Annotated in this window: 48 protein-coding genes and 2 pseudogenes (1 of these 50 running past the window's edge); 25 read left to right on the top strand and 25 right to left on the bottom strand. The window is 67.6% G+C overall.

Annotation, left to right across the window (positions count from 1 at the left end):
• Nucleotides 1–72: the final stretch of a hypothetical protein gene (locus tag AB0959_RS30480; RefSeq protein WP_366829857.1), read on the top strand. Its footprint begins 567 nt before the window's first position; the window shows 72 of its 639 coding nt (coding positions 568–639); the start codon falls outside the window, past its left edge; it ends in the stop codon at nt 70–72.
• Nucleotides 73–231: 159 nt separating this feature from the next.
• On the opposite strand, the gene AB0959_RS30475 is transcribed toward AB0959_RS30480, so the two are convergent.
• The gene (locus tag AB0959_RS30475) at nt 232–384 is read right to left on the bottom strand and encodes a hypothetical protein (RefSeq protein ID WP_366829856.1); all 153 of its coding nucleotides are present in this window, start codon (nt 382–384) and stop codon (nt 232–234) included.
• A 454-nt stretch (nt 385–838) separates the two neighbouring features.
• Entirely contained in the window at nt 839–1,090 is a 252-nt protein-coding gene (locus AB0959_RS30470) for a hypothetical protein (RefSeq protein WP_366829855.1), read from the bottom strand.
• Nucleotides 1,091–1,657: 567 nt separating this feature from the next.
• Between AB0959_RS30470 and AB0959_RS30465 the strand changes: the two genes are divergently transcribed.
• On the top strand, nt 1,658–2,326 hold the full coding sequence (locus AB0959_RS30465; protein ID WP_366829854.1) for a hypothetical protein: 669 nt from the start codon (nt 1,658–1,660) through the stop codon (nt 2,324–2,326).
• Nucleotides 2,327–2,357: 31 nt separating this feature from the next.
• Here the strand turns inward: AB0959_RS30465 and AB0959_RS30460 are convergent, their stop codons facing one another.
• A complete protein-coding gene (locus AB0959_RS30460) occupies nt 2,358–2,573 on the bottom strand; it encodes a DUF6207 family protein (protein WP_366829853.1) in 216 nt (71 codons plus the stop codon).
• 578 nt (nt 2,574–3,151) lie between these two features.
• On the opposite strand from AB0959_RS30460, the gene AB0959_RS30455 reads away from it, so the two are divergent.
• From AB0959_RS30455 to AB0959_RS30440, 4 genes are all read left to right on the top strand, one after another.
• Nucleotides 3,152–3,418: a hypothetical protein gene (locus AB0959_RS30455; protein ID WP_366829852.1), complete on the top strand. Its 267-nt coding sequence runs from the start codon at nt 3,152–3,154 to the stop codon at nt 3,416–3,418.
• Nucleotides 3,419–3,569: 151 nt separating this feature from the next.
• On the top strand, nt 3,570–4,634 hold the full coding sequence (locus AB0959_RS30450; RefSeq protein ID WP_366829851.1) for a helix-turn-helix transcriptional regulator: 1,065 nt from the start codon (nt 3,570–3,572) through the stop codon (nt 4,632–4,634).
• A gap of 23 nt (nt 4,635–4,657) precedes the next feature.
• Complete coding sequence (locus AB0959_RS30445) at nt 4,658–5,212, top strand: sigma factor-like helix-turn-helix DNA-binding protein (protein ID WP_366829850.1); 555 nt, start codon at nt 4,658–4,660, stop codon at nt 5,210–5,212.
• A gap of 89 nt (nt 5,213–5,301) precedes the next feature.
• On the top strand, nt 5,302–6,159 hold the full coding sequence (locus AB0959_RS30440; protein ID WP_366829849.1) for an SAM-dependent methyltransferase: 858 nt from the start codon (nt 5,302–5,304) through the stop codon (nt 6,157–6,159).
• A 36-nt stretch (nt 6,160–6,195) separates the two neighbouring features.
• On the opposite strand, the gene AB0959_RS30435 is transcribed toward AB0959_RS30440, so the two are convergent.
• Together AB0959_RS30435 and AB0959_RS30430 are read right to left on the bottom strand one after the other, a co-directional pair.
• Nucleotides 6,196–7,098 carry a helix-turn-helix transcriptional regulator gene (locus AB0959_RS30435; protein WP_366829848.1) on the bottom strand — a complete coding sequence of 301 codons (903 nt, stop codon included), beginning with the start codon at nt 7,096–7,098 and terminating at the stop codon, nt 6,196–6,198.
• A gap of 87 nt (nt 7,099–7,185) precedes the next feature.
• Nucleotides 7,186–7,422: a DUF397 domain-containing protein gene (locus AB0959_RS30430; protein WP_366829847.1), complete on the bottom strand. Its 237-nt coding sequence runs from the start codon at nt 7,420–7,422 to the stop codon at nt 7,186–7,188.
• Nucleotides 7,423–7,627: 205 nt separating this feature from the next.
• Here AB0959_RS30430 and AB0959_RS30425 point away from each other — a divergent pair, with 205 nt between their 5' ends.
• The gene (locus AB0959_RS30425) at nt 7,628–8,173 is read left to right on the top strand and encodes an ATP-binding protein (protein WP_366829846.1); all 546 of its coding nucleotides are present in this window, start codon (nt 7,628–7,630) and stop codon (nt 8,171–8,173) included.
• 385 nt (nt 8,174–8,558) lie between these two features.
• Here the strand turns inward: AB0959_RS30425 and AB0959_RS30420 are convergent, their stop codons facing one another.
• The 5 genes and pseudogenes from AB0959_RS30420 to AB0959_RS30400 all read right to left on the bottom strand — a co-directional run bounded on the left by AB0959_RS30420 (nt 8,559) and on the right by AB0959_RS30400 (nt 14,608).
• Complete coding sequence (locus AB0959_RS30420) at nt 8,559–11,201, bottom strand: SAV_2336 N-terminal domain-related protein (protein ID WP_366829934.1); 2,643 nt, start codon at nt 11,199–11,201, stop codon at nt 8,559–8,561.
• Between the two features lie 46 nt (nt 11,202–11,247).
• Nucleotides 11,248–12,219 (bottom strand): MoxR family ATPase, encoded by a 972-nt coding sequence (locus tag AB0959_RS30415; protein ID WP_366829844.1) that lies wholly within the window; start codon nt 12,217–12,219, stop codon nt 11,248–11,250.
• Complete coding sequence (locus tag AB0959_RS30410; RefSeq protein ID WP_366829933.1) at nt 12,216–13,682, bottom strand: hypothetical protein; 1,467 nt, start codon at nt 13,680–13,682, stop codon at nt 12,216–12,218. The genes AB0959_RS30415 and AB0959_RS30410 overlap by 4 nt, the downstream gene beginning before the upstream one ends.
• A pseudogene (locus tag AB0959_RS30405) lies at nt 13,683–14,225 on the bottom strand (serine protease); the annotation flags it as partial.
• A 2-nt stretch (nt 14,226–14,227) separates the two neighbouring features.
• On the bottom strand, nt 14,228–14,608 hold the full coding sequence (locus tag AB0959_RS30400) for a CU044_2847 family protein (RefSeq protein WP_366829843.1): 381 nt from the start codon (nt 14,606–14,608) through the stop codon (nt 14,228–14,230).
• A gap of 1,015 nt (nt 14,609–15,623) precedes the next feature.
• Here AB0959_RS30400 and AB0959_RS30395 point away from each other — a divergent pair.
• From AB0959_RS30395 to AB0959_RS30385, 3 genes are all read left to right on the top strand, one after another.
• Nucleotides 15,624–16,778 carry a transcriptional regulator gene (locus tag AB0959_RS30395; RefSeq protein ID WP_366829842.1) on the top strand — a complete coding sequence of 385 codons (1,155 nt, stop codon included), beginning with the start codon at nt 15,624–15,626 and terminating at the stop codon, nt 16,776–16,778.
• 46 nt (nt 16,779–16,824) lie between these two features.
• Nucleotides 16,825–17,409, top strand: a complete 585-nt coding sequence (locus AB0959_RS30390; protein WP_366829841.1) for an AAA family ATPase — start codon at nt 16,825–16,827, stop codon at nt 17,407–17,409.
• A 374-nt stretch (nt 17,410–17,783) separates the two neighbouring features.
• Nucleotides 17,784–18,188, top strand: coding sequence for a DUF1524 domain-containing protein (locus AB0959_RS30385; RefSeq protein WP_366829932.1), 405 nt, complete (start codon nt 17,784–17,786; stop codon nt 18,186–18,188).
• Between the two features lie 247 nt (nt 18,189–18,435).
• Here AB0959_RS30385 and AB0959_RS30380 read toward each other — a convergent pair whose 3' ends face one another.
• Together AB0959_RS30380 and AB0959_RS30375 are read right to left on the bottom strand one after the other, a co-directional pair.
• Entirely contained in the window at nt 18,436–19,098 is a 663-nt protein-coding gene (locus tag AB0959_RS30380) for a hypothetical protein (protein WP_366829840.1), read from the bottom strand.
• Between the two features lie 134 nt (nt 19,099–19,232).
• A pseudogene (locus AB0959_RS30375) lies at nt 19,233–19,532 on the bottom strand (transposase family protein); the annotation flags it as partial.
• A gap of 406 nt (nt 19,533–19,938) precedes the next feature.
• On the opposite strand from AB0959_RS30375, the gene AB0959_RS30370 reads away from it, so the two are divergent.
• A complete protein-coding gene (locus tag AB0959_RS30370) occupies nt 19,939–20,490 on the top strand; it encodes a hypothetical protein (protein ID WP_366829839.1) in 552 nt (183 codons plus the stop codon).
• Nucleotides 20,491–20,515: 25 nt separating this feature from the next.
• Here the strand turns inward: AB0959_RS30370 and AB0959_RS30365 are convergent, their stop codons facing one another.
• Complete coding sequence (locus AB0959_RS30365) at nt 20,516–22,864, bottom strand: Helicase associated domain protein (RefSeq protein WP_366829838.1); 2,349 nt, start codon at nt 22,862–22,864, stop codon at nt 20,516–20,518.
• Between the two features lie 250 nt (nt 22,865–23,114).
• Here AB0959_RS30365 and AB0959_RS30360 point away from each other — a divergent pair, with 250 nt between their 5' ends.
• The 4 genes from AB0959_RS30360 to AB0959_RS30345 all read left to right on the top strand — a co-directional run bounded on the left by AB0959_RS30360 (nt 23,115) and on the right by AB0959_RS30345 (nt 28,447).
• Complete coding sequence (locus tag AB0959_RS30360) at nt 23,115–24,134, top strand: TniQ family protein (RefSeq protein WP_366829837.1); 1,020 nt, start codon at nt 23,115–23,117, stop codon at nt 24,132–24,134.
• A gap of 166 nt (nt 24,135–24,300) precedes the next feature.
• The gene (locus AB0959_RS30355) at nt 24,301–24,996 is read left to right on the top strand and encodes a hypothetical protein (protein ID WP_366829836.1); all 696 of its coding nucleotides are present in this window, start codon (nt 24,301–24,303) and stop codon (nt 24,994–24,996) included.
• Nucleotides 24,993–27,377, top strand: coding sequence for an integrase (locus AB0959_RS30350; protein ID WP_366829835.1), 2,385 nt, complete (start codon nt 24,993–24,995; stop codon nt 27,375–27,377). Before AB0959_RS30355 ends, AB0959_RS30350 begins: the two co-directional genes overlap by 4 nt.
• Nucleotides 27,377–28,447 (top strand): ATP/GTP-binding protein, encoded by a 1,071-nt coding sequence (locus AB0959_RS30345; RefSeq protein ID WP_366829834.1) that lies wholly within the window; start codon nt 27,377–27,379, stop codon nt 28,445–28,447. Before AB0959_RS30350 ends, AB0959_RS30345 begins: the two co-directional genes overlap by 1 nt.
• 48 nt (nt 28,448–28,495) lie before the next feature.
• Here AB0959_RS30345 and AB0959_RS30340 read toward each other — a convergent pair whose 3' ends face one another.
• From AB0959_RS30340 to AB0959_RS30330, 3 genes are read right to left on the bottom strand one after another with little or no spacing between them, the layout of a single operon-like run.
• Nucleotides 28,496–29,044 carry a Mov34/MPN/PAD-1 family protein gene (locus AB0959_RS30340; protein ID WP_366829832.1) on the bottom strand — a complete coding sequence of 183 codons (549 nt, stop codon included), beginning with the start codon at nt 29,042–29,044 and terminating at the stop codon, nt 28,496–28,498.
• Complete coding sequence (locus AB0959_RS30335) at nt 29,041–30,507, bottom strand: ThiF family adenylyltransferase (protein ID WP_366829831.1); 1,467 nt, start codon at nt 30,505–30,507, stop codon at nt 29,041–29,043. The genes AB0959_RS30340 and AB0959_RS30335 overlap by 4 nt, the downstream gene beginning before the upstream one ends.
• On the bottom strand, nt 30,504–31,508 hold the full coding sequence (locus AB0959_RS30330) for a nucleotidyltransferase (protein WP_366829830.1): 1,005 nt from the start codon (nt 31,506–31,508) through the stop codon (nt 30,504–30,506). Before AB0959_RS30330 ends, AB0959_RS30335 begins: the two co-directional genes overlap by 4 nt.
• Before the next feature lie 492 nt (nt 31,509–32,000).
• Here AB0959_RS30330 and AB0959_RS30325 point away from each other — a divergent pair, with 492 nt between their 5' ends.
• The gene (locus tag AB0959_RS30325; RefSeq protein ID WP_366829829.1) at nt 32,001–33,140 is read left to right on the top strand and encodes a hypothetical protein; all 1,140 of its coding nucleotides are present in this window, start codon (nt 32,001–32,003) and stop codon (nt 33,138–33,140) included.
• 64 nt (nt 33,141–33,204) lie between these two features.
• On the opposite strand, the gene AB0959_RS30320 is transcribed toward AB0959_RS30325, so the two are convergent.
• The gene (locus tag AB0959_RS30320; protein ID WP_366829828.1) at nt 33,205–34,545 is read right to left on the bottom strand and encodes an SAVED domain-containing protein; all 1,341 of its coding nucleotides are present in this window, start codon (nt 34,543–34,545) and stop codon (nt 33,205–33,207) included.
• Nucleotides 34,546–35,020: 475 nt separating this feature from the next.
• On the opposite strand from AB0959_RS30320, the gene AB0959_RS30315 reads away from it, so the two are divergent.
• Nucleotides 35,021–37,324, top strand: coding sequence for a Helicase associated domain protein (locus tag AB0959_RS30315; protein WP_366829827.1), 2,304 nt, complete (start codon nt 35,021–35,023; stop codon nt 37,322–37,324).
• Nucleotides 37,325–37,356: 32 nt separating this feature from the next.
• Here AB0959_RS30315 and AB0959_RS30310 read toward each other — a convergent pair whose 3' ends face one another.
• From AB0959_RS30310 to AB0959_RS30295, 4 genes are all read right to left on the bottom strand, one after another.
• A complete protein-coding gene (locus AB0959_RS30310) occupies nt 37,357–37,917 on the bottom strand; it encodes a hypothetical protein (RefSeq protein WP_366829826.1) in 561 nt (186 codons plus the stop codon).
• Nucleotides 37,914–39,746: a site-specific integrase gene (locus AB0959_RS30305; RefSeq protein ID WP_366829825.1), complete on the bottom strand. Its 1,833-nt coding sequence runs from the start codon at nt 39,744–39,746 to the stop codon at nt 37,914–37,916. Before AB0959_RS30305 ends, AB0959_RS30310 begins: the two co-directional genes overlap by 4 nt.
• Nucleotides 39,747–40,394: 648 nt before the next feature.
• Nucleotides 40,395–41,555, bottom strand: coding sequence for a tyrosine-type recombinase/integrase (locus tag AB0959_RS30300; protein ID WP_366829824.1), 1,161 nt, complete (start codon nt 41,553–41,555; stop codon nt 40,395–40,397).
• Nucleotides 41,556–41,804: 249 nt separating this feature from the next.
• Nucleotides 41,805–41,936, bottom strand: coding sequence for a hypothetical protein (locus AB0959_RS30295; RefSeq protein WP_366829823.1), 132 nt, complete (start codon nt 41,934–41,936; stop codon nt 41,805–41,807).
• Between the two features lie 163 nt (nt 41,937–42,099).
• On the opposite strand from AB0959_RS30295, the gene AB0959_RS30290 reads away from it, so the two are divergent.
• The 5 genes from AB0959_RS30290 (at nt 42,100) to AB0959_RS30270 (ending at nt 50,059) form a co-directional block, all read left to right on the top strand.
• The gene (locus AB0959_RS30290; RefSeq protein ID WP_366829822.1) at nt 42,100–45,594 is read left to right on the top strand and encodes a helix-turn-helix transcriptional regulator; all 3,495 of its coding nucleotides are present in this window, start codon (nt 42,100–42,102) and stop codon (nt 45,592–45,594) included.
• Between the two features lie 284 nt (nt 45,595–45,878).
• A complete protein-coding gene (locus AB0959_RS30285) occupies nt 45,879–46,715 on the top strand; it encodes a hypothetical protein (RefSeq protein WP_366829821.1) in 837 nt (278 codons plus the stop codon).
• On the top strand, nt 46,712–49,066 hold the full coding sequence (locus AB0959_RS30280; protein WP_366829820.1) for a hypothetical protein: 2,355 nt from the start codon (nt 46,712–46,714) through the stop codon (nt 49,064–49,066). Before AB0959_RS30285 ends, AB0959_RS30280 begins: the two co-directional genes overlap by 4 nt.
• A gap of 274 nt (nt 49,067–49,340) precedes the next feature.
• Nucleotides 49,341–49,793: a helicase associated domain-containing protein gene (locus tag AB0959_RS30275; protein ID WP_366829819.1), complete on the top strand. Its 453-nt coding sequence runs from the start codon at nt 49,341–49,343 to the stop codon at nt 49,791–49,793.
• Nucleotides 49,697–50,059, top strand: a complete 363-nt coding sequence (locus tag AB0959_RS30270; protein WP_366829818.1) for a helicase associated domain-containing protein — start codon at nt 49,697–49,699, stop codon at nt 50,057–50,059. Before AB0959_RS30275 ends, AB0959_RS30270 begins: the two co-directional genes overlap by 97 nt.
• A gap of 60 nt (nt 50,060–50,119) precedes the next feature.
• On the opposite strand, the gene AB0959_RS30265 is transcribed toward AB0959_RS30270, so the two are convergent.
• Entirely contained in the window at nt 50,120–50,437 is a 318-nt protein-coding gene (locus AB0959_RS30265; RefSeq protein ID WP_366829817.1) for a hypothetical protein, read from the bottom strand.
• Between the two features lie 37 nt (nt 50,438–50,474).
• The gene (locus AB0959_RS30260; protein WP_366829816.1) at nt 50,475–51,938 is read right to left on the bottom strand and encodes an APC family permease; all 1,464 of its coding nucleotides are present in this window, start codon (nt 51,936–51,938) and stop codon (nt 50,475–50,477) included.
• 215 nt (nt 51,939–52,153) lie between these two features.
• Here AB0959_RS30260 and AB0959_RS30255 point away from each other — a divergent pair, with 215 nt between their 5' ends.
• Nucleotides 52,154–53,077: a LysR substrate-binding domain-containing protein gene (locus AB0959_RS30255; RefSeq protein WP_366829815.1), complete on the top strand. Its 924-nt coding sequence runs from the start codon at nt 52,154–52,156 to the stop codon at nt 53,075–53,077.
• 176 nt (nt 53,078–53,253) lie between these two features.
• Here AB0959_RS30255 and AB0959_RS30250 read toward each other — a convergent pair whose 3' ends face one another.
• The gene (locus AB0959_RS30250) at nt 53,254–53,517 is read right to left on the bottom strand and encodes a hypothetical protein (protein ID WP_366829938.1); all 264 of its coding nucleotides are present in this window, start codon (nt 53,515–53,517) and stop codon (nt 53,254–53,256) included.
• A gap of 144 nt (nt 53,518–53,661) precedes the next feature.
• On the opposite strand from AB0959_RS30250, the gene istA reads away from it, so the two are divergent.
• Entirely contained in the window at nt 53,662–55,233 is a 1,572-nt protein-coding gene (gene istA / locus AB0959_RS30245) for an IS21 family transposase (RefSeq protein ID WP_366829814.1), read from the top strand.
• An 81-nt stretch (nt 55,234–55,314) separates the two neighbouring features.
• Here istA and AB0959_RS30240 read toward each other — a convergent pair whose 3' ends face one another.
• A complete protein-coding gene (locus tag AB0959_RS30240; protein WP_029181127.1) occupies nt 55,315–55,932 on the bottom strand; it encodes a TetR/AcrR family transcriptional regulator in 618 nt (205 codons plus the stop codon).
• Nucleotides 55,933–56,037: 105 nt separating this feature from the next.
• On the opposite strand from AB0959_RS30240, the gene AB0959_RS30235 reads away from it, so the two are divergent.
• The gene (locus AB0959_RS30235; RefSeq protein WP_366829813.1) at nt 56,038–57,219 is read left to right on the top strand and encodes a cytochrome P450; all 1,182 of its coding nucleotides are present in this window, start codon (nt 56,038–56,040) and stop codon (nt 57,217–57,219) included.
• Nucleotides 57,220–57,671 lie beyond the last annotated feature (452 nt).

Below are 57,671 nucleotides of genomic sequence, written 5' to 3'. Positions count from 1 at the left end.
TTCTACACCGCAAGCTCCGCCGACACGCCCGCCACGACCGCCTCCAACCACGCCCCAGCACAGGCAAGCTAACTTCGGTCGCTGGTATTCAAACTCGTCGAGTCCGCCCAGGCCCGCCGGCGCGCAGTCTCCGCAGCCCACCTCATCGCTCTGGAGCCTGGATGCGATCGGCTTCCTCACGCAACCCGTTGACTCGACGGCGAGAGCGGGACGCTGGTCGTTGGCGTACGGTTACCGGCGCTGCGGCGCCCAGGAGGAGGCGCTGCTGTCCCAGGCTTCCGCGAGTGGCACCATGAGGTCGATGTCCAGGCGGGACGCGGAGGTCATCCAGGTCGCGTCGTAGTACGGCCACCGGGGCCACCCGTCAGCGAGAAGCCGGGCCACTCTCGGAGTGTCGACAGCTTCTGAAATCAATACCTTCGCTCACGTGTCGCAACCGTCTACGGGATTGGTCCCGGCATCCCAGTGTTTCGTGTCAAGCAGTGGCTTACGGGGGTGGAGTCAGCTCGATCAGGAGGTCCTGGTCGGATGCGCCGGAGCAACGTGCCTGGACAATTTCCGCTCAGTCCTGAGTGTCTTGGTCGCGCAGGCTCAGACATTGGTAGGCGATGACCGGGCGGGTGCGGAAGCGGGCTGTGGCAGGCGGGCCGAAGCGCTCAACGCGGAATTGTTGGGCCCGGTTGTCGTCGGCACAGTCGTCGCGAGGCTCGAGCTACAGTCCCAGCGACACGCTGTGCACGCCGCGCGTCGCTGGGACTCTCTCACCCCTTGTCGGCCGGCCGCCGGATTCGCCAACAGCATCGCTGCCACGGAGCCGGGCCCGCCTCATTCCCAGACGTCAGCCGGAGCGCGGCACGGCGATCTTGGCTGCGAGAGTGAATCCCGAGCCGGCGATCGTCACGGCAGTGCCGAGTGCTTCAAGCTCGCCGGGCATAACCAGGAGCACGGCGATGGCTCCCAGCAGTGCGGCAATGGCGATGACCACGGCGGCCACGGCATTGGCCACGGGCAACCGCAGTACGGAAACGGCATGTTGCTCCAGCCCCGGTTGATTTCCAGGACCGTGCACTTCGGGTGGACGGGTCCTCATCTGCGTGTCCTCTCATGTCAGCCCAGGTGAGACAGGTGGAGCGGTGAGCTATGCGGTAGCAGCCGCATTTGCGTGTCCGGGAGATGCCCTGCCGCTGATGTGCCGGAACACAACTCCGGGGCAAGGCACGCGTTTGCAGGAGCCGGGGCTCCGTCATCTTCCGTGCTCCATCTACGACGGCGGCCCCGCCGGATCCAGAGTCCGGTGGGGCCGCACGCGTCTTCGGGGTCTGCTGCTACAGACCCCGCATGCCTGCCGCGGCAGGCTGCCGGTCTCGTCTCACCTGGGCTGACAGGAGGATCGAGAACCAAGTTGAACCAACTTAACCAAGTTGGTAACCAACTCTACTATGGTTATCCCCGTTCCACCGGGATCGATAAACACCTTCCACGCAGCTTCCCGCTCCCGATCCCGAAGATCATTCCTTTTCCGTCCGCCGACCCGCGGCGACCTGCAGTGATACCCGCAGGGAAGAGGCGTCACCCGGACGTCCCCCCGGACCAGAGCACGGACGCGCCCCGATCCCGCCCGCCAACTGCCCACCAGCTCAGCCTTGTTGTTCGGAACGTGAAGGAGTTGGCAGCATCTGGTCCGCGCGGCTGCGCCATGCATCTCTGCGGGGTGATCCTGTCGAATGCGTCGTTCCTGGACCGGGATCCGGTGCAGCCGACGCCGGTCGGCTACGCGATGCCGATGGCTGCCAAACGTCACGGCGTAGGACCGCATGACGAGGCCGTCCCGTCCAGTAGGTACTGCCGGACGCGGCCGCTCTGCCGGGGTGGAAACGTCATCGAGCCGATGGCCGGCACGGACCGCTTCCTGTGCCAGGACGTGTTCGCCCGCGACTGCCGCGGCATGATGGCCCTTGGCCAGTCGGAGTTCACCCGCGGAAGCCGCACACCCGAGGAGTGGGTCCGCCTCAGCTTCAGCCTCTATTCCTTCCGAAGCGAGCGCATAGCGCGCGAGTTGTACACGGCACTGAACCTGGGCGGCACCAAGCTCGCGCTCCCCCGCTCCGGCGGCGACGAACACGTCGCCACGCGCAGGAAGGACGGCGAGGCGACCGTGCTGTCCATCAAGGCCCGTGCAGGCACCACGGTCATGTGGGTCTTTGCCGTGGGATCGGAACAGACCGCCAGCAGCGAGCGCGCCGAAAAGGCGCTGCAACTGCTGTACAAGCGTACTCAGCAAGCCAAGAGTGGCGCCCAGCCCACCGCCAGCATCTCCATCCCATGAGCACCGGACCGCAGGCAGACCCAAGATCGTGTCACGAGCTCTTCGGGCAGCGATTGATGCGGGCGTAGAGCAGGGTGCTGACGGTTGGTTCGCCTGGAACGGGGACAGGCCGGTTGGGGCCGGTTGCCTCGCAGAGACTGGTGAGCTGGTGGGCGAAGGCGAGGACGGCCGCTTCGTCGAGTCCGTCGATGGTGATGCGGACCATGTCAGGGTCGCGCAGATGAGCCGCGTGCGAGGAGGTGGTCATGCTCTTTCAGACGGGCGGCGCTTGGGGCGCCGTTGCAGGTGGGGGCGATGTTCACCCATGGGCCGCACAGGCTGATTGAGGTTGACCCGAGAGTGCCTGCGTCTTGCGTGGGTTCTTGATATGGGTGAAGGGTTCCAACGCGGCACGAGGCGGTGGTGCGTTGTCATTGCAGGGCGCGGTGCAAGTTTGCGCAAACGTTCGTGGGACGTTGTGCCGGGCGGTTCCGGCCTGAGAGGCGTGTTCGCCTTCCGGGTGGTGCGCTCGGTGGTACTGCGCGGCGGATTCGGCTGGAACGGCCATGAGGGTCGCTGCGCTTATGCAGGCGGATAGGCCGCTCGATCATTTGCGGTCATGGGTGGTCACAAGGTGGCCGGAGTGAAACCAGTCGAGTGTTCGCGGCGCCACCGTTCGGCAATTAGTCATCGCTGAGGCATTCGAACTTTGCGCGATGAACCGTTTATATAGCGCCGCGTGTGACGGAGGCATTACGGTCCGTTGACGCAGGGAACCCCGGACAGGCTGGCTACCGACTCCGGGGTCCCCTATGGACCAGACCAAGAAAGGCAGGTAAGTGCCCCGTGCTTGACCGGCTTTCCATTGCCGCCCTGTTCCAGGCGGCAACTCGCGACGACGCTAGCATTCCGCGTCCTCCCGGGAACGAAACACGCATTGCGAGTGCCTGGACTGTCACGGTGCAGGCAAGCGTGTTCCTGGCCGTCGTCGTGGTGGCTGTGATCTTGATCCGTGGCTGGTGGACGGCTCCCGCCACCGCCGCGGTCGTGGCAGGCCTGGTCATGTCGGTGCGTCAGTCGCACTGTCATTACCAGCGTCTTCGGCTGAGCTGACCGGTGGAGCGGGCGGCGGCGGACCATCCGGTGCGCCGCCGCCCGTCATCCCACTGGTTGATCTTGCACCGTGCCGAAACAACGAGTTCCTCTTCCGGATGCGCAAGAACCCGCGCATCGCGGAAAGAAACCTCAGCACTTGGGAGGAACGATGGCGGGCACCAGTCCCCGCTACGACATTTGCCGCCACTGCCGGGAGCGTTTTGCCCAGGCCAACGGCCCAGGACGGAAGAAGGAATACTGCAGCATCGCCTGCCGCCAGAAGGCCCAGCGTGAGCGGGACGGCCGACTGGGACAGCAGCAGGCACGCAGTGCGCATCCGCTGGGCCGGCGGATCGCGGAGGACCTGCAGGCTCTGGCGGCGGCGCTGCTGGAGGCTGAGTATGACGGGCGGCCGCTGGCCGAGCTCCTGCGCTATGCCGACGAGGTGACCCGGGAGGTGGAGTGCTATACGGCTGCGGCGGTCCACGACGCCCGCAACCAGGGTGCGGACTGGAAGCAGGTGGCTGCGGCCGCTCAGGTCAGTGCGACGACGGCGCGCACCCGGTGGGCGGAGAGCCGTGTGCAGACCCGGCTGAAGCGGCGAGCCGCAGAGCGTGCTGCGGTGCGGCAGCCTCATGCGTCGCCGGCTGGAGAGGGGGCGCCGCTGTCGAAGGCGGCCGAGCGGGCGTCGGCGAAGCTCGCCTCGGCGCTGTCGTATCTGCACCGCTCCAGCAGCCTGACGATCAAGGAGGTGGCCGAGCAGACCACGCTGTCTCCGTCGTACGTGTCGCGGATCCTGTCGGGCGAGCGCAAGCCGACCTGGCCGGTGGTGCACGCTCTGGTGGAGTTGTTCGGTGAGGATCCGGCTGAGCTGAGTGTGCTGTTCGAGAGCGCCCACGGGCTGGTGCCCGCGCCCCGGCATGCGATCCCGGATGCGGTGGCCCGGCTACAGGCGGCCTTGCAGGGGCTTCATCTGGCTGCCGGCCGCCCGCAGTTCGGTGTCATCCGCAAGGCGTCCCGGGGCACGCTGAGCACCCAGGTGATCAGCGACATCCTGAGCGGTCAGATGGTCCCGGGCTGGGAGCAGACGGCGGCCCTGGTGACGGCGCTGGGTGGCTGGCCCTCCGACATCCGGCCGTTGTGGGAGGCCATCCACTACGCCTTCTTGTACTGCCTGGATCCCATTCCGCAGAGCCCTCGGCAGCTTCCCCCCGCCCGCCCCGAGTCCCCTTGAGTCTGAAGAGAGGTGCCATGTTCTTGTCCTTGCGCCGCCGCGGCAACGAGCCTGTCCTGGCTTTCTGCGCTCCGCTCGCACAGGACGAGCCCGCGCAGCAGGCTCTCGTGCTGACGCTGCCGGTGGAGTACACGGCCTTCTGCCTGCTGCACCGTGAACGCTATCTGCGGTACACGCGCGAGCGAGTGCAGGATGCGTGGGCGAGCCAGAAGGTCGTCGAAGCGGCTCTGGGCAACCTGGCCACGATCTGGCCGACGGTCATCAGCAGTTCCCGCCCGGCGGCGATTGCCTGGCGACTGCTGGACGCCCTGATCGCTTCGGCACTGCGCGGGCAGGGCGCCAACAAGAACCAGCAGTTGGACGCGGTACACCAGACACTGCCCAGGGCCCAGGCGGATGCAGTGATCTTGCGCTGCCGGCTTCAGCTGAGCGAGGCGCAGGCGGCCGAGCTGATGGGGGTGGAGAAACCGGTGGTCGCTTCCCATCTGCGGATGGCCCAGCGGGCGCTGCCCGGACGGTTAACGGACGTTCCCGCCGTGCCAGGGGCGCATCGGGGCACCGGCCGCGTGCGCCGGTGAACTGAACGCGCCGGGCGCTCGTAGCGCACTTCCGACTGCCCCGGGTGGTTCTGCACAGAACTACCCCGCCAGAGAACGGTTTTCCTACCATGGAGGGCCCGCAGCATGCCGTGTGCTGTGGCTCGACGGGGTGGGGTGCCGTAGTGGAGCGCGGGCGGTTACCGCTGGGCGACATCGACGATGTCGCATCGCCCAGCGTTGCCCGGATCAACAACTTCCTGCTGGGCGGCAAGGATCACTACCCAGCCGACCGCGAGGTGTGCGAGCAACTGCTGCGGATCGCTCCCGGCGCCCGGCGGGCGGCCGAGGCCGGCCACCGGTTCCTGCTGCGAGTGACCAGCCGCCTGGCGCGTGAGTACGGTGTGCGGCAGTTCCTGGTCTTCGGCGCCGGGCTGCCTGCCCGGGTGGGCGTGCATCAGATCGCCCAGCGCGTCGATCCGCGGGCACGTGTGGTGTATGCCGATAACGACTCGCTGGCGCTCGCGCATGCCCGGGCCGTGTGGGAGGACCGGCGCCGGACCATGGTGGTGCGGGCCGAGCCGGTCCAGGCCGCGCACGTGGTGTTCGATCCGCCCGTGGGCAGGCTCATCGACATCAGCCAGCCCGTGGCCGCGCTGTTCGTCTCGGCGCTGCACACCGTGTACGAACCGGCCGGGCTGCTGGGGCACACCGCGTCGCTGCTGGCACCGGGAAGCTTCGTCGCGGCCAGCCACCTGACCAGCCAGGACGCGGTGGTACGGCAGCAGGCCACCCGTCTGCTGCGTGAGGCGGCCGGCGGACGATGGGGTCGTGTGCGCTCCCGTGAGGAGGTCGACGAGCTCTTCGGCAGGCTGCGGCTGCTGGCGCCGGGGCTGGTCGATGTCTCGCAGTGGCGCCCGGGCGGTGACCGGGGCGCTGAGACGGGCCCGGAATGGGCCGAGTACGGCGGCGTGGCCTGCGCGCCCTGATCCGCGCAGCGGGATTGGTAGGTCAGGCGGGTTTGCTCAGCCGAAGTGGTGCTCGAGCAGGTCCAGGCTTTCCTGGGGGGAGAGCGCGGCCTGGGCCAGGCCGTCCAGGACGGAGCGGTAGTGGTCAGTCTCTTCGGGCTTGTTCAGGTATTCGGCGTCCCGCAGTTGCTCGAGGTAGACGATGTCCGGCAGGGCAGGCAGGTTGAAACGCAGGTGGGTTATGGGAAAGCCGGCCGCGACGCAGGCCGGGCGGCTGAACGGGGCGATCTGCAGGGTTACGTGGTCGAGTTGGGCCATCTTCACGAGGTGGTGCACCTGCTCGCGCATGACGTGCTCGCCTCCGATGGCGTGGTGGAGCACGGCCTCGTCGAGGACCGCCCACAGGTGGGGGGCGTCCGAGCGGGCGAGGAGGGTCTGGCGGGCCATCCTCAGTTCCACGCGGATGTCGATCTCTTCCTGCTGGGCCAGGGGGTAGCCCAGGCGCATCACCGCCTCGGTGTAGGCGGGGGTCTGCAAGAGGCCGGGAATCAGCTGGACCTCGTAGGTGCGGATCATGGAGGCGGCTTCCTGCAGGCCGATCAGCTTCCCGCACCAATCCGGCAGGACTCCGTCGAAGCGGTGCCACCATCCGGGCTGGCGGGAGGCGCGCACCATCTCCGCGAAGTGAGCGAGGACTTGGCTGTCGCTCACGCCGTAGAGGGCGAGCAGGTCCATCACATCGTCAAGCTTGCAGGTGACCTGCGCCCGTTCCATCCGGGAGATCTTCGCCTCCGAGGCGCGAATGGACCGGCCCGCCGCCTCCGCGTCGATCCCGGCCGCCTTGCGCAGCGTGCGCAGAAGATGGCCCAGCACCAGGCGCAGCGCGATCGGGCTGCGCGCGGAGGCGGCGAGGTAGTACTCCAGGGTCGGGGCATCGACCGGGCGGGCGGACGTAGGCATCGAGTCTCCTGTGAAGGACGGACGACGAGCGTCAGTTTCCCAGGATGCCGCCCGGCAAGGACCCAATTGGGCCTTTCTTCTTGCGCGTTAGCCGACGATCGGGTCGAACTCGCCGGCCTTCACCCCCGCGATGAAGGCCGCGATCTCCGCCCGCCTGTACACCAGCGCGGGACCCTGGGGGTCCCGCGAGTCGCGCACCGCCACCGCTCCCCCGGCCAGTAACGCCAGCTCGACGCAATTCCCGTCGGCCGTGCTGTGCCGGCTCTTCACCCAGACCACCCCGCGCAGTGAATCCGCCGGGACGCCGCTGCTGATCTGCTCCATCTCCCACCTTCTTTCAGTGCTGTCCGAAGTTCTCCTGCCTCTGGCCCTTTCCAGCCTTCACTCTGGGGACATGCGTTCCCTTTCCGTCCCGTTCGGATGCAAGTCACCGATGCAATTGCATCCAGGGCGGGGCGGCGAGGATACTTACCCGTCAGGGCGAGGGATTCACAGCCCGTCAGCTGGACGTCTTCCGGGGGGATGAACAGTGGCGATAACAAGGGCAGCGGCACTCAGCCGGGCCACGGGAATCTCTCCAGCTCTGTTTCCCGCCCATCCGGGCCCGTTCGAACACGCGACGCTGGCTCCGCCCACCACACCGGACTGGGGCCTCGCCCTCGGGATCAGCGCGGCAGGCTTCGCCGCCCGCGCTTTCACCTGCGAACGCGAAAGCCTCGAAAGCGTCCGCCGCTTCGCACGCGACGTGGTCCACGACTGGGAGCTTGACGCCCTCGCCGACGACATGACCACCGTGGTCGGCGAACTCACCGCCAACGCCGTCCGACACGCCCTGGACGGACAGCGCGAACACTCCGCCAAGGCATGGCTGGGCATGGCCCGCACCGGAGGCGCCCTCATCTGCACCGTCGCCGACCCCAGCCCCGCTCCCCCCTCCCCCCGCCAGCCTCACCCCCTCGCCGAAACCGGATGGGGACTGCTCATCGTCAACGCCCTGACCAGCCAGTGGGGTTACTCCGAACCCGACCCCACCGGAAAAACCGTCTGGGCGCGCATCGCCACCCCCGGCCTCTGAGCGGGTCAGTTCGGGTGATTGGGGCTGGCGTATGCAGGTAACTTCGTCCTGGGCGCACTCGAGGACAGGCAGCATGGTTTTCCAAATCGCAGATGACACTGCTCGACGGTCGGCTCAACGCCTCGGTAGCAGGTCTAGGCCGAGCGCCAACCCTCGCACCTGATCTCATCTGGCGACGGTGCAGCTACATACAGGGCAGGCGGACCTCGACCAGCCCGATGGAGATCTCAGCCCTCCCCGGCGTCAGCTGCTGCGCCACCGACCTGCCGCAACCGCTTCGACCGCCTGGACTAACACCGGCTGGAAAAGTCCCCCCAGGCCGCAGTAGCAGCCAGCCGGAACCAAGTTGCTCAAACGACGGGTGCTAGGTTCGCTGAATCCCGCATCACCTGTTGCGGTCGGGCGCGCGCGGTACCTGTGCGACGAACTCCCTGAGGGCTGAGGCAAGTTCCTGTCCCCGCTCAGGATCGTCATCGACGGCTGCCACGGCGTCGAACAGTTCCTGCAATGCCTGAGCATGTCGCCGTGCCAGACTTGTGACGATGCCGGTGATGTCCGTTCGTGCCTTGGCGTGACGAGGCAGCGTACCCGTGATGCCAGGGTCCAGTGAGGCGACTACGGTGTGCCGCTCGGCGGGGTCGCTCATCAGAGGGTACGCGAGCAAGGCTTCCACGATCCGATCCAGTCTGGAATATGGGGAGGCAGATCGAGCTTCGTCGGCAGGGTCGGACCGGGGAGAAAAGAGTACGGTACCTCCCTGGCTCTGGAACCGGAGTTCGGGTCGCTGCACAGTACGGCCCGTTTCCTGGAGAGCCGCGAAGTGTGCCCGGACGGCGGAAAACAGTTCCTCCGGGTCCGGAAGAGCAGGCAGGACGGCGGCACGGTCGGTCAACAGGCCAAGCAGGACGTCCGAGAAGAGCCCTGTGCCGTGCGCGGGGTCACGGGCAGCGACCTGCCCGGGGCTGGCGGCGCGCAACACCGCCTGGTGGGTGGTGGGATCGGGCCGGCCCACAGGCAGGGAGTATCGCGGCAATGGCTCCCAGGAGGGGTAGGACTCCTCAAAGTTCGAGGAGGCGTCCACGACCCACAGTTGCTCGGCGAAGCCGGGCACCGCGTCGCTGGCGTACGTGGTGAGGGCGGAGTCCAGGTCGATGCACAGTTTGTCAGTGCTGGTGGCGTCTGCGGTGAACAGCTGCAGCTGCCCGGAACTGTCGAGCACCCCGTGTCCGCCCCACCACACCCACAAGATGTCGCCCGATGTCACGGGCAGGTCCTGCACCATGGTTCGGCGTAGGGCGCCGTGGTCAGCGGGGGCGTAGGGGATTTCCGGCGCGTACGGCGCCAGCGGGGCGAGGTGGAGTCGTAGATTGGCCTCCGGTACGCCCGATTCGCGCAGCAGTTGGTGGAAGCGTACGGCGTCACGGGCCGGCCCGGGCAGGTCCCACGACGTCCCGACGCCGTAGGTTTCGATGCCGACGATCAGCGCGTGGACTCGGGCTGGTTCCAGCCTCGGCTTCCAGCCGCGCCTGTCCACCGGTCCTCGAACGGTGGCGGATGGATCGCCAAAAACGGGTTCGCGAAGTGGCTCGGGGGTCTGCGGCCGCGGGAGTTCGGCGAAGGGTTCGCCGTTCTCCGGAAGGGTCAGTGTGCCTGTGCGGTCCGCGATGACAGCTGGGAAGTCAGGGCTTCGGTCAAGGCGCGGCCGGATGAAGTCGCTCACGGCGTCGACGGTGCTTCGGGCCGCACCAGCTCTGATGACCGTGCGGAGCAGGGCCCGTATATCCGGTGCGAAGGAGAAGACGTCGTGGCCGTCGAGTGAGTCGTCCATGTTCATCAGGCCGCTCAGCAGTACTTCGGCGAGGCAGGCGCGGTTACTGTCAGGCAGTGCGGCGGCCTGGACGACGCGCATGACGGGAAGTGTCAACGGGTCGACGGCTGCGAGGTGGCCTGCGAGTTCATAGGCCTCGGGTGATGCCGTGGTCCGGAATGCCTGTATGCGCTGGGCGGCAGTGCCGGGGGCGGCAGGGTCGTCCTCAGTGGCGGTGGATTCCGTTGCGCCGGTGGAGGGGTCAGGATGTGCGGGACGGGCCGCGTCGATGACCCGGAGTGTGGCGGTCCCGCCGGGTGAAGCGACCATCTCGGCCCAGGGGCGCAGTCCCCATTCGGCCAGTTCGAGGACAGGCACGGGCAGGGCGGGCCTTGAGCCGAGTGAGGCGGGCAGCCAGGGGTGGTGCGTGCTCAGCAGCGTGTTCGGCGACGCCGGCCCGTTCGCTCGGACGGTCATGGGTTCGGCTGCCAGGGCGGTGCTGCTCCACAGCCGGGTCGGGAAGAGGTGCACCACCGCGGTCGGTGCCCGCCGGGCCAGGGCGGCCATGCGGTAATGGGCCCATCCGGTGTGCCAATGGCGGGCGATTCCGTCGGTGACCAGCAAGACGACTGTGCGGTCAGCCGCGTCGGAGGCGGGCGCGGCGAGAGGGCGTACACGCACCGAGCGGAAGATGCCTGAGCCGGTGAGTACGTCGGCCAGTTCACTGATCGTGTCGTCCCACAGGCTCATGGACGGGCCGTCGTCGACGACCAGCACAAGATGGAGCCAGCGATCCCGGACGGGGCGGATCACGGCGTCGAGTACCCCGGCATCGGCGATCGCCTCGGCGGTGGCGATCTCGTCCAGCTCATACTGGTGCAGGGAGGGTACACGTCGTTTGAGTGCCTTCAGCCCTCTGGCGATGGCCAGCGGGTGAGGCAAGCCCCTGACTCCGGGAATACGGACCGGCGTGCCCGGCGTGACGCCTCCCCTATGTGGGCTGAGGGGGTATACAGCGTGCCGGCCGTCGGCGGAGGAGGGTGCGGTGTCGTCCTCGCCGAAGGCATCCGTTCGCTCGTCTACGGCGCGAGCGGTTTCGGACTGGGGACTGTTCTGGGACCAGCGCGGAGCAACAGGGGTGTCGCCACGCGGCTGGTGCAGGGCGAGCCACAGCGCATCGCTGAACTCTCTGGGTGAAAGGTTCGCGGGGTCTACTCCCACGTCCCTCAGCGCGGCTTGGAGACGAGCACCCCAGGGATCACCCAGCTCACCGGATTCCCCCGTCCCTGAGCTCACGAAGCACCGCCTCCTTCAGATGCTCGTCGTCGGGATCAAGGCCCTGGAGCAGCAGATGGATGGCGTGCAGCAACTGATCGGTGGCGAGTCCACCGAGACTGCGGCGGTCGGTGAACGTCCGGATGAGCTGCTCCACTCGTGGCCAGTCCGTCTCCAGGCGTTCCAGGCCGTCCTGCGCGAAGTGTGCCCGGATGATGGCCTCGAGCTGGGCTGGCCGGGGCTGCGGCAGTTCCAGCCGGATGCAGCGGCGCAGAAATGCTGGGGGGAATTCCCGGTCACCGTTGCTGGTGATCACGACGACGGGGAAGTCTTGGCAGCGGACGGTGCCGTGCCGTACCCGGACCTTATCCTGCGAGCCTTCGACATGGACTGCCACCTCCGCCTGCTCGGCGGGAAGGCGGACCAGTTCGGGAATGGTGAACTCGCCCTCTTCCAGTACGAACAGCAGGTCGTTGGGCAGGTCCAGATCGCTCTTGTCGAGTTCATCGATCAGCAGCAGTCTCGGTCGTCCTTCGTGCTGGGTCGCCAACGCCGTACCAAGCGGTCCCAGGCGTACGAAGCTGCCGATGTCGTCTGCGCCGTCCTTCTTCTCTCTCAGGCGGCCGATGGCGTCGTAGCGGTAGAGGGCATCGGTGAGCGTCGCTCGGGTGTTGACCGGCCATACCAGGGCCCGTCCGAGTCCGAGTTCGCCGGCAACGGCGTGGGCCAGGGACGACTTACCGGTTCCAGGGGCGCCGGTCACCAAGAGGGGTCGGCGCAGCCTGAGGGCGGCGTTCACCACTTCCACCTGCTCCCGGCCGATGAGATACGGCCGGCGGGCGCGCTCGGGATCGTGGTCCGGCCGCGGCCGCCGCCACGGCGGAGGTTCGGGCAGCGGCACGGCGTCGTCGTACGTACTGCCGTCGCCGCGGAAGAGCCGCTCCTGCTCGCGTCCACCGCTCACGCGGCACCACCTCCCGGTCTCGTCGGGTTTGACAGCCTCGGTTCCGGCGGCTGCCATCGCGGGTCCTCCCACAGCAGGGCCAGATGGGCACCCATGTGTGCCGTGTCGTTCAGTGCTGCGGCCCGCTGCCGCCATACCTCCAGCGGAAGACTGTGGGGCCAGTCCTCCCGTACGACGGCCCGCAGGGCGTGGGCGGCTTCCTGGCCGTGGGCACCGCGGTGCCAGAGAACGACGGGCACACCGAGCCAGCGGCACAGGGCCAGCGTGCGGTCGCGTTCCTCGGGTGGGCAGCACGCGATGACGCAGGCGATGTCGCGTCGGTCCGTCAGCGTGTTGTTCGCGGCGCCCTCGTCAAGGACCACCCAGGGGCCTGCTCCGGGATGTTGGCGCAGCGCCCATCTCTCTTGCCATGGCCCCTTGCGGGGCACGTGTTGCCCTCGTATGACCACCGGCCGGTCCAGGCCGACTGCTCTGTCACCCAGTGCTCCGGCTCGGGTCGGGAACCGGTCCACTGCCAGACCGAAGTAGCCCTCCTCGAGCAGGAACTCCACGCCTGCCGATTCCGTGTACTGGTCGAGCTGGCCGACTGCCTCGGAGAGAGCGGCGCACAGCTGTGACCTGCTGTGCAGGGTGTCCTTGTCCGTCCAGGTGCCTGCGTCGCGTCCGTGGCCGTCGTAGAGGCGGATGACGTAGTGAAAGGCGTCAGCCGCCGGCTCCGCCCAGAGCCATACGCGCAGCACTGGATCCGCGGTACGCGCGCGGGCTCGGGATGCGGCGGATGACCGGCACTGGCTGATGGCTCCGGGGAGGGCTCCCGCGCGTGCGGCCACGGGCTCCGCCCAGGCACGCAGGGTGTCTCCGTCTGCTCCGCGAACCGCAGCGACCTCCTCGACGACCTGGAGCAGGTGAGGTACGACGCCGGGTTCGGTCCTCCGGTCCTCCAGATCCTCGATCAGAGTCCTGATGTCGTCCTGTCCCGTGTAGGTCAGCAGGAGGTCGGGGACGGCGAGGCGGGCTCCGCTACGGAGATCCGCGTATCCGGCGGGGCCCAGCAGTTCGATCAGTTCGTCGTACTCTGCCGGGGTCAGCAGGCGTACCGGTGTCAGCTGTGCCGCTGTCTCCCGGACACGCGTCGCGACGGGTCCGTCCTTCGTGAGCGTGTCGAGGAGCACTGGGATACCGCGTGGATGTTCCGTCGCCAGGTCGACCAAGGTTTCGGGGGTGTCCGGGTTCCAGGGCAGGTCGAGGGCGCGGCTGAAGCGCTCCGCGCACCGCGTCAGGGTGCTGTCGGACAGCAGGTCGACAGTGGCGATGAGCGCGCGCCGGGAGGTTCGTTCCGTTGGACTCAGCGGTCTGGCTTCCGGCAGTACGTCCGCAGCAGCGAGAAATTGTAGCAGTGCGGATGCGCGGATGGCGTATGAGCGGGGGTTGTCGGGTTCCGTGGAGACCATCAGTCCGGTCACGCAGCCGCGCTCTCGGTCCCACAGCGGCGCGCCGCTGTGTCCGGGTTGGATTTTCAGCGGTGCGTTCCCTGGGTCCAGGATGTACCAGGGCCCCATGCTGGTCTGTAGAACGACGTCGACGAGGGAGCGTGGGGTGCCGTGGGCATACCACGTGGACAGCCTGCGGCCGCATGCCTCTTTGATCGGCACAGGTACGACGCTCTGATCGAGACTCTCCACGCTCAAGAGCGCGAGGTCGCCGCCCCACCACTGCCCTCCGTCTACCTCAGGTGGAAGCCAGTGCACCAATTTGGCAGGGTGACGGAGCCCGCTCGAGCCTGGGAAGGAGACTTCGACGTGGGCCATCTCCTCGGCTGTCGGTGGGGCGGTTTCCAGCTTGTCCCGGTCGAGAGCCGCGTTGATGACATGAGCGCAGGTCACAAGAACGCTGTTCGCAACGACGACACCTGCGCCGAAGCCTGCCGCAGAGGAATGACGGGCGTGCACGGTGGCCCAGGCTCTGCGGATACGGGCGTCCGGATCATTACCGTACCCGCGATGCATGGCTATGCCGTCGGTGCGGAGGTGTCAAGGTTCCAGCTAGCGGTAACCGTCAGGCTTGCCTCACCCTTGTTGGCCACGATGCCCAGCGTCAGATCGTTACCGACCTTGACTCCCAGGTCCACCGTGATCTGGTGCGGCCGCTGGTCCATTGCCGCGACCGTGTCGTGGACGGACTGAAGTACCGGCACCAAGGGCTTCAATACCTGCCGCAGCGCGCCTTGAGCCGCACGGGCCACCCGGCCGTTCCCGTCGCCGGCGACAGGCACAAGCGGCGCTGACCCGGGTGTTGACGCCTGCCCTGAGGCAGAGGCGAGCGGACTGGGAAAGACCTCCACCAGCACTGCCTGGCCGTCGTCGAACGTGAACTCCACAAACTCCCCCATGGCTCAACTATGCCATGCAGAACAGCCGTTGAGCCGCCATTCAGGCCACTTCCCTATGTGCGCCCGTCCAGGGCCAGCGATGTGATAACTGTCGTCAGAGAGCCTCCCGTCCGGTGGGGCCGGGCGGCCCTCGCCATACTGGCTCTCACGTCGACGCAGGCAGTGTCTCCTCAATCCCACCGGCCCAGGCTCCATTCACGGATGCGTGGTGCTCGGGCGTGCAGGGCGCCTCCGGCTACCGCGGCTCCGGCGAATACGCCAGCGCTTACATCGCGACCGAGCAGACCGAGAGTCAGTGCGCGGTGTGCAGTGTCCCGAGCGACGGCACGCCCCCGCGCGCAGCCGTGCGGTGCCTGCCCTCTGCCTCTCTGCTCGCCGGTCAGCCTTCACAGGACGTGTGTGTTCACGCTCGACGCTTCCCCGGTTGATTACTCGCACGACCACATCCGCCAATACTGGTGCGATCACGCTTGACTGGTCACCAAATGGTGCAACGGCGACCAGCACGAGCGTCAGACCCACTACTGCTGCCAACGAGAGACCTCGCGACAACTCCGGCCTCCTGCGCCACCCCCTGGACATACCCAACCCCCTACGACCGGGAGCGGCTTGCCGCCCCCACTGGATGCCTGTTGTGAAGCACTCTCCGTGACCCGAGCAGGGTGGGCCTAGGCGCGGTGCACTGGACGACAGACGCTCTGGGGGGCTCGAAGAGGGCGCATTGCAGGTAAAGACTTAGTAATGCAGTAGCGGGTTCGTACCATGAAGGAACGGAGAGCAGATCGGGGGCACGATGGGCCATCAGCGGGAACCCAATCAACAACTGGGGCAGTTGCTTCACGAGGCATGCTTCTCTCGCAAGGGACTGGCCCGCCGCGTCAGCGAACTCGCTGCGACTCAGGGTCTCAGCGTTCGCTGCGATCACACCTCAGTCGCTCGATGGCTAGCCGGATCCGTACCGAGGGATCCCACCCCCGCTCTGCTGGCCCAAGTGTTCTCGCATCGCATAGGACGCATGGTGACTGCACGAGATCTTGGCATGGAAGCTGTTTCCGAGGACCAGACGATCGGCCTCCGCTACCCGAAAACCATGGAAGACGCTGTGGCTACAGCGTCGCGCTTATGGAGGTACGACGTGGAGCGCCGAGAGTTCCTCATCGGCTCGGTATTCGCGGCTGGTGCGGTGTCAGCTGCCAGTCGAGACTGGCTCATCGGCAGCCCGCGGGAGGAACTTGCCTACACCGGCACGGGCACACACGTCAGCATGTCGGATGTCGAGCAGGTCCGCGCGCTGGGTGATGAATTCGAACGGCTGAGTCACACGTTCGGGTCACAAAGGATCCGACGACACATGGTCAACTACCTTCGCTACGACGTGGGTCCGCTGCTGAAGAAGTCCCGCTCGGACAAGGTCGGGCGAGAGCTACTCAATCTGGCCGCAGAATTCACAGCCGCAGCAGGGTACATGGCTGTCGATTGCAACGAGCTGAGTCTTGCCGAGCGCTACTACATCCAAGCACTCGGCCTGGCAAACGCAGCAGACTCCCGAAGCTACGGTGCTCAGGTGATGGCGACCCACATGGGGCACCTCGCCCTCTATGCCGACCACCCCAGAGAGGCCGTACAGCTCGCAGAGGCTGCCCGCGCCGGGACACGGAATGGCGATGAGCCGCTAGCAACGGCAGTCACATGGGTAGTTGAAGCGAGGGGCTACGCACGAATGGGCGAGGCCCGCGCTTGTCAGCGGGCCCTTTCCCAAGCCGAGCGACACTTCTGCCGCTCGAATCCGTCAGAAGCTCCCCAGTACCTGCAGTATTTCCAACAGGCCTATCTGTCCGACGCGTTCGCGCACTGCTTCAGGGACCTCGATCAGCCCGACAGCGCCAGCAAATTCGCTGCACTTGCCCTGCGCGACCTCCCCCAGACCCACACCCGCCGCCGGGCAATCAACACAGGAATCCTTGCGCACGCAAGCCTGCACAAGAAGGAACCGGCAGAAGCCGCTGCACACGGCATCGAGGTCGTACAGTTGACTCAACAGCTGCACTCCCCGCGCGCCTTGAGCAGGGTCGCGCGACTACGCAGAGACTTCATCCCGCACCAGAAGGACGCCGACGTGGCAACATTTCTGGAGGAAGCTGACGGTCTACTGAAACGCGCATCAGTCTAGATCTTTCCCGTCTACTTCAGTGTCAGCGCCATTACAATGCCTGGTCATGCACTTCAATCCTGTCGAGGTCTTGGCCGGGCTCGTGGTCCTAGTGGGCCCACCGGCTGCGGGAAAGAGCACCTTCGTGCAGGAACTCGTGCGACTGCAGAGGATACCGCGCGAAGCAGTGGCATCTACCGACGCGATCCGAGCGGAATTCGCCAAGGCCCAGGCTGAGACCGCCGCAGTCACAACATCTCCTGAGGTGGTCGTCGACGAACGTGACCGGCGACTCCTCATGCGCCTCGCTGCAGGATACATGGCGTTAGCAGAGTCAACCAACGTGACGCGCAGGGCCCGAGCACGTCTGATCACGGTAGCCAGGCAATGTGACGCCAGGGTGACGATATTACGCTTCAACCAAAGCCGCGAAATCCTGCTCACACAAAACATAGAAAGAGAAAGACAAGACGTTCCAGATACTGTTGTTTTGGACCTCGCAATGGCCATGCAGCGGGAGGGAAGCGTCTGCCAACTCTACTCAGAAGGTGCTGCGTCGGTGCATGATGTCCCGGGCCGTGGTCAGGGATTCACGGCAACAGAAGCCGCTCAGCTCTTCACCTTTAGATTGACGACATTGGGACAGCGGTGAGCCAGGTGTGCCAGGCCAGCAACGAGGCAGAGCGCATCCTGCTCGCGTTCTGGCCGGGAAGCTTCGTCGGGTTGGCAGTTGGAACGGTTGGATGGGCGGTGACGTCCGTCGCGATGCATGTGAATGGGCCCTGCTCTCCCGAAGCTACGGCGAAGTGACAAGTAGCTCTCTGTAGCGGATCTAGGGTGTGCTTGTCGGCGTTTTTGATCTTCTGGACTCATCGGGGGCCGTGCTCGGTGAGGTTGGTCCGGTCATGACGCCAGCCGCAACGCTCTCCGCGTCACAGCGCCACCAGCCGCGCAGCGCCTTGAGACACCCTCACCGGAGGCCTCTGGTACTCCTGGTACGACAGCACCGAGGTCACCAAGACCGACATCGACCACGCGGTGCCGCTCGCCGAAGCCTGGGACTCCGGCGGCTCCCAGTGGACCCGGCAGCGCCGCGTCGAGTACGCCAACTACTTGCACGACGACCGCCACCTGGTGGCGGTCAGCCAGCGCTCCAACCGGCAGAAGTCCGACCAGGACGTCACCACCTGGATCGTGCCCGACAACCCCTCCCAAAGGTGTCGCTACCTGTCCGACCAGGTCGCCATCAAACTCGCCTGGGAACTGACCGTAGACCCGGCCGAGCAGGCGGCGATGCGCCGTATCGGCGCGGAGTGCCCCGACACCGACGTCACCGTCAACCCCGTCCCCTGGCTGAATGCGGGCGTCCCCACCACTCCCCTCGCGGTGCTTCGGCGGGCGGGCGTGGTGGGGCGGCCGCTGCAGTGCTGATCTGAGACCGGGCGCCTCCCGCACGGCCGGCCTTCTGCTGGGCGGCCTCGATCGCGGCGGTGCGGCTGGGGCGGTTGAGCTGTCTGGGGCGTGCGGGGTGAAGGTGCGCAGTGGGATGTGTTGTTGCTGACGTCTGGCCCCAATCCAGTGCCGCAGGCGGCCCGACGGCGGTAAAAGAGGGGTGTTGGCAGCGCAGGGGGGGGCGGGCATGGACGCGGTACAGCTGGTTGTGGTCGTTGTAGTGAGTTTAGGTCTGTGGGTGCTGTGGAGGCGGCACAGATATCCTGGCGGTTGGGCCTTCGCGTTTAGCTTGAAATACGAGAGCGACCGCGAGGCCTTGGCAAATGCCCGTAATAAGGCACGTGATGTGGCCCGCAGGGCGGCTCAGGCCGAGTCTGGTGCGCTGGCCGAACTCACTTCGGCGCAGGCCGCTTACGAGCGAAGGCTGCGTCAGCTGGAGCAGCAGATTGTACGGCTGCGCAATCCCGGCGCCGGTGAGCGACTGGACGGCCTTGGCGAGCTCATCTTGTTCAAGCACGTCCTCGTGGTGATGTCCGGAACGGGAACGCGCTCGATCGAGCTGGCCGGTCTCGATGCCCGCTTCGACACGGGCCAGAGAAACCACTCGATCTACCTCACTGATGTCACCGGGCGAGTACACCGAGCGAAATACCCTCATCTTCTTCCTGTCATGGACGACCAGCAGCGGTTCGACGAGGACACGGTGCGCGACTTCACAGTGGCCATCCAGAATGCTGCCGCAGACGAGAACAGCTTCCGCGCCCGGATCCCGCACCAGCTCACGAAGGCTGAGAAAGAGTTGGAAGAGGCACGGGCAGACACCCGCGCGCAGGAGGCAGCGCGCGAGCGGCTCACTCGTGTACGGCAGCGCAACCGCCAGGACCCGCACCGCAAGGTCGCAGACTCTGAACTAGAAGAGGCTCTCCAGGGCTGGGAAACTCTGACGGGGCGCTGGCCCCCAAGTAGTCGACATACCAAGGTAGTTGTTGTCTGTTGTCCCTCCTCGCCGAATAGTCAGCTCTTTCAGCGTTGCCGCTCCAGGGTGAGGACGGCCGCGGCGATGGACGACGATTCGGGCTGCACCGGGCTTTGCGGAAGATCCGCCAGGACTTGAGACGGGCCACCCCGCTCGACCGGTGCCCGCCCCGCGGGGAGGGCACGGTTGACCGTCCGCTGGGTCGGTGACAACTCGCGGCCGGGGCGGCGTCTGGGGGGTGTCGTCACCCACGGGCTGGCGCCCGGGTAGGCGCGGTCAGTCAGGATGGGAACACCTTGGCGTTCGCAGATCCTGATGATCCAGTGGGTACGAGCGGTCGTCAGATCGTCCGGTTCTGGTACCTGCTTGGCCGCGTGGACCCGCAGGACGGCGACCTCTTGAGCATCCAGCCGGTCCAGCGGGAGCGTGTCGGCGCTGGCTGAGTGCCTGGACCACAGTGAGCGGAACCATGACGCGCACGCCACGGCTCCCGCCGCAGGTGCCGCGGCTTGCGCACTCAGCAGCGTGCCGGGGTTCACGCGCCGACGCTTGAGGGCAGGTGGCGGCCGGTGCGGTGTCAGGACGAACGGGCCGACACCGCCGATTCCTTCAGCCGCCGACGGACCACGAAGCGTTGCGGTCACAGCTGATCCGAAGTCGGTCGCAATCGTTCATGTATGCACGTTTGGCAGGTCGACATCGCCGACGTGCCTAGCGTGGCTACTGCCGAGCAGTGTCGTGGAAGGCGGTCCCATGAATGAGTCTGTCGCTGACCTCCCGTCCGTCCTCGCCAGATACGCGGCCGTGGTGAAGGGCGACCTGGAGCTCATCGCGAAAGAGCGTGAGCGGATCCGCACCGATATCGCCGCTTTGCAGGACCAGTTGCGCCTCCTCGATGACGGCCAGGCCTGGCTGGAGGGCTTGCAGAACAGCATGCAGCCACCGCCGGGAGCGGGCACTAGTGCGGATGGCGTCCAGGAAGAGGGTGCCCCTGAGGCGGTTTCCGGTGAAGGGGAGGCCGGGAAGGAGCCGGTCCCCTCGACGGCTGCATCCCCCAGGACGGCGTCCGGGGCACCAACGTTGCGGGATCTGATCGTCGACGAGCTGCGCGGCCGGAGCCAGCCGTGTTCCGCGCAGGATGTTGCGGCGACGTTGGGCCGGGCGCATCCGGGTCGGCGGATCAAGGAGCCGGCGATGCGCAACGCACTGGAGTCGATGGTGAGCCAGGGGCGGGTGCGGCGCGTCAAGCGCGGGAGCCGGGTGTTCTATCAGGTGGCTGGCGTCAACGCCGCCGCGAAGGGGTGATCTGCCCTGCTTGGGCTCGCCCGGGTCATGCTGCGGCTGCGGGCCCCGTGGGCGGAAGGAACATGGGCGGGAGCCCGGCGTCGAGGACTTCGAGGGCTGTGCGCTGGCGTGGTGTCATCTGCGCGATGCCCCGCTGACGCCGTACCAGCCATGCGTCGAGGGCGACGGGGTCTCCGTCGACGTCCTCGATATGGCATGCGGGAACATTGAGGTTTCCGTGGCGTAGGTGGTAGCGGCGGGCCGCCCGCAGACCGCGGTTGAAAGCTCGCGCGCGCAGGGTCGTGGGCCGGGTCAGCAGCATGCTGTGCGGGTGGGCGTCGGGGCAGGCGCGTGCCAGGGTGTCCAGCAGGTGCTTTTGCTGCGGGGCGAGGAGTTTGTGGTTGGTGATCTGACGGTCCAGCCAGGTGTCCCAGGACGAGTCGTGGTCGTGGTCCAGGTGGTAGGTGCACCGCCAGGGGGTGGTGGTCAGGCGCCGCCGGATCTGAACGTAGGTGTACTGCCAGCGCAGGCTCCAGGGCGGGTTCCAGAAGGGATCCACGGCGTCGAGCGCGGCGATGCGGGCGGGCGCGAGTTCTCCGATGTCTGCGCGGCGGCGCATGGTCTCGAGCCAGGCGGCCGTGGCTCGGTCGCCTGCGTGGGGGTGTTTGCCCAGGGCGAGGGTGCCGTGGCGGGCGGCGCTGGCGGTGGCGTGCTCCAGGTGGTGTTCGAAGCTTTCCGGGGGGTGGGGCCAAGAGATTCCCAGGAAGGTGAGGGCGGCACTGCGTTCGGCAGAGAGGGCGCCGACCGTGTGGAGGGAGCGCTGTTGGCCGATCCACTGCCCCAGGGACAGTCCGTTGGGGGCGACGTATTCACTGGGCACGTTCAGGTGACCGTGCTGTTTGTGGAAGGCCTGGGCCTCCTGCCAGCCGAGGTCCCAGTAGGCGTTGTTGTGCGGGCGGTGGGTGCGCAGCCCTAAGGCACGGTTGACGTCGGCGACGCGGGTGGGACGGGCCGGGATGGGCTGTGGCCGAGCGCGCTGGTGCTTGCCGAACCGTTTGAAGATCTTGGAGTCGTAGACGGCCAGGCCGTTGAAGAAGCTCCAGATCTCGGAGAACTGGGAGGACTTCATCGCTTCCTGCGTAGTCTGCCCCGGGCGGGTATAGACCGGCAGGAAGATCGAGGCGCACTTGTCCTGCCCTGCCGGTTTACGCAGGCCCCGGCCGATGGTCTGGGCGATGCTGCTGGGAGTTCGGCGTGGATCCGCGATGAAGATGCCGTCGGTGTTGGGGGCGTCGACCCCTTCGCTCAGCACCCGGACGCTGGCCAGCACCGCGGCATCGTGAGCGTCGGCAGCACTGCCGGGGGCCAGCGCCGAGAAGTGCTCGAACTCACGGAAGTACAGCTGGCGTTGCCAGGCCGGCTGGCGGTGGTGCAGGGCATGTGACCAGGGGTTGCAGATGCCTGTGTGGTCGGCGAGGATCTCGGCCGTCTGGGGCAGCGTGTCGGCGAAGCCGCGGGCGGCGGCAACGCGTGCGTGGAACGTCAGTACCTGGCGTGCATCGTGTTCGGCCATGGCAGTCAGCAGGCCTGCCTGCATCGCCGCAATGCGCAGCCCGTCCAGATGGGGTGTGGGCAGTTCGTCCTGAAGGATCTTCAGGAGCTTCTTGTCGCGGATTTCGGGGACGATGAGCTGGTAGTCGGCGAGGATGCCGCGCTCGATGGCTTCGGCCAGGTCCAGCTTGTAGACCGTGGGCCCGTAGACAGTGGGGTCGTCCATCGAGGCGAGGCGTTCGATGCGCGGTCGGGCCTTCTTCCGTTTGCTGCCCGTGGGGCGCCAGTTGCGCGGGGTCGCGGTCATGTAGAGGCGGTGGGCGACCGGGATGGCGCGGTCGTCGTGGATGAGGCCCCATTTCTTGTCCCAGTCTCCGCTGGTGCGGTGGGCCTCGTCCGCGAGTGCGAAGTCCCACCGGGGCAGTCCGTGGGTGCGGTGGGCCTCGGCCAGGGTCCGCAGGGACGAGTAGGTCGTGAAGACGGCGGTGTGCCCTCCTTGGGCGATGCGCCGGACGAGCGCGTGCGGGTCTCCGGTGATCCACAGGTGGCCGCGCAGGTGGCGGTCGTGGACACCCGGCAGCGAGCACACGCCGATGAGTTGGTCGAATTTCCCGTCGGCGAACCACCGGGCCGCGGTCTGGATCAGCAGTTCCAGGGTGGGCACCAGAACGAGGACCGGCCTGCTGGAGGGGAAGTGCTCGGCGATGCGCTTGCCGATCAGGGTCTTGCCGGTGCCGCAGGCAGCGACGATGGTCGCGGCCGCCAGGCGCCTGGACAACAGGGCGTGCACGCCGGCCGCGACGGCTTCTTCCTGGTGCGGGCGCAGTTGGGCACGGCCGGTCATGAGATGCGGTGGCTCCCTCTCGGCCGGGCCGCTGCCGGCAGGCCGGGCTGGCAGGTCTGCTTTCGTCAGCGTGCCAGGGGTGCAGTGCCGTGTGAGGGGCATCGACCAGCAACGTTCTTCTTTTGTCCTCTCCTCGGCGCAGTCGGCACGCTTTTGTGTCTACTGGCTTCCGGTTGGGATCACTTGCCTGGTGTGGGGTGCCGGCCGGGGAGGGGCGGAGTTGGATGGTCACGGTAGTGGGGAGGTCGTCATGGTGGAACGGGACCCGTGGCTGGGCCGGCGTCCGCTGCACCTGCGGCTGCGGTTCTTGCAGGGCGAGTCGACGGGGTCGTACGTGACCAGGCTGGCCGCCCGCAACTTGCGGCCGGTGGAACAGTTGTTGGCGAGCGTCGGTGTCGGTCCCGTGCCGGTGGATCCGCAGTACACGGAGATGTACGTGAACCGGTATGCGCGCGAGCGGCTGGCTAATCTCTCCGGCTGTTCGGTGGCCGAGCTGTCCTTGCGGCTGGTCAGCCTCCGCGATGAGTTCCTCATGCCCGACGGCTCGGCGGACGACTGGGAGTGGCCGTGGGATGCGCGGGCCGGATTCATCGTGCAGGCCTGTTCGCTATGTGCGGCAAGCCGTGGCACCCGTTCCCCTGCCTGGCTGATCCTGCCGGATCCGTGGCATGTGTGTCTGCGCCATGGGCGCTGGACGGACAACTCGCGCAGTCTTCAACGCCCTTACATCGATCTGCGCGACCACCCGGGAGTGGTCCGCGCCCAGCAGCGCCTGAACCGTGTCCGGAAACGTCTGGGCTACGCGGCTGCCCGGTGGGTCGAGGCGGACGCCCTGTCGGTGCTGACGTGCGTCGGATACCTGGAGGACCCGTCACGGGCCAGGGAGCAGGAATGGGCCGTGCTCGCGGCGCGGGTGGGCGAGCAGCGTGCGCGTCCTGTGGCGCAGTTCGGCATGTTGGCCCGGCTGGCCTGGGACATGGCCTGGCTGGAGGAGCGCCGGCGCGCAGGCAAGCTCAGCGCGGCGGACGGCCAGGCCTGGCTGCGACGTGTGGGGTGCCAGCGCGGCTTCGCGTTCCGCAAGCCGCTGAAGCACTGGATCAGCGGCCATCGTCCGCTCCGGCACGCCCGGCAGGCCGGGAGCTCCGGCACAGGAGGCCCGAGGGAGACGGAAGTCGCCGGGCAGGGGGCTGCGCCTCTGGCCTCGCTGCAGGACCTCACGTGCCTGCCGTGGGTCCGGATGCCGAACGAGATGGACCGGCTGTTTCTGTAGCGCCCGCGCGGCGGGCCGTCCGGCGCGGCGAGACGCTTGCCGTAGCCGACGCAAGGCCCGCTGCACTCTTTCTGGTGAACAGTGGTCCTGCTGCTCCGCAGCGGCGCCGCTGTCGTGAAGCTGAAACGGCCCCGGGCCCGCCGCCTCGGGCACCGGGAGGCATGTGATGGAGGTTCAGGTCCGTCACCGCGACGATCTGGGGCGGGAGCGCCTGGTGCTGCCGCGTGCCCTGCACGGGGCGCCGGTCGAGGAGTGGCCGGTGCTGCACGAGCAGCGCCCGTACAAGGGGCGCAGATCGAAGGTGCGGCAGTACTGGTCGTCGACCACGAAGAAGAGCTTTGTGTGCCGGTCCCTGGAGCACCGGGACGCGGCCATGGTCCTCGACCGGGCTCCCGACATCGCTTATCTGTCGGCGCCGTCGCTGCAGTTGGAGTGGCGCGACGGGGAGCGCACCGGGGTGGTGGATCCGGCCTTCATGGCCCGCGCCGTGGGCGGGCAACGGCGCCTGTACCTGTATGCCTGGGGCGGGCGGGAGCCCGATGAGCAGGAGGCGGCCGTGGCGCGGGCAGCCGGGCAGGAGGCCGGCTGGCAGGTGCGAACGGCTCGGGTCCCGGCCGGCCAGCTGCGCCGCAACCTGTATCTGGTCTCGCACTTTCGCCACGACGAGAATGCGGACGAGGAGGCCAGGGCCGTGCTGCTGCAGGCCTTCGCCCGGCCGCGCCCCCTGTGCGAGGGCGCTGACTCCCTCGCACTCCCCCGGTCCCTGTGCTGGTATCTGCTGTGGACGGGTGAGTTGACCACCAACTGGGGCCTGCCTTTGATCCCCACCAGCATGGTGTGGGCAGCCAGGGAGACTCCATGAGTGCCCCGTCGGCGTCGGGCGCGGAGGAACCGGACGGGCCGGCAGACGTGCTGCGGCCGGGGATGACGGTGCGGTGGGAGGCAGGGCGCTATTTGATCGGCGCCGTTCAGGGCTCCACGGTGCACCTGGCGGCCCTGGACGAGCACGGCCAGGACTCACGGGTACTGGTGTCCGTGCTGGTCGCCACCGCCGATTTCGCCGTGCTCGATGAGGCCGGGGTGCCGCAGGAGCCGGAAACGCTGCCGGACCTGTCGGTGCTGGACCGGCTGGACGAGCACCAGCGCAAGGCGGTGCAGCGCTGGAAGGAGCACGTTCAGGAGGTACTGACCGGCCGCCCACTCCATGCCCGGGACGGCCGGTTCACCCCGCGGCCCGGCTACGACCCGGCGACGACCACCCGCAGCGCCCGCTACGCGCTCAAGGCCGCCGAGCTGGCCGCGGCCGGGCTGACCGGCTCGGTCGCCACCGTGCAGCGCAAGTGCCTGGCCTACGAGAAGGAGGGCATCCTCGGCCTGATCGACCAGCGCTGGCTGCGCACCAGCTCGCGCTACGGCCGCTGCGATGAGCGGCTCGTGAAGCTGGTGCTGCAGGAGCGGACGCCGGGCGGTGAGTCGGCGGGAACGCTCTCACGGCTGCGGCGGCGCGTGCGGATCGCCCTGCGCCGCGCCCACCCGGACGAGTTCGACGCGCTGTGGCCTGGCCGGTCGACCTTCTACGACCTGCTGCAGCGGCTGGGGATCTCCCTGGCGTCGGAGGAGAAGGCTGCCCGGCGGGACGGACCGGGCGAGGAGCTTGCCGACGGGCCCTTCCGTCCCGCCGTGGTGTCGCTGCTGGGCGAGCGCGTGCAGATCGACTCCACCGGGCTGGACGTGATGGCCCGCGGCGACGACGGGCGTCCCGTAAACGTGGAGTTGACCTACGGAATCGACAATCTCACCCGCTGCATTCCCGCCGGGATGATCGTGCCGAAACATTCGGGGCGCAAAAAGGGGCCGGGCAGCCGGCGCCGGGGCGGGCGCGGGACCAAGGCGCTGGACGCTTCCTTGCTGCTGGCCCAGATGATGGCGCCGCTGCCGGCGCGTCCCGGCTGGTCCCCGCTGGCGCTGGCGGAGAACTCCGACCTGCCCTTCACCGAGATGCTCGCGCGCGACCCGCGGATGGCCGGTGCCGCGGCCAGGCCGGTGATCCGCCCGAAGACCGTGATCGTCGACAACGCCAAGATTTTCAAGGCCGGGCAGTTCAAGGACGCCTGCGAGACGTTGGGCATCGAGGTGGAACCGGCCCGGGAACGCACCGCCGACGATAAGGCAGTCATCGAGCGAAGCAACCGCTCCGTCAAGAGCGGCTTCTCGCAGTTCGTCGCCGGTTACACCGGCAACCGGCTGGACCGGCGCGGCAAGAATGTCGAGCACGAACCCCTGCTGTCGCTGAACCAGTTGCAGGACCTGTGGCACGAGTGGGTGGTCACCGAGTGGCAGACCACGCGGCACGAGGGGCTGCGGTCCCCCTTCCTGCCGGCCATGGTGCTGACACCGAATCAGATGTACGCGGCGGCCGTGGCGGCCGAGGGGGCGCCCCGGCCGGCCTCCCCCAAGGAGAACCGCAAGCTGCTGCTGCGCGCGCAGCGGGTCGTCACGCGCGACGGTATCAAGATCGACAACCGGACCTATGTCAGCTCGCGCATCAGGGACTTCAGGCACCGCCATACCGGCATCAAGGGGCAGGGACAGCGCTGGCCGATCTACTACAACCCCTATGTCCCGCAACGGGTGTGGCTCTACGACCACACCGTCGAAGGAGACCTGGGGCGTGATCCGTGGGTGCCGTTCGACTTCAAGTACCAGCACCTGATCCACGACGCCTGGACCCAGTACCTGTGGGAGCAGGCCGCGCTCCTCGTCACCGAGCAGGACGGCCGGGAGGGCACCGAGGAGGACATCGCCCGTGCGGTGGACGACCTGCTGGACCGCGCTCGCCGCGGCTCCGACCCCTACCCCGCCCCTGCTTCGGAGGCCGCCTTCGTCCCCCAGACGCTGGAGATCACCGAGGCGGCCGTCAACCCGTACGCCGGGATCACGCCGGCTGTCGCGGGCAGCGTGAGGCCCGCGCCGCTGCTCAACGTCGCGGCCAAGGATCTCTTCCCCGGCCAGCGTGCGCCCGGACCTGCACGGGACTGCACGGACTTGGACGGCGAGTCGGCGCCGCAGCAGGACCCCACTGCATCCGCGGGCCGCAGGCGCCGCTCCCCCGCCGCTCGGGCCAACGGTCTGGCCGGCGCGCCCGGCGACATCTTCCGCGGCATGCGGGCCGAGCAGGCCCAGTCATCCAAGTCCCGCGCCAGCGGCGATGCGCCGCCGGGACCCGACCGACAGGAGACCTGATGGACAGCCTGGAGACCGCGCATCGCGCAGTCGCAGCGGACTCGACACACCAGTTCCTGCACTATGAGCCCGAACTCCTCACCGAGCGTCAGGGGTTCAACGCCTTCGTGCGCCGCGAGCGCAAGAAGCCGGAGCTGGCGGACTGCGCTCCCCTGGGCACGGATATCACCGACACCGATCCGCGCATGATCTACCACGGGGAGATGATTCCCGTAATGACCCCCGACGTGGAGCAGGGGCTCAAGGACGCGCGGCGCACCTTGCGCACCAACCGGTTCCGGCCCCTCGGTAAACGCATGAGCATGGTCATCGACGGGTGTGCCGGGAAGACCGTTCTGCTTCTCCAGATCGGCCGCGCCTTCCAGGGAGTTCTGGAGACCGAACGGAGGCCGGACAGCGTGTGGACGCCAGTCGTCCACATCAACGTCCCGCCCCGCTGCGACAGCAACCTGGACTGGTCCCTGCCGTTCGCGGACTTCTTCGCCATGGACCACACCCTCAACATCGAGAAGCGGAACTACCGCAGCACCGACATGACCGAACCCGTCGTGCACCACATGAAGGAGAGCAGAACCTCGCTCATCCTGATCGACGGCGTCGACCGCATCCACGACAGCGAACTGGGCACCGCGTTCGACTACTTCGACTCCCTGCAGGCCCGGCTGCGCCTGTCGATCATCTACTGCGGTCGCGGTGCCACCGACATCGTCAACGAGGCCCTCCGCCAACGCGGCCGCAGCGCGCGCCCCCGCACCTCGGAGCAGTTCCGCAGCAGCCTGCCCGTCATGGAGATCAAACCGATCCCCTTCCGGGAAGGGCTGGAGGCGGACTGGCGCAGCGTGCTCAAGGCCTACGACGACAACCTCGTGCTGTACAACCACAAGCCCGGATCCCTGCTGGGCTTCGACACGTTGCTCCATGAACGCACCGGTGGCTACATGGACACCCTCGACCAACTGATCTGCCAGACGGCCCAGCAGGCCATCGAGGACGGCACCGAGGCCATCACCGAGGAAGGCCTCAACGACATGGTCGTAGGCCGCCAGGACTGCGAGGACGACTGGGCGTAGCGCCGAAGAGGCGTTGGGACATCTGCCTGACGGCTGCGCTCCCCCTCATCAAGCCTGATGCAGGGCGTCACCCGGGCCGTCCCGCCGAACCGCGCCATCGGGCAGTGGTCCCAGAGCCTCGGATCTCGATAGTGGCGGAAGGACCGTTACCGCCTTGCTTGCGACCCGCCCCATTCGCTGGCGTCGTGTGATCAGCCCGAAGAAGGGCTGCTGCGCGCCGGGAGCGTGTACGAGGAGTGCGAGCGGGCCGTCGTACTCCCGGGCAGTTGCCTGCATGGCGGCGACGTCGGTCGGGCTCGGTCCGGACGGTGCGGGATGGCTGTGCCACTCGCCGACGTAGCCGGTTGGATCATCATCAGCTCGCTGGGCCAGGAACGCTGCGAGGAGAACGTTCGCTCTGACGTCGTCGCGCACGTACCTGTGGGTGGACGCTCCTGGAGCGTCGACAACGAGGGCATGGGTGACGACGATGTGGGCGTCTTCCCCGTAGCCGAGGAGGATGCCACCCGTTTCCCGCGGCAGACGCTGAGCGGTCCCGGACGCAATGACCTCGTATGCCTCCTGGCGCAGCTCGATCCTTGTTGCCGGCCGGGTCACTGCTGATCCCCTTCTGCTGAGGAGTGGAAGTGGCGCGTCTCCCCGGCGGGGTGGAGGGGGCGGTCGACGAGGAGGCCGATGGCGTGGCGGACGGTGGCCGCCGCCGCCTCGAGGACCGCGTAGGGCGGCGTGGGCGAGATCGGGCTTCCGCAGCCTGCTTCGAACAGGGGCGGGGCCGCGGTGTCGGCTCTGGCCGTCGAAGGCGGCAGCGGTGCGGCATCGTTGAGCGGTGGCAGTACGTCGATACGGTAGGTCCTGCCGTCGTTTTGAAGCGCTACGGATAGGACGTGTGTGCCCAGTGACCGGGCGCTGATGTGCAGGAGCGCGGTGGTGGCGAAGTCGGCGGTGGCGTTGACGACGAGGTCGTGGTTCCGCAGATGATCGACGGCGTCGGAGCCCGTCGTCAGTGCGCGATTGACGGTGCCGACGCCTGCGGCCGACGCTTCGTGGTTCCTGACGATGTACTGCTTGACCGCTTCGACTTTCGCCAGTCCGACCGCGTCTGGTCCCACGAGGTGGCGTACGAGGTTTCCCGGCATGATGACATCGTCGTCGATGAGCGTGAGGTGGCGGGCACCGGAGCGCACCAGCAGGTCGGCGATGAACGAGCCCAAAGCGCCGACGCCGACAACCGCGACCCTGGATCCACGTAGTTCGGGAGCGAGGACGCCTGCGCGGGCAGACCGGGCGGCCTCGGTGTCCGCCGCTGAGCGCAGACGTGTAACTGCCGTGCCGCCGTCCTTCTTGGGCGCCACGTCCAGCACGATCGCGCCGGGGTGGGGGCCGCGCCGGTAGGTCAGCACGACGATCGCGACCTTCTGCTGTCGAATTCTGCGGTCCAGGTCCGCGTGCAAATCGATCCGGGAGGAGATGTCCGCCCAGGTTCGCGGCGGCACGTCCACCTCGCCGAGGTCGGCCACGTATCCGAAGCGGTCCTTGCTGTACTTGAGCGTCTTGCCGGGGCGGGTGCCGTGGCGGATCCGCATCGTGTTGTTGCCGGACGGGCTGAAGCGGACGGGGCGGTCGAGGTACTGGGCGAGATCGTCATAGAGGTAGAGGCGCTGGTCCGTGGACGGCTGGAAGTACCGGTCGAGGTCGAGGTCGGGCCGGTCGTCCGTCCAGCCGGTGTCCGCGCGCTCGAACCATGCGGTGACGTGTTCGAGGAACGCCGGTGCCTCCGTCCACCACAACCCGTCGTGATCGTCCTCGGCGACCAGGCACAGACCGCCGTCCGGGTCGCGGTGCCAGGACCAGGGCACCGCGTCGTGATCAACCGGCGTCACGGTCGGCGGCCGGAAGGGGAAGCGGGCCGGCAGGCCGATCACGACGCGGGTCGGGCCCGCCGCGTGCGGGACCGGCCCTTCCCACCCTGCTTCCCCCTCGCTGAACCCGGCCCGGATCAGGCCTTCCTCGAAGTGCTGCCGACAGTAGGCGACATATTCGAGGACGTCGTCAGAGGTCACCCGAAGGTCCTCGTGCCGGCCGGCACGACACGGGCGCCGGGCGAGATCGCGGACGCCTTCTTGCTGCCGTCCTCGTTGAAGCCGGGCGGCATCGGGAAGACCATGTCTCCATCGCCGTTCTTTCCCAGCAGTTTCCGGAATGCCAGCGCGGCCTTGCCCGCGTCCTCCTCGTCGAGCGCAGCCTCCGCCGACGCCGCGGCATCGGCGAACCGCGTCCGCACGGTGTCCAGCTCGTCGTCGGCCGCACGGATGCGGATGGTGTGTCCGGGCAGCGTCGGATCGGCCACCGCGATGTTGTAGGCCACGAAGTTCTCCACGATCGTGCTGACTTCCCGGAGTGCGGAGACGTAGTACTCTGCCTGGTCGTCGCCCGAGACCGCGCCCGAGGCAAACGCCTGATAGGCAGCCATCTCGATGAAGAAGCCGCCGGGCTTCTTCATGCCGAGCAGGGCACGACGGGTCTGACGCAGCAGCTTGACGGTCGGCACGTAGTACTCGTCGTGGTTCGCATTCATCGTGCTCGACAGTGCCGTCAGCCCGTCGGGGTTGGTGCGCACCCACTCGTTCCCGTCGCCCTTCTGCGGGATCTCCCACGTCCCGTCACCGTAGGGACGGGCAGGCACCGCGTCGACGTAGAGGTCGTACTCCGGGAAGGAGACCTGCAGGCTCCGGTCCTGGCGCTTGGTGCGCCGGTGCCCGTCGGCGTCGGTGCCGAACTCCGCGTGCAGGACCTTGAAGAATCTGTCGAGGATGTCCTTCGACGTGACGTCCCCGGGGACCTCGGCGAGGCGCACGAACACGTCGACGTCCTTGATTCTGCGGATGGACACGTTGCGTTTGTAGGAGCCGATCAGCACCGGGCTGACACCGTACTCGGCGAGCTTCGAGTCGGCCTCGAGGGCATCGCGGACGAGGCGATGGGCCTCGGGCGCGTTGGTCTTGTCGTCGCCGGGCTCGATGGAGCTCAGCGCCTCCTTGAACTGCTGCTTCAGGTGAGCCATCGGGGCCCTCCGATCCAAGAGATGTGACTGCTTTGGCAGCGCTGGGCCTGGCTCACACCACTGACAGCGCCAGGCCGGCCGGGAGAGGACCGACAGCCTCGTTGGGGGCCATCAGGAACAGGAACGCGTCGGACAGCTCACCGTTCACCATGCGCTGTGCCTCCTCAGGCGCGTCGTCCGGCCTGGGTGCACACCGCGGCCGCTGGCTCCTCGGAGGGAGACCTGCGGCCACAAACAGGCACTTCCGGCTGCTCAACCACAACGGTAGAACGCACCACTGACAATTCCCCCTGCACCGCCGGGGCAGTTGATCATCACGGCGCGGTCCCCGGGCGGCAGGCAGCGCATGCGCGCAGGTGACGCACCGGTTCGGCAAGGCGTGCACGGGCCAAGGCGTCGGTCGTGCGGCCTGCCGCGGTGCCGGGGGTGGCGTGCCCCCGGTTCCTGGCGCAGGATCGTCGCGACCGAGGGCCGGGGCGAGGGGCGGGGCGCATGCGGTGGCTGGGGCAGTTGAGACGGCTGGTGTTCTCGCGGGAGGGCGGCGGCACGCTGCTGATGGCGGCCTGTACGGCCGTCGCGCTCGGGGTCGTGCCGAACATCCTCGAGCAGTGGACGCGCCAACCGTGGGTGTTCGCCGTGGTCTTCGCCGCGGCCCTGCTCCTGGTCCTGACGGGGTGGGTGCTGCAGCGTCCACGCGGGCTCGGCGTAGTGGTCAGCCTGTATCCGGCAGACCGGACGCAGGCGTCCCGCGTCCTGGCGCTGAAGAACGCGTCGCGCCGGACGCACGCCGCGACACTGGTCGTCGACCGCGCGCTCCTGTGGCCCGGAGAAATCTCGGTGCAGGGCCGCCCAGACGTTGTCGACTTCGTCGCCCGGCTCGTCGACGCGCAGATCGAGGAACTACAGGTGTCAGGGAACACGGAGCCGGAGGTCGCGCTCTACGTCCTCGCGCACCTGCAGGATGCCTTTCTTCTCGGGCGGCGCCTGGCTGGCGACGTCCAGACGTCGCTCGTCGTGATGCATCTGTCCCAGGCGGCCGGGCGGTCGGTGGTTCCCGGGGTCGTGCTAGGCAGCGCGCTGCGCGACCCGCTCGGCGCGCAGCAGCGCGCCCGGGTTGGCCAACTGCTTTCGGTCGACCGCGCGGAGGAACCCGCGCTCGTGGCAATCCCCGAGGCGCCCGGGCAGCAGCGTCACCGGATCGCGGTGATCGTGCGGCTGGCGTCGGCCGCCTCCATGGTCGACGACGCCCGCCACGTGGCGGCGACCGGACAGGTCTCCTACGGGCCGCAACACCACACCGGCTACCGTCTGCTCGATGCGGGCCCCGCCGGCGGGCAGGGCCCGTGCGGCGCCTACCTCGTCATCGACGCCGGCGACGCCTACCTGCCCGACGACCCGGGCCTCAACGCCGCGCTGACCACCTACATCTGGGAGCACTGGCAGGCCGCACGGCGGCAGTGGGCGCAGCACCTGGGCGGCACGACCGCGGTGGAAGGACTGCTGTTCTTCCACGGCCCGCTGCCGGTCGCCCTCGCACTGGGCTGGCTGGCGGCCCGCGACCGCCTCACGCTGGTCCACCATGACCTGCGCCTGGCCCAGGGCATACCGCCCCCTGCAACGGCAGCCCCCTGACAACGTCCGCGCAAGAGCCGGACCACACGCTCCCGCTGCATCCCACGTCAGCGCCCGGTCCTGCTCACGCGTTGACGACGAAGGCCCTCTCGTACACCTGCTCCGCGTTGACGTCCTCGTACACGATGGTGGGGCGCAGTCGGTTCCACCGATGGCCCAGCAGCAGGGCCAGCCCCTTGGGACCGGCCTGGAACAGATGGATCTGGGGATGCGGGCGGCAGGCGCGGCGGACACAGTCCCTGATGCCGACCGCCAGTGCGTTGGCCGCTGCCCCGTCCGAAATCGCGTTGTCCTTTGGCCCGCCGGGCGGACGCAGCACCAGCAGCCGGGAGACGGGCAGTTGCTGCTCGCGCAGGAATTCCAGCACATCCCGTGTCGGGTCGGTGGCGACCGCGACGGCCACCGCGAGGTCGGGGCCGAGATCGAGGTGATGCTCGTCGACGGCCGGCTCCAGCGGGCTGCCGTACTCCTCACCGGACGACCACAGTTGGGCCCGCTGGGCCACGGCGATGTCGACACCGGTCACCATCCGAAAGGCGGCGCCGACCATGAACGTAGGGGCCAGACGGAGACTGCCGGTGAGGGCCACGGCGGTGGAACCCGGCCCCATCCGGGACGGTGCCGCTTCCAGGTCCGCCTGCAGTTGCTCCCAGGTCGCCGGGGCGAGCGGACGACGCTTGGTGTACTGCGAGGCGCTCTCGAAGCGGTCCACCCAGTCCACCGCGTAATCGGCGTCCTGCGCCATCGGGTCGGGCTTCAAGGTAGCCACGGACAGCACCGCCCGTGACGAGCCCGCAGCGAGCTGCATCGCGCCTATCGCCTCGCGGATGTCCGCCAGCGACAACCGGCGCTGCCCGTCGGCGACCTGGCGGGCGACCCAGTCCGCTCCGGCGTGCATGGACTCCTCGTCGAACCGCAACCCCGCGGCGAACATCATCATCTGCAGGTGCTCATGCAGATGCTGCACGTCCCGTGCCAGGTCGAAGCGCAGCACCTTCAGCAGCTCCAGCAGTCTGTCCTGGCTGAGGCCGGCCCCCTCGGCCCAACGCATCCGCGCCTGCCCCGTCTTGGAGCGCGGGCCCTGCCGGGCCGCCTTCGGCAGGAGAAGCTGGGTGCGGGAATCGCGAAGGGAGATCAGAGGATCTCCCGCGTCAGGCGACCGGTTGCTGAGCAACGCGAAGTCGACCGGGGTCCCGTCCTGGGTCAGCTGCTCCCAGGACCACGCCAGTTTCCGCAGGATCGACGGCCCGCCCTGGTCGCTGGACTTGAGCAGGTACTCCTCGTTGACCGGCGTGCTGCTGTCCGCCGCATACTTGACCTGCGTATAGGTGTGCGGAGGCTGTTTGCGGTACAAGACGACATCGTCGACGTTGCCCACGCCGTCGACCTCAACGCCGACTGCCACGACCGGATCAGCCACGTGAAGGGCTGCGTCCCGTACTGCTGCGACGCAGCCCTGCCAAGCGATCAACCACTGGTAACGGTCACCCGCGATACGGACACCCGTCGAGCTCGGAGCAGGCAGGTCAGGCACCGGACTTGATCTCCTTCCGGATCGGCCCACCCGACAGCAGGCCCCTACTCCCCCAGTAGACCACCGCACACGCCCGCCACTTGGTCCACGGCGGAGCCTCCCCACGACGCCGCACTGATCACCAGGGACTTCCACACCGGAAGCGTTCGCACGGTCCTGCTCATGCAATAACACGTCCTGGCATGCATGAGTTGGCGTCCGGAACTACTTGCAGCGCACCAGGTCAACCCAACATCAAACAGAGAAAATGCAGGTCAGCCATCTGCGGAAACTGTCCGGCTCTGTTTGCAGCATCGCAGTTCAAAGGCCATGGACTCCGTAGAGATCACATCATCCCCAGCTGGACGTGACACTGGTACTCGTGCCCTCGCTGGATCTGCTCGCCCAGACTCAGGCATCCTGGCGTGCCGGCGGCCGGACGGGCCCGATGATCGGGGTCTCGTCCCTGCGCGGGGACGAGGTGAGGTTTCCGAACACCACGGACGTGGACGAGCTGGTCTCGTGGGTGCGGCCGTTCAACAAGGTCACGGTGTTCGCCACGTACGCCTCGCTCGGGCTCGGCACAATGGAATGCGCGCACGCCGCCGGCCTTCCGGGGTGGTCGCTGATCGTCGTGGACGAGGCGCACAGGGTTTCGGGCCGGATCGGCAGGCCGTGGACGGTCGTCCACGACAACACCCGCATCCCAGCCCTGCGCCGCCTCTACATGACCGCCACCCCCCGGCTGTGGCAGCTCGACGAGGACTCCGAGCAGGGCGGGCCGGGCGAACTGGTGGCGAGCATGGAGGACGACCCCGACTCCCCTTTCGGCAGCCGCTGCTACACCCTCACCCTGTCTGAAGCGATCAACCGGGGCATCTGCGCGCCGTACCAGGTGGTGTGCCTGGACATCACCGACACCCAGCTCCAAGCCGCACAACTCCTAGGCGAGGACGCACGGTCCGAACAGGTACGCGGGGCCCGGCTCGCCGCGCTCCAGACTGCGCTGGTGAAGGCCTCAGCCGAGGAAGGCTTCCGCAGGACGCTCGTCTTCCACCACGTCGTCAAGGAAGCTGAGGCCTTCGCGGCCGGCCTTCCCGATGTCGCCGCGCGGCTGCACGCCGCCGACCCCGAGCTGTACCCGCGCACCATCTGGGCCAACTGGCTGTGCGGCGAGCACAAGCCGAACCACCGGCGCCGCGTTCTGGACGAGTTCTCCAGGGCAATCGCTGCTGACGGCACGGTCGTGGAAAAGACGTTCCTCGGATCCGTTCGCGTGCTCGGCGAAGGCATCGATACATCCCACTGCGACTCCGTGTACTTCGCTGACGTCCGCGGCTCCATGCCCGACCTCGTCCAGGCCGTCGGCCGGGCGCTGCGGATGCAGCCCGGCGAAGGCAAAACGGCGTCGCTGGTCGTGCCGGTCCTGCTCGGCCCCGGAGAAACACCGGACAACATGCTCACAAGCCGGGCGTACGGCGGACTGGCGAAACTGCTCGAGGCACTCCGCGCACACGATGCCCGCGTCGTCGAGCAGCTCGCCGAGCAACAGGCACGCAGCCGTGTCAGCGGTGTTCAGAGCCGTAGCGGGGAGCATGAGGGCGAGAGCGACGGAAGCGACCGGCTGTCGGTGCCGGCTCGGGAGCTGCTGAAGTTCTCCACGCCGCGCGACCCCGCGCAGCTGGCAGCGTTCATCAACCTCCGTGTCCTCAGTCCCGAACACCAGCACTGGCGACGCGGTGTCGAAGCCGCCGTCGTCTACGCCCGCGAGCACGGCGACCTGAAGGTCCCGTTCACGTACCGCGTGCCGGCGAGTGAGGAAGCGGAAGCCGAGGGCTGGCCGACCTCGCTCGCCGCGTTCCCACTGGGGCAATGGATCGCCGACAACAGGAGGTTCTACGCCCGCGGGGACATGGATGAGGACCGCGTCGCGCAGCTGGAAAAGCTCGGCATGGTGTGGTCGCACTTCGATGTCGCGTGGGAAGAGGGCCTGGCCGCCGTTCGCGGGTGGGCCGCCGAACACGGGCACGCCCTCGCCCCGCTCGATGCCACCCACCAGGGGGCCAAGATCGGGATCTTCCTCAAGAACGCCCGGGCCGCCGCACGGAAGGCTGCCGAGATCGAGCAACGGCGTGCCCAGGGGCTCCCGGTCGGATCGTCGGCCGGCGCCCTGTCGGAGGACCGGCGCGAGCAGCTGGAGGACATCGACCCCTCCTGGTGCCCGGCCTGGCCGGTGGAATGGCAGCGCTGCTTCCACCTGGTCCGACTGCACCTGGAGGAGGGCGGCGAGCTGCCCACCGAGCCGGGCGTCGTCGTCCGCCAGGGCGAGGATCTGGGGCGGTGGGTGCGCTCGGTGCGGCTCGGCTGGGACAAGCTCACCACCGTGCAGCGGTGGATGTGCGAACATATCCTCGGCATCCAGCCCGCCACCGAGGACGAGAAACCCAAGCCACGGACCAGCCAGGCCAACAAATGGGCCATGAATCTGGCAGCCGCCCGCCAGTTCTACGAACGCGAAGGACACCTCCGCGTACCACGCAAGCACATCGAAATCGTCAATGGAGTCGAGCACCGGCTGGGCGCCTTTGTGGCCAACTCCCGCAGCAGGGCCGCGACGCTGGCGCCGGAACGGATCGAACAGCTGTCGAAGATCGGAATGCGCTGGGCATGATTCAGTCCCTGTGTCGGCGGTGACGTGTTCGCTCACCGAAGGTTTTCGTCACGGATCATCCTTCGGAGGCTGGTGCGGGCGGCGGTCAGGTCTTCCTCAAGGGTGGTGATGCGGGCGCGGCATGTGGCGTTCTCTGATGAGGCCTCCTGTAGCTGGCGGGTGAGGTCCTGGTTCAGGGTGGTCAGTTCGTCTGCTCTGTTCGCTGCGTCAGGGGCGTGGATGGCATCGAGCTGGTGGCCGAGTTGGTGACGCAGGGCTGCCTTGAGCCGGTCGCGTTCGTCGCGGAGGTCTTTGATTTCTTTCCGGGCGGTTTCGAGTTCGGTGCGCAGGCTGAGTGCAGAGGGCGGGCTTGCCGTGGCAGATGGTGGGGTGCTGTGGGCCTGGCGTAGTTGGGCTGCCTCGATGTGCTCGCGTACGCCGGGGGCATAGGTGAGCCAGGTGGAGACTCGGGCGGCGCGGGCGACTGCGGCGAAGGTGAGCGGCTTTTCCTGTTTCTCGAGTGTGGCGAGAACCGTGAGGACACGGGCTCGTTTGTCGAGGCTGTGACGGCGTCTGGCTTCGGCGAGGGGGGCGGGGTTGCCGCGGGGATTCATCGGGGGTCTTTCGGCCGGGCGGTGGTGAGGGGCAGGAGTGTGTGGTTGTCGCCTGCTCGTGCCTTTCGCAGCACAGTGCTGGCCTCTTCGATCTGGGCGCGTTCGGAAGCGGGGAGGGACCCCAGGTGTTTGTGCATGCGGTCGATGACTTGCTGGTAGGCGGTGATCTGTGCGGTGAGCGCGGTGGTGACGAACTCGGCTGCGCCCATGGCGAGTGCGGTTTCGCGGTCTGCTCGTAGTTCGTTGATGTGGTGCTCGATGGCGGGCAGGTAGGAGGGGTCGGGGCGGTAGAAGCCGCAGCCGGCGCACTGGAAGCGGATGGGGCACGCCTGGCCTCCGGCTTTCACGTTCGACGGCTCGGTGCAGCCGCCGTAGGGAACGGCGACGGAGCGCATCTCGTAGGCCGTGCTCGAGCTGGGGCTGAGGTGGCCGTGTTGGTCGAGGACGTGTGCGCTGAGTTTGGCCACGGCTTCGCTTTTCCGCTTGAGGGAGACGGTGTAGTAGCGCTGCGTCATGGCGATGGATTTGTGGTCCATCAGTTCGCGCAGCACGTCGACGGGGGTGCCGGCGTCTGCGTGGCGCTGAGCGTAGGAGTGGCGGAAGGCGTAGGGGTAGATCAGAGAGCGGTCGAAGATCAGGCGTTGCCCTCTTGAGTCGGTGCCCTCGGCGTGGAGCTGAGGCAGGGCGTCTGCCCAGAGCCTGAGTGCGTCGCTGAGGTAGGTGCTGGAGATGTAGGGGGCGTCGCTCAGTGGGGTGAGGGACGGAAAGAGGTATCGGTCTCCCTTGGCGGGAAGATGCAGCTGGTCGCGGCAGGCTTGCCAGGTTCGGATGGCGTCGGCGGTGGAGGTTGTGATCGGCAGACGTCGGCGGTGGCGTTTCCTCTTGTGGTTGTCCCAGGTCAGGGTGGGCTGGCTGTTGTGGGTTTCCAGGCAGTCACGGGTCAGGGAGACGATCTCGAGCGGGCGGCGCCCGGTGTCGCGCAGGACGATGTACATCGTGCGGTACAGCAGGTGCCGGGCGTCTGGGGCGATGTCGCGGCAGCCGTAGGTGTTTCCGGTGCCCAGGGTGTCGAGGTGGGCGTCCAGTTGCCGGATGACGGACTTGGGGATGGCCTTGCCGATGAAGTCCTCATTGGGTTCCTCCACGGAGATGACGTGCTCGACGGGCACGCGGGTGAAGGTGCCGGCCAGGTCATCGAGGGTGCCGCAGCGGCGGCCGTAGGCGATGAGCTGGAAGAACACCCCCAACAGGCTGCGCCGGAAGGAAGAGGAGTAGAGGGTTCCGTCTCGTCTGCGTGCAACTCGGAAAGCGTCGACGGCCGAGGTGGCATCTGCGAAAGTCAGGACGGCGGGATCGTCGCCGGCGTCGGCGCGCTGGGCGAGTGCAGTGGAGGCGATGGTCGTCGCGTGGAAAGTGCGCTTGAAGTCTTCCGTGGTGGGTCGGGCGGTAGTCACCCAATGACGCAGCGCCTGGCGCAGCCAGGGCTGGCGGACTGTGCGGAGATCAACGCGGCCGGGCAGATGCCGACGCTTGCCGGAGGCGCTGTGGCGCAACCCGAGGATGCGCAGATCGATCACGTCCTGGTCGATGAGGGTGATCCCGGAGAACTCGCTGTATCCGGCGCGGGCGGCGGACTGCAGGTTCTCCAATGTACGGACGGCAGACTGATGCGGCCTGGTGAGCCGGGCCGCGTTGGTGGCATCCAGGAGGGTGTCGGCAGTGGTGAGGTGGCTGATCACGCCGCGGATCCAGTGCGGTTCCAGGGCACGTACCCACTGGTCCATCTGCTGCACGGCGTAGAGCGCTTCCCAGCGCAGCAACTCGGGCAATGGGGCGAGATGGAACTGGTGCGCCAGCAGATACAGCGGCTGCCCTGGCGCCCACTGGGCAACAGACCTGGGAGTGGTACTGGAGCGGCAGTCTGCCCTCCAGGCACGCCAGTGATAGTTGCACAGCCCCCGGGAGTTCATGGATGCGCCAGCACAGTCGGTGACCATGCAGACGGGCACGTCAGTGAAGGGAGTAGCGCGCTCACGGAGCCAGCGTTCGAACGTGCCTCTTGCCGTGTGATACCTGCGGGAGTTGTGGTGGGCAGCGCACAGGCCTCCCGACACCTGGGGCCGTACACACCGCGCGCCGTCACGGGTGAGCGTGCACGGGCCTACGACCGCGAGAGGCAGGGATTTGGAACGGGTGGGGGTGAAGGTGGCGGCGAACTCTTCCCTCGGCAGGCCGCTCTTTCTGCGCTGGTCTGAGCAGTAGGTGCAGAACGTCTCCTGACATCTCGCAGCGGCGGGTGCGGCAGCGGGAGGACGAGGTGCGCGGGTTGTCGAGGTCTCCGGTGAACAGCCATCTGGCGCTGTCCCACTCCCCCGGCCGCCACGCGGGATCGATGTGGGCACGCAGCCACGTCTCCCACGACTTCTTCGTGGCCCTCGTCGGTGCGGCAAGTCCGACCGCAGGCGCCCCAGCCGTGCTCACTGGTTCTCCCGCCATGACTGTGCCCGGTCGACAGCCGCCCGGGTCTCGGCCTCATTGACGTGGCGGTAGCCGTCCATGGACAGCGGCGAGGCGTGACCCAGCAGTTTTTGCACCACGTCCCGGTCCACTCCCCCACGCAGCCAGTGGGTAGCCGCGGAGTGGCGCAGCATGTGCGGCCGCGCCGGATGCCCGGCGCGGCGGGCCAGACGGTCGAAGATGCTCTTGGCGTTCGGATAGGTCATGGCCCGGCCCAGCGGCGGGCGGAAGAGGTTCACGAACACCATGCCGGTCTCGGCCGCCTCGGCCACCAGGTTCCGTTCGTGCTGATAGTCGGTGTAGAGGGAGACGATGTCGGGGGTGACGGGGAGGTAGCGAGGGTGTCTGGACTTGGCCAGGGCCCGGTTCGGGTTGTCCGTACGGCGCCGCACATGAAGGTGCGGGCCCTGTACGGGGCAGCCCAGGGAGCGTGAAGAGGCCAGGAAATGCAGATCTTCCTGGCGCAGGCCCAGGGCCTCCCCGATCCGCAGGCCGGTCGCAGCGAGCAGCGCGATGAGAAAACGGTCCCGCGCCCGGGACGTATCCGCGATCATGCGGCGGATCTGCTCCGGAGACAGGTCCTCGTAGCCGGGCTCACTGACCTGGAAACGAAAAGCCGATACCTGGACCTGGCGCCACTGGCCGCGCTCGCCGACGTCGTAACCAGCCGGCAAGAACCGCAGGAACTTCGGCTCCGACAACAAGCCGGCCGTCTGCGAAGGGACCCAGCCGTGGAGTGCGCCGAAGCGCAGGAAGTCCGTGACCGCCGTCATCACCGCGTTCGCCGTACCCTGCGAACGGTAGCGGGGCGCCGCCGTGGTCGGGAAGTGGCGGCTGCGGGCCGGCAGCGGCGTGGTGACCAGCCACTGCTGCAGCCCGGACAGCGCCATGAAACTCGGACGCGACCACTCGATACGGCGCTGCGTGCAGTAGTTCAGATAGAGAGCGAGACGGCCCGCGTAAACCCGTTCCGTATTCGGCGAGCGGCCCTTGCTACGCAACCCCGCCAGAAACGCACACGCCTCTATATGCAGGTCGAAGGTGCGTGCGTCGGCCACCACCCAGCGTTCCACACCAGTCGACGGAGAGATCGAACGCTCAGCCACATAGCTCTGCTCCACCCACCAAACACAACCAAGCCCCATCGGGCACCGAGGCACGGACCGTCAGACGGCCATACGACCAGGTGACATCCCCGCCAAACACACCGCACAGGCCTGCGCGCTATGGATAATCCGCGCTCGTTGCCACACAGGTGCGGTAGAAACAGGTCGTGTCACGATCAACGCCGTCCGTCACCGGCCCCCGCCGCCGCGCGGGGGCCGCCGACTACTCTCACGTGTTCGCTTACTGACCCGCGAGACATCTCCTCAGTCCTGCCGCACACGCCGCAGGAGCGCGAGCTTCAGGAGGACATTGGCTCCGCCGATGGCTACCTGCAGGAGCGTGAGCACAGGCTGGAGGGGGCTCAGATCGTGAGCGAGCTCGTACAGCGTGTTCACCGTCAATTCCCTTCTGCGGCTGGGCTGTCCGGCCGTCGCACTCACTGTCGGCGAGCGGGGATTCCCCGTCTGGCGCGGCTGGCATGGAGCGGGGAATACGCGGAGAATCACTAGTGATCGGTGCGGAGAAACGGATTCTTCGCGCGAAGAATCGGGGCAACATATGGGACGGCGGCGCCAGCCGGTCGATCCGGCCGCACCCCAGCCGGTGCGCGAGCTCGCACTGCGGCTGCGAGAGGCCGCGGAAGCTGCGGGCTTCGCATCAAACTCGGAGCTCGCCAAGGCTTGCGGGCTCGGTGAAACGGTGGTTAGCGAGACGCTCCGGGCTGCACGGGCTCCGACGCCCGAAACCCTCAAGAAGGTGCTGGCGGCGTGCGGCATCGATCCAGACCAGAAGTGGGAGAGACTGCGCTTCAAGGCGCAGGCCGCAGATCAGCAGCGTCGTGCGGAGGTCAGGGAGACGGATCGGCAGACAGCCGCGCGCAGCGCGGTTACAGGCGCCCACCGCTCGGCGGCGCAGCTCCAGCGGCGGCATCTGCTGCTGCGCGGTCGCGTGCATCTCGGGCCTGACGGCGATCTGCCGTATGTCGGTGCAGTGCGCGACCGTGCCCTGCTGCGCATCCATCCCGCACCGCCCGTACGCGCCCGACGCGGTGATGTGGTCCTCGATCCGGAGCTGCCCAGCTATGTCGAGCGGGAGCGCGACGGGGAACTGCGCCTGGCACTGGCCCACGCCCGCGATCAAGGTGGACTCGTCCTTGTCCAGGGGCCGTCTGCGGCCGGCAAGTCGCGCGCGGCGGCAGAGGCGATGTGGAGTTGTCTGCCAGGCTGGCAGTTGCTGATCCCGGTTTCTTCCGAGGACCTGGCTCCTCTCTCCGACCCCCAGTTCGACTTGTCTCGCACCATTGTCTGGCTCAACGACTTCCAACTACATCTCGGCCCAGGCGGCGCTCATGTCCACACCCTCCACCGGCTGCTAGCGCACCCGAGCCGCCCAGTCCTCTTGGCCACGATCAGGTCCAGCGAACGAGCCGCACTGCGCGACGACTCCACAGAGGGGGGACGCCAGAGCAACCAGGACCGGCCAAGAGCCGACAGCCTGACGCTGGTCCAGGCCCTGTTGGACCGTGCCCAGACCGTCGCGCTGGAGCGACTGTTCACGACCGAGGAACTGGAGCGGGCCAAGCGCCTTGAGGGCGATCCGCGCATCGCCGCCACCCTGCCAGGGACGCATCGGTTCGGACTCGCCGAACTCCTAGCCGCCGGTCCGGAACTGCGCGATCTGCTGGAGGCACACACCAACGACGCCGACGGGCAGTTCGCCGGCGCCGCGCTAGTCCACGCTGCCGTGGACTGCGCCCGGGCAGGCTGGAGCCGCCCAGTCCCGCTAAATCTGCTGCGCCCGCTGACATTGCACTACATTCCCGCTGAACTGCGCAGCGACGTCACACCCGAAGACCTAGACGCAGCCGTCAACTGGGCGACCCGCCGTCGGCGCGGTTACAGCCGCCTGCTCATCCCGTCTGCCGACGACCGCCACGCGCTGAGCGCGTTCGACTACCTGGTCGACGACGCACAGGCACAGCGCGACCGAGCCGTCCCTGACACGGTCTGGCGCGTGCTGGCCGCCGCAGCCGACCCGGAAACCGCACTCACTCTCGGTGAGCGGGCCTTGACCGCCCTCGCCATCGATACAGCGGAAATCGCCCTGCGCAAGGCCCTCGACAGCGCAATCCCCGACATCGCTGCAAGCGCGGCCGAACGGCTCAGCAGGCTCTATCTAACCCGCGGGCAAGGCCCGCAGGCTGACCCCCTCCTGCGGCACGCAGCATCGCTCAGTCCCTGGGCCCGCGGTCATCTGGACGAGTACCTAGTTGGCATCGGCATGTACGACGACGTCCTCGACCGATGGACCGCGGAGACAGACGTACGTAAATACCGCCGAGGACCCGAAGGCCTCTTCACCGCCTTGACCGCGCGTGCGCGCTGGACAGACCTGGAACGGCTGCTCGCCGAGCGGAATTCCTCAGGACCCGCTCGGCACACGCTGCAGGCTGAACTCCGGGTCGTGAAACGGCTTCGCTGGATCGACCCAACCGAACAGCTGGCCTTCCGCTATCCCTTCGCCGTCTTCAGCAACGTCCGCCCGGGCGAATCTCAGCACCGGTCGTGGTGGCGCAGGCGGATCGCAGCATTGCTCGAGCAGACCGGGCTGCAGCCCACCATCGACACCGCAACGGCAGCTAATGGCAAGTTCGAGGCCGAGAAGGACCGCCTCCTGCGAATGGCGGTCCAATGGGACGACGGCCGATCGCTGTACGGCTGGAATCACCTGCTGCTCTTCTTGTGGTCCCACGGCCACTCGGAGGAGCTCGGATCACTGCTGCATGGCGCAGCGGCCTCAGGCGTCGTGGGCGTCGACGCGGTCCTGGAGCAGCGGCGACAGATCGCCCGCCGCATCGCCGCGCCGGTACTGCCCCCATACCCGGATAGCAACGACGACCTTGCTCCTGAGCTGCAGCGGGAGTTCGGCAGAGCAACGGAGCATGCCGATCCGCGGCCGACAGGGCAGCTTGGTCAGCACCTCACCATGATGTTCCACGAACTGCACCCTGGACTCGCGGGCAGGACCTTCACCGAGAGGGAAGCGCAGGAGGAGGCAGATCGCACGGGCCACGACATGCCGATCCTGGAGTTCCACCGCCGGGCCGGCCAGTGGGGCGAACTGCTCGACCGCTGGCGACCTACCCAGCCGGCCCAGTTGTGGCCCGGCTTTGACCGCGGCTACTACGTCTTGGCGCATGTCGGACTCGGCCAGTGGCAGGAAGCCGAATCGATCGCACGCCGCGCCTTCGAAGCGGGCCAGTCCTCCTTTGGACCGGTACTGGCCGAGGCTCTCCTCCATCTACCCGACGGCTCCTCGCACGCAGGCCAATTGCTGCGCCAGATCGTCAGTACTGCTCCACAACACCCCGTCAACCAGCTGATTTGTCTCCTTCTCGACACCGGCAACACTGACCGAGCCGTGTGCCTCGTCCGCCCCCATGGCGAGGTGGCCCCACCCCCTTGCGGGCAGATCACCACCGCTCTGATGGCACTCAGCGGACTGTCAGCCATGGTTCCGGTCTGCCACGAACTCATTCATCACGAGCGATGGGAGAACAAGAGGGCATCGGGATGGGAGGAGTCCACACAAGGCATGTGGACAGCTCTCACTGCCTACTACGACCAACTCCACGCCCCAGAGCACGTCGAACATGAACTGCAACAGGCCATCGACAGCGGTGACCCGGGAGCACGCCACGTCCTTGCCCGCCGCCTGCAACGCGCGAGCCGCGAAGACAGCGCGCTGCGCCTGCTCGGCCGGACCGACTCCGCCAGTTGGAGCCTTAGTAGCAGCCTTGATCCGTCGCTCTGCGGGGCCTTGCGCATCCGGCTGCTGCACCAACAGGAACGCTGGGACGAGGCAGCCCTCGACCTGCTCCTGACCGTCAATCCCCTGTTGCTCAACCGCCTCGCCAGCCTGGACCCGCAAACGAACGCACCGGAAATCTCGGACGTGCTGTGGTGCGTACGCGCGTCCGCCCCTGAACTCGAGCCGGGGTACCTGTGGCAGTACCGGCAGCTCCAACGCGCCATCGGCGAACAGGAACACTGACGGCAGCCCACGAGGGGCGCGCGCAGCAGTGCATCTGCCGTTGCTTGGCGGTCCGACAAACTCATCACCGCACGTCAGGACTCTGTCAAACGTCCATCGCACATCACGAGCCCTAGGTAATCACCGCCCTGCAGTTGACGCCTTGGCGCCGGTCAGGTACGCGCCGGCGCGGCCAGGGCAGGTCAGCGTGCGCCAGGGGCCACCGGCGGCCATACTCCCCGCTGCTGCTCAGCGCCCGGCAGTACGTGGTGTCGCGTCATAATGCTGATGGCACAGGGGGGCATATGGATCCGTCGTTTTCCAAGCAGTTCGACGTACAGGCAGTCCTGGAGGGCGGGAAACGTCCCGTCCAGTTCGGGACGAACGTGCTGGCTGGTCTCATCGAGGGGATTGACGAGTTCCGGCGTGATCTCGAACAGCAGCGGCGGTCGAGAAGTCTGGGGCCCGCGATGCTCGGGGCCTTTTTGTGGGTGGACGATGCCGAGCTGCTCCAGCGCATCGCCGAGTTCCCCTCCGCGTGCGTGGTGGTGAGCAAGCAGCCACGGGGCAAGTACCACGCAGAGCGGTTACGGAAGGTCGCCGAGGCGGTGAAAGATGCGGCTGGCCTTCCAGCGTGGGCTTTCTCCGAGCTGGAGGAGCTGCGCTTCCACCAGGACGGCAAGGCACCAGTGCTGGGCCCCGGCTCGCCGCGGGAACGCATCCGGCTGCCGGCACTGCGCACCCTGGGCTACCGCAAAGCCGGAAACCATCTCGTCCCGATTCTGCACACCAAGATGATGTTGCTGGGTGAGCTGTGGTGGCACGACGAGGACGCTCTGGGGGGCGTGGCAGATGTCACCGGCTTCACGCCGCACCGGCTGTGGCTGGGCAGCGCCAACGGCACGGGGAGCTCCCGCCGCAGCCTGGAGTTCGGCCTGTGGCTGGATGATCCCGGCCTACTGAAGGCCGCGCGACGGTTCCTGGTCGAGGTGCTGGCCCATTCCGAGGAGCTCGATCCGGATAGTGACGGCCTCGAGCCCGACCTGGTGGTGCCGGACTACGACGACGAGGCCATGTGGGAGGCGATGGCCGCGCTCGCCGACTATGACGCCGATGAGAACGACAGCGAGGACGGCGCGTGAGCAGTGCAGGCGAAGTCGTGGCCGTCGGCTCTCCCCGGTTTACCCTGCACACCTTGGGCTGGCGGGCCTTCCAGGACCTGTGCGCGGCTGTCCTGCGGGAAGTATGGGGGCAGTCGGTGCAGGCATTCGCCGACTCCAACGACGGGGGCCGGGACGGTGCGTTCTACGGTACCTGGCAGCCTCCGACCGGTTCCGGTGGCGTTCGAGACGTTCCGCCAGGGCCGTTCGTGCTGCAGTGCAAGCACACCAAGAAGGCCGACGCCACGCTCACCCCGTCGGAGCTGGAAGACGAATTCGACAAGGTCAGCGCCCTGGTGAAGCGCGGTGTGTGCGGAGCCTACGTGCTGCTGACAAACGCGCGGGTCACTGGCGTCTCCGAGGAGGAGATCCACCGTCGGTTGCGCGCGTGCGGGGTCGCGCATCCGCTGGTCCTGGACGGCCAGTGGCTGAGCGACATGATCGCCACGCACCGCGGGCTGCGGATGTTCGTCCCCCGCGTCTACGGACTCGGCGACCTGTCACAGGTCCTCGACGAGCGGGCCTACGCCCAGGCCTCGGTACTCATGGCGTCCGCGCCCGAGCAAGTGGCCACGTTCGTCGTCACTGGCGCCTACCGCAAGGCCGCCCGCGCGCTGCATGACCACGGCTTCGTGCTGCTGCTGGGCGACCCGGCCGTCGGCAAGTCCGTCATCGCACTGATGCTGGCCATCAGCGCGGCCGACAACTGGGGCTGCACGGCCATCAAGGCCCGGACCTCCGAAGAACTCGTGCAACGCTGGAATCCTCATGAGAAGGACCAGTTCTACTGGCTCGACGACGCCTTCGGCGCGGTCCGCCACGAGGAACACCTCACCCACGCCTGGGCGCGCGACCTGCCGCACGTGATGAGCGCGGTCAAGAACGGCGCCCGGATTGTGCTGACCTCTCGCAGCTACATCTACAACGAAGCCCGCCCGCTGCTGAAGCCGTACGCCTATCCCCGGCTGCACGAGCAGCACGTCACCGTGGACGTCGCCGACCTCACGCGCGCAGAGCGGCAGCAGATCCTGTACAACCACCTCTCCGCCGGCGATCAGCCCCAAGATGTACGCGCCCAGATGAAGCCGCACCTGGAAGCAGCAGCCGACGCGGCCCCCTTCCGCCCCGAAGCCGCGCGCCGTCTGGGGTTGCAGGCGTTCACCGCCGGACTACCCCTGACCCAACAGGGCATCACGACGTTCATGGTCCAATCCCAGCAGTTGCTCCGCGATGTCTACGACCAACTGGACGCCCACGCCCACGCAGCGCTCGCGCTCACCTACGCAACGGCCCGAGACAAAACACTGCCCGGCCTGCCGAACCCTGTCCTCTTCGATGCTGGCGACCGCGACATCGTCGAGCGGGCAGGCTCCACGCCGGCTGGCGTCAGCAAGGCCTTGGCCGCGCTCACCGGTACCTTCCTCCGGCTCAACGCCTCTTCCGACGGGCAGGAGTACTGGACGTTCCATCACCCCACCCTCCGGGAGGGTTTCGCCGCCTGGCTGACCACCCAGCCCCATCTACTGCCCATGGTCCTCATGGGCATGAGCGATCAGGCTCTACTGTCACGCACCGACTGCCTCGCCCCCGGCAGCAAACAGCGCCAGGGCACTCTTCTGCGCATCCCGCCGTCCCTTTACCGAGAGGTAGCTCACCGCGTGGCCGCCCTGCGTCAACAGCCCCGCGGACGCCTTGAGCCCTGGCAACAACTGCACGAACGGCAGCAGGCCGTACAGACATACCTGGCGCATGACAGTAGCGACGGCTTCCTACGCGCTTACGTGGCTGCCGATCCACAGATCTACGAAGAACTTGACCAATTCGATTCACCCGTAAGCTATGACAAACTGACGATCATCCTCGCGCGACTTCATCAGGCTCATCTCCTGCCGGAGGAATTCCGACAACGCGCAATTGACCGTATGAAAGAGCTAGCCGTCTCGAGCCCAGACGCCTCCTGGATTGAAGACGAGGACTGGCAGCTCCTCCTCACCGATACGGACCGCGAAGCGATGTTCGAGCATGTGCTCCGCAAACTCGTCCCCCATCTGGAAGACAGTGTGGAGGACTGGGCTGCAGCGTTCAGCGGTGACGTGGACGACGATCCGGTCGAGAACGCCTTGCGGTTGTATGAAGAGGCGTTCAAAGAGAGACAGGACACCGACACAGCCTCAAGAATCGACTGGGCGATTGACAGTTACCAGCAAATGCGCCCAGCGCCGGAAGACAGCGCCAGCGACTGGACTCCCAATACCAACCTTCGTGAACGGCTGTCACAGCTCCGTCAGCGTTCCGGAAACCAACGCAGTCTGTTCGACGACATCGACCAGTGATCAGCCGCCGACCATCATCCTGAAACGACTACAGGCAGTGGCACGGACGCCAACTGGTCGGCCTGCGCCGCACGCACTGGAGGTCCGGGGTTGCCACTGCGGCGCGACGGACAGCGTGTGGTTCTGCGCCGGAATTCCGCCACTACCGCCCCGAGGCCGCAGGACAAACGTCCCTCACACTCCCCCACCTATAGATAATGGACCCAACCAGCGTCGCCTTAACCGCCAGGGCAGTCTCAGCCCGGACCGGGTCGCGCAGTTGGACGAACTCGGCATGGTGTGGTCCCACTTCACGGTCGCCTTCGACGAGGGCCTGGCCGCGGCCCGCGGCTGGGCCGCCGAGCACGGCCACCTGCTGGCCCCCACCGAGGCCACCTGGGAGAACTACCCGATTGGGACCTGGCTGAAGAACCAGCGTGCCGCTGCCCGGCGTGCCGAGGACCCCCTGGCGAAGGGGCAGCAGGCGGGCTCCGGGGCGGGTGGGCTGAGCCGGGAGCGGCGCCGGGCACTGGAGGAGATCGATCCCGCATGGTGTCCGGCGTGGCCTGTGGCGTGGCAGCGCTGCTTCCATCTCGCCCGCATGCACCGCCAGACCGGAGGCTCACTGCCGGAGCGAGAGGCGTCTTGCTGGTGCAGGGCGAGGACATCGGGCGCTGGGTGCAGGTGCAGCGACTGGAGTGGGATGCGCTGCGCAGCGTGCAGCAGTGGTTGCTCGGCGAGGTATTGAGGATCGAACCCCGTGCGGAAGAGCTGGCTGTGCCGACGGATGTCTCTCGGCGCAGCAGAGCTCAGGAGTGGGAGGCGAACCTGGCGGCGGCCCGCCAGTACCGCACTCGGGAGGGGCACCTGAACGTACCCCGATCGCACATCGAAACCGTTGAAGGGTCTGAGCTGGCGCTTGGTGTGTTCGTCGCCAACTCTCGTGCGCGTAAGGCCAAGCTCGCGGTCGCACGAGTCGAGGAGCTCTCGGCTCTCGGCATGCGCTGGGAGTGAGCCACCAGAGTGGTGTTCGAGCAGGCTGGCGTTCTCAAGAGCTGCCCATGAGGGCACGCGTCATATCGTCCGGGGAAGCGCGAGGTGAGTACGGAGACGGCCGTTGCAGGCGGAGTGCACTCCCTCCCCACTTGTACTGGTGAAGTACTCCAGGCGCCGTATCTGCGCGGCAGCAGCGTCGGCGATCTTGTCCCTCCCGTGGCCGACCTGGGCCAGCCACAGGCCGCCTGTCGCGTCGAGGTCCTGCCGGCCCGCCGCGTCCCACAGGGTGCAGTCCTTGCCACGGACGAAGGTCGTGTGGTCCTTGACAGCGAGGGGCAAGTGCGGGTGCACCACATGCTGGCGGTCGAGCTCCAACAGAGTCTGCAGGTTCTGCATGGTCGAGGCAGTCCTTCCAGGAAGTTGTCGGGGCTTCCTAGGCTGATGCGGGAGATTCGGCGGCTTCGGAATCCGTCGCTGTAGGAGAAAGACTGGCGGGGGCCGTCAGCTGAACGACCCGCCCACGCAGGGCGGCGAAAGCCGCCGCGGTGAGGGACAGGAGGGCGGCGGCAGGGATCAGCCAGGGCAGGAGGGAGGCCGGTCCGCCGGTGATCCCGGTGAGGATGTCGAAGTTGTCGATGGCGAGGACGATGCCGGCCCCCAGTCCGAGCGCGCCGAGCAGCGGCGCGACCAGGGTCTGCCAGAGGGGGGCGCCGTCACCGCTGCGGCGGAAGTAGACGACGACCGCGACGGCCACCGCGGCCTGCAGGACTAGGACGGCCAGGGTGCCCAGTCCCACCAGCCAGGAGTACAGCTGCGTGAAGGGGTCCGCGCCGGCGGCCATGAAGGCGCCCAGGACGATCAGGGTCAGCACGCTCTGCACCACGCTGGCCTGGTGCGGGCTCTGGAAGCGGTGGTGGGTGCGGCCGAGCCGGGCCGGCAGCAGGCCGCCGCGGCCGAGGGAGAACATGTAGCGGGTCAGCGTGTTGTGGAACGCGAGCAGGACCGCGAAGACACTCGTCACGACGAGGACCTGCATCAGGTCGGTGGAGAACTTCCCCACGAACTCGGTGTTCACCGAGGTGACGAAGCCGACCGGGTCCTTCGCCGCCGCTGTTCCGGCGTCGGCTCCATGCGCAAGGCCGATCGCCCAGGTGGTGACCGTGTAGAAGACGCCGATCAGGATGACGGCGACGTAGGTGGCGCGCGGCACCGTGCGGTACGGATCGCGCGCTTCCTCGCCGTAGATGGTCGTCGCTTCGAAGCCGACGAAGCAGGTGAAGGCGAACAGCAGCGCGATGCCCGGCGTCCCCGCGAACACATGGCCGGGAGTGAAGGCGTCCACGTTCAGGCCGTCGGCACCGCCCCGGCCGATGACCACGGCGTCGAAGACGACGAGGATCAGCACCTCGGCGATCATGAGAACGCCGAGCACCTTGGCGGACAGGTTGACCTCCAGGTACCCCAGCAGCCCCACCAGTACCAGCGCGGCGAGGGCGAGTGTCTGCCAGGAGACGTGCCAGCCCCAGCGCCCGAGCAGGTCCCGGGCGAAGATGCCGAACTGGCCGAACAGCCCCAGCAGCATGCAGTTGTAGGCCAGCAGGGCGATCCCCGCAGACGCGTGGCCGGCGCGGTTTCCGAGCCCCGCGGAGATGTACGCGGTGAAGCCGCCGGCGCTGGTGATGTGGCGGCTCATGGTGGCGTAGCCGACGGCGAAGAGCAGCAGGACGATGCCGGCCACCAGGTACATGCCCGGTGCGCCGACCCCGTTGGAGGCGAAGGCGACAGGGCCCGCGCCGAGCGTGGCCCCCAGCGGCGCCGCGGCCGCCACGACGAAGAACACGATGCCGGACGTGCCCACGGCCGACTTCTTGAGCTGTCCGGAAGTCTCGGTACTCATCGCACCGCCTCTCTGAAGATCAGCTGACGCCAGGGCGGCGCCGAGATGTGCTGACGACTATGCGGAGGCCAGTGAAACCTGGACAACGACCACTTCGCGAACACACAATCTCGTCATACGATCGTGCAGGCCGGACGCGGTCCGGGGAGTCCGGAGGCGATCGCGGCCGGGGGCCGCGCTAGCGTGCGCAGCCGTCGGCGGTGAAGGGAGTCCCCGTGGAAATACGCCAGCTCCGCTACGTCGTGCGTCTGGCGGAGACGCTGCATTTCGGCCGCGCCGCGCAGCTGGAGCACATCGCGCAGTCCGCGTTCAGCGGACATGTGGCACGGCTGGAACGCGAACTCGGCGTCCAGCTCTTCGACCGCAGCCCGCACCGGGTCGCGCTGACCCCTGCGGGCGCGGCGTTCGTCGAACGGGCCGAGCAGATACTGGCGCAGCTGGCCGAGGCTGCCGCTGACGCGCTGACGTACTCGCCCTCGCACCAGCAGGTCCTGCGCATCGGCATGTTCGCCGAAGCCGCGGGGGAACTGACGCCGGTGATCCTTTCCGTCTACCGCGAGCTGCGGCCGGACGTCCGGCTGGAGTTCACCGAGCTGACCATGGTCGACCAGCTGGAGAAGCTGGTGTCGGACGAGGTGGACGTGACCATCGTGCGAGCGCCTTTCGAGGACGACCGGATCAGGCTGCGGCCGATCTTCTCCGAGCCCCGCGTCGCCGCACTGCCCCGCTCGCACCCACTGGCGGACGCGGCGAGCATCTCCGTGGACGATCTGCTGGACGAGCCGTTCGCGACCGCCGCCACCGGCGCACCGGCCGGCTGGGCCTCGTACTGGACGTGTGACGACCGCCGGGGCGAACAGAGCCGGGTCGCGACCCGGGTCCGGTCGGTGGGCGAGTCCTTGATGGCCATCTCCTGCCTCGGCGCGGTGGACACCTTTCCGCAGACCGCCGCCCGGCTTTTCCACCACTCCGGCGTCGCCTACGTGCCACTGCGCGACGCGGCACCGAGCACCGTCGCCACCGCGGCGCGGCTCAGCGACCGGCGGCCGCACGTGCACGCCTTCGCTGTGGCGGTCGAGCGAGCGGTCGAGGGACATCTCGCCGGAGTGCCCGGCGCCGTTCGGGCGCAGGCGGCCTGAGCCCCTCCGCCCAACGGGGTGATGACGGTCACGCCTTATGTGCTGGCCAGCCCGTCATCTGCACCAGGTGCTGGGCAACGTGCTCTCGAACGCCCTGGAGGTGTCACCAGACGGCGGCAGGATCACCGTGCCCGTGGGCTCCGGGGCTGGGGAAGAAACCAGGCCGGCCGCGCGCATCAGGCGGGCGACGCGTCTGCGTCCGACCGGCAGGCCGTCGGTCTCCCGCAGGCCGGGCCTGGGATGCGCGGGGCTCCATAGGTGCCGTGCGACCGCTCGTGGTGGGCCTTGATCTTCTCTGCCAGGACGGCGTCCTCGGTCTGCCGCCGGGACGGGCCCCGCTTCCTCCAGGCGTAGCAGCCCTGCCGCGACACACTCAGCAGTCGGGCCATGCGGGAGACGTCGTAGTGTGCGGTGTTCTCGTCGATCAGCCGGTAGGACATCTGGTTTTGTACGTGGGAGCTGACACCACTTGTTACTCAGAGCGGGGAACGCCCGGTTTCGCCGGAGGGCGATGTCTCTGAGTTCTGACAACACCCGGGGGCTTGCCGTGGGAGCATTGACGTGCTCTGCGGGATGAGGCAGCGATGGCGCCACCGAAATCCAAGGTCGACTTGTACGCGGCGATCCGCCGTGACGCCCGGGCAGGGATGTCGTACCGGGCCTTGATGCGTGAGTACGGAGTCGGATTCCGCACGGTGAAGGCCGCGTTGGAGTCGGTCTGGCCGGAGCCGCGGAAGAAGCCGCGGCCGCGCGGGACCCGCCTGGATGCCTACAAGCCGTTGATCGACCAGATGCTCCGGGCAGATCTGGATGCGCCGCGCAAGCAGCGTCACACGGTCAAGCGAATCTTCGACCGGCTCCTGGACGAGCACGGTGCGGAGGCGGTGACCTATCCGATGGTGCGGGCTTATGTCGCCGACCGGCGTCCCCAGATCGCCATCGAGGCCGGCCGCGGGGTGGTACACGCGTTCATTCCGCAGTCCCACAGGCCAGGGGCCGAGGCGGAGGTGGACTTCGGCGACGTGAAGGTACGCCTGGCCGGCGAGCAGGTCACCTGCTTCGTGTTCGCGATGCGTCTGTCGTATTCGGGCAAGGCCGTACACCGCGTCTTCGCCTCCTGCGGCCAGGAGGCGTTCCTTGAAGGCCACGTCCACGCTCTCAGCGTGCTGGGCGGAGTGCCGACCGGCAAAGTCCGTTACGACAACCTCCGCTCCGCGGTCTCCCGGGTGCTGAGCTCGCGGTCCCGCGCGGAGAACGAGCGGTGGACCGCGTTCCGGTCGCACTTCGGCATCGATGCTGCGTACTGCCTGCCCGGCATCGAGGGCGCCCACGAGAAGGGCGGAGTGGAGGGGCAGATCGGCTGGTTCCGCCGCAATCACATGGTCCCCGTCCCCGAAGTCGCCTCCCTCGCTGAGCTGAACGCGATGATCGAGCACTGGGATGAGGAGGATGAACGGCGCCGGATCGGCTCTAGGCCGCGGCCGGTGAGCGAGTACTTCGCCGTCGAACGTCCGCTGCTGCAATCGTTACCGGACGAACCCTTCGAGACGGGACGGCTGTTCAGCCTGCGGGTGGACCGCTTCAGCCAGATCAGTGTCCGCACCAATCGCTACTCGGTGCCGGTGCGGCTGATCGGCCGGACGGTCCGGGCCATGCTGCACGCGTCCGAGCTGGTGGTCTACGACGGTCAGCAGGAGGTCGCACGCCATGAGCGGCTGATCACCAAAGGGCAGACCCGGCTTGATCTGGACCACTACCTGGAAGCCCTGGTCCGCAAGCCCGGTGCGTTTCCCGGGGCCACCGCCCTGGAACAGGCCCGTTCCGCAGGGAAGTTCACGCCGGTCCATGACGCCTGGTGGGAGGCGGCGAAGGCTGCTCATGGCGAGAGGGACGGCACCCGGGCTCTGATCGAGGTCCTGCTGATGGGCCGCCACGTCTCCCATGAACTCCTGGTCGCAGGGCTTGCGTCCGCGCTCAGGGCCGGCGCCCTGACCGCAGACGCGGTCGCCTTGGAGGCACGGAAGGCGGCCGAAGCCGACGAGGTCGCGGATCCTGTTGTCCCTGCGGAGCCGGAACGGACGAACGTGACCTCGCTGACCGAACGGCGGCTTGCCAGCACCCGGGCCGCCCAGACGCAGAGGGCAGCCTCAGGCTGACCCGTCCGAGCCTCAAAAACCGGCCAGAGACTGCGTTCACCGCTATCCGTGCCACGACCGAGTGCGCGTGCGCTGAACACGCTAAGCCGGGCGGGGGAGCGAGTTGAGGCCGTCGATCGCGATGTCGGTGGCCCTTTGAACGGCTTTGTAGGTCTGCTCCGGCCGGTTGCCCCGCTTTTGGCATGCGGCGACGACGACCTTGATCGCCCCGACCAGCGATCCCACCGCCGCGGCGGCCTCGACGAGGTCCAGCTCGGGGCAAGCCAGGTGGAGCGCTTCGGTCAGCTGTAGCTGGATGTCGAACAGCAGGTGCAGTTCGCGCGCCTGAAGTGCCGGGACCGACGCGATCAGCCGGGTCCGAGCTGGGCCGACCTTCCGCGCCAGCTCCGAGTCCGTGTCCGCGAAAACACTCTGGTCGATGACGCGCCGCAGCAGGTCGGCCACCGGTTCGCCGGGCTGCCGTTCTCCGATGATCTCGACCGCGCGCTCCAGCCGCGACCTGTCGTCGAAGAAGACGATGTCGTCCTTGCTGTCGAAGTAGCTGAAGAAGGTCCGTGTCGCGATGTCCGCGGTGGCCGCGATCTCCGCCACGGTTGTCTGGTCGTAACCCTTCTCGGCGAACAATCGCAGGGCGCCTTCGATGAGCGCTTGCCTCGTGCGCATCTTCTTCCGCTGGCGCAGCCCTGGGTCGCTGGTCACGACAGCACCTTACCGCTTACCGCATGCGATGTAATTTTGCATTCATTGACGTTTTGCATTGAGTGCTGTTTTATCGGGAGGTCCGTACCGACCGAGGAGCGGCCGATGGAGAGCACGTCCCCGGCAGTAGTCATGCCCACGGCCCGCCAGAACCCGTTCGATCCGCCCGAGGAACTGCGCCGCCGGGAGGGGCTCGGCCCAATCCATCGGATGACCTACGCCGACGGTGGTCAGGGGTGGTTGGTGACCGGCTACGCCGCAGCGCGGGCGATCCTGGCAGATCCCCGATTCAGCGTCCGCCCGGACCACATGCGCTCACCGATCGCCCAGCCGGCAACGACGCCCGTGCTACCGGGATTCCTCCCCCGCATGGACCCGCCCGAGCACGACCGCTATCGGCGGTTGCTCACCAGTGACTTCACGGTGCGCCGGATAAAGCTCCTCGAACCAGAGATCGAAGCGATCGTCAATGACCAGTTGAACGCGATGGAGCTCGCCGGGGGCCCGGCCGACCTGTTCAAGGCATTCGCGCTGCCGATCCCGTCTCAAGTGATCGGCGAACTGCTCGGGGTGCCCTACTCCGACAGGCAGCGGTTCCAGCGGAACGCCGCCACGCTCTTGAACATCGACCTCACACCGGAACGCCGGCAAGAGGCGGCCAGGGAGCTCATGGCATATCTACGGGACCTGCTGCGCCACAAGCGTTCCTGGCCAGAGGAAGACGTGCTCAGCGGGCTCGCTGCGCACGAGGGACTTACTGCGGACGAGAGAGAGGGACTGGCGCTCCTGCTCCTGATCGCCGGGCATGAGACAACGACGAACATGCTTGCACTGGCCACTTTCGCTCTGCTGGCCAACCCCGCACAGCTGGCCGAGGTCCGCGACAAGGAGGAAGACGCCCCTGCAGTGGTCGAGGAGTTACTGCGTTACCTCACGATCATCCACCACGTGGTCCGTGTCGCGCTCGAGGACATCGAGCTCCACGGCTGCCTGATCAAGGCCGGCGAGTCCGTCACCGTCGCACTTTCCGCAGCGAACCGGGATGCTGACCATTTCGCCGACCCTGACGCGCTTGACCTCACCCGCTCCACGGCCGGACACCTCGCGTTCGGTCACGGCCTCCACCAGTGCCTCGGGCAGCGACTGGCCCGCGCCGAAATACGCATCGCCCTCCCCGCACTGCTTCGCCGCTTCCCGGCACTACGTCTCACTGTCGCACCCGAGGAAGTGCGACTGCGGCCGGCCATGACGGTCTACGGCGTGCGTGAACTTCCGGTCACCTGGTAGGCCGATCAACGTCGAGAAGAACGACGTGTGCTCGGCGACCTGCAGCGCGACGTCTGCGAGTTTGAGCAACGCCCCTTCACTGCCGCCTCCCCACCGCCATCCGGCCCTTCAAGCACCGCCCGCATCACCGCCCCCAGGCACCTCCCCGACTAACGCGTCCAGCGGATACACGCATCGGACCACGATCGTCTGGATCAAACTCACCCAGGCGCACGGCATGGATCAGTTGCGGCCTCCGGTGTTGTCACTTCTCGTCGACATTTCCGACCCGAGCGATCGCTAAGAGAGCATCTGATCAGTGTTCACGCCGATGCGAGTGGGATGTCCGTTTCGATTCGCCACGTTGGTGCGGATTCCCCGGTCAGCTCGCGGGACATTTTGTTAGCCATCGCCCAGTGGATCATCGCCCGGGATCTCTGCGGGAGGGCTTCGTAGTCCCGCGCCAGGCGACG

This window comes from Streptomyces sp. NPDC046862 (assembly GCF_040704615.1).
Classification (GTDB): domain Bacteria; phylum Actinomycetota; class Actinomycetes; order Streptomycetales; family Streptomycetaceae; genus Streptomyces.
This window is presented reverse-complemented; position numbering and strand designations above follow the sequence as displayed.

What these genes read in the sequence shown, in the direction of transcription:
- AB0959_RS30395 (WP_366829842.1), top strand. Translation starts at nt 15,624, where the DNA reads ATGGTGACTGCACGAGATCTTGGCATGGAAGCTGTTTCCGAGGACCAG.
- AB0959_RS30390 (WP_366829841.1), top strand. Translation starts at nt 16,825, where the DNA reads ATGCACTTCAATCCTGTCGAGGTCTTGGCCGGGCTCGTGGTCCTAGTG.
- AB0959_RS30275 (WP_366829819.1), top strand. Translation starts at nt 49,341, where the DNA reads ATGGTGTGGTCCCACTTCACGGTCGCCTTCGACGAGGGCCTGGCCGCG.
- AB0959_RS30460 (WP_366829853.1), bottom strand. Translation starts at nt 2,573, where the DNA reads ATGACCACCTCCTCGCACGCGGCTCATCTGCGCGACCCTGACATGGTC.
- AB0959_RS30350 (WP_366829835.1), top strand. Translation starts at nt 24,993, where the DNA reads ATGAGTGCCCCGTCGGCGTCGGGCGCGGAGGAACCGGACGGGCCGGCA.
- AB0959_RS30370 (WP_366829839.1), top strand. Translation starts at nt 19,939, where the DNA reads ATGAATGAGTCTGTCGCTGACCTCCCGTCCGTCCTCGCCAGATACGCG.
- AB0959_RS30470 (WP_366829855.1), bottom strand. Translation starts at nt 1,090, where the DNA reads ATGAGGACCCGTCCACCCGAAGTGCACGGTCCTGGAAATCAACCGGGG.
- AB0959_RS30430 (WP_366829847.1), bottom strand. Translation starts at nt 7,422, where the DNA reads ATGGAGCAGATCAGCAGCGGCGTCCCGGCGGATTCACTGCGCGGGGTG.
- AB0959_RS30360 (WP_366829837.1), top strand. Translation starts at nt 23,115, where the DNA reads ATGGTGGAACGGGACCCGTGGCTGGGCCGGCGTCCGCTGCACCTGCGG.
- AB0959_RS30330 (WP_366829830.1), bottom strand. Translation starts at nt 31,508, where the DNA reads ATGGCTCACCTGAAGCAGCAGTTCAAGGAGGCGCTGAGCTCCATCGAG.
- AB0959_RS30290 (WP_366829822.1), top strand. Translation starts at nt 42,100, where the DNA reads ATGGGACGGCGGCGCCAGCCGGTCGATCCGGCCGCACCCCAGCCGGTG.
- AB0959_RS30265 (WP_366829817.1), bottom strand. Translation starts at nt 50,437, where the DNA reads ATGCAGAACCTGCAGACTCTGTTGGAGCTCGACCGCCAGCATGTGGTG.
- AB0959_RS30250 (WP_366829938.1), bottom strand. Translation starts at nt 53,517, where the DNA reads ATGTCCTACCGGCTGATCGACGAGAACACCGCACACTACGACGTCTCC.
- AB0959_RS30400 (WP_366829843.1), bottom strand. Translation starts at nt 14,608, where the DNA reads ATGGGGGAGTTTGTGGAGTTCACGTTCGACGACGGCCAGGCAGTGCTG.
- AB0959_RS30345 (WP_366829834.1), top strand. Translation starts at nt 27,377, where the DNA reads ATGGACAGCCTGGAGACCGCGCATCGCGCAGTCGCAGCGGACTCGACA.
- AB0959_RS30435 (WP_366829848.1), bottom strand. Translation starts at nt 7,098, where the DNA reads ATGCCTACGTCCGCCCGCCCGGTCGATGCCCCGACCCTGGAGTACTAC.
- AB0959_RS30365 (WP_366829838.1), bottom strand. Translation starts at nt 22,864, where the DNA reads ATGACCGGCCGTGCCCAACTGCGCCCGCACCAGGAAGAAGCCGTCGCG.
- AB0959_RS30260 (WP_366829816.1), bottom strand. Translation starts at nt 51,938, where the DNA reads ATGAGTACCGAGACTTCCGGACAGCTCAAGAAGTCGGCCGTGGGCACG.
- istA (WP_366829814.1), top strand. Translation starts at nt 53,662, where the DNA reads ATGGCGCCACCGAAATCCAAGGTCGACTTGTACGCGGCGATCCGCCGT.
- AB0959_RS30325 (WP_366829829.1), top strand. Translation starts at nt 32,001, where the DNA reads ATGCGGTGGCTGGGGCAGTTGAGACGGCTGGTGTTCTCGCGGGAGGGC.
- AB0959_RS30355 (WP_366829836.1), top strand. Translation starts at nt 24,301, where the DNA reads ATGGAGGTTCAGGTCCGTCACCGCGACGATCTGGGGCGGGAGCGCCTG.
- AB0959_RS30440 (WP_366829849.1), top strand. Translation starts at nt 5,302, where the DNA reads ATGGAGGGCCCGCAGCATGCCGTGTGCTGTGGCTCGACGGGGTGGGGT.
- AB0959_RS30235 (WP_366829813.1), top strand. Translation starts at nt 56,038, where the DNA reads ATGGAGAGCACGTCCCCGGCAGTAGTCATGCCCACGGCCCGCCAGAAC.
- AB0959_RS30285 (WP_366829821.1), top strand. Translation starts at nt 45,879, where the DNA reads ATGGATCCGTCGTTTTCCAAGCAGTTCGACGTACAGGCAGTCCTGGAG.
- AB0959_RS30310 (WP_366829826.1), bottom strand. Translation starts at nt 37,917, where the DNA reads ATGAATCCCCGCGGCAACCCCGCCCCCCTCGCCGAAGCCAGACGCCGT.
- AB0959_RS30450 (WP_366829851.1), top strand. Translation starts at nt 3,570, where the DNA reads ATGGCGGGCACCAGTCCCCGCTACGACATTTGCCGCCACTGCCGGGAG.